General features: G+C 46.8%; 64 protein-coding genes and 1 tRNA gene (1 of these 65 only partly in view). 19 read left to right on the plus strand and 46 right to left on the minus strand.

Annotated features, from left to right (window positions below; all coding sequences use genetic code 11):
• Positions 1-251 precede the first annotated feature (251 nt).
• The 4 genes from rlmD to C6I21_RS12535 all read right to left on the minus strand — a co-directional run bounded on the left by rlmD (position 252) and on the right by C6I21_RS12535 (position 4,635).
• Positions 252-1,649 (minus strand): 23S rRNA (uracil(1939)-C(5))-methyltransferase RlmD, encoded by a 1,398-nt coding sequence (gene rlmD, locus C6I21_RS12520; protein ID WP_105959831.1) that lies wholly within the window; start codon positions 1,647-1,649, stop codon positions 252-254.
• A gap of 80 nt (positions 1,650-1,729) precedes the next feature.
• Positions 1,730-3,349: a bacillithiol biosynthesis cysteine-adding enzyme BshC gene (gene bshC / locus C6I21_RS12525; protein WP_105959832.1), complete on the minus strand. Its 1,620-nt coding sequence runs from the start codon at positions 3,347-3,349 to the stop codon at positions 1,730-1,732.
• A gap of 70 nt (positions 3,350-3,419) precedes the next feature.
• Positions 3,420-3,791: a DUF3397 domain-containing protein gene (locus C6I21_RS12530; protein ID WP_181186239.1), complete on the minus strand. Its 372-nt coding sequence runs from the start codon at positions 3,789-3,791 to the stop codon at positions 3,420-3,422.
• Complete coding sequence (locus C6I21_RS12535) at positions 3,784-4,635, minus strand: ketopantoate reductase family protein (protein WP_105959834.1); 852 nt, start codon at positions 4,633-4,635, stop codon at positions 3,784-3,786. The genes C6I21_RS12530 and C6I21_RS12535 overlap by 8 nt, the downstream gene beginning before the upstream one ends.
• Positions 4,636-4,838: 203 nt before the next feature.
• Here C6I21_RS12535 and C6I21_RS12540 point away from each other — a divergent pair, with 203 nt between their 5' ends.
• Positions 4,839-5,312, plus strand: coding sequence for an N-acetyltransferase (locus C6I21_RS12540; protein WP_105959835.1), 474 nt, complete (start codon positions 4,839-4,841; stop codon positions 5,310-5,312).
• Positions 5,313-5,936: 624 nt separating this feature from the next.
• Here C6I21_RS12540 and rpmF read toward each other — a convergent pair.
• Entirely contained in the window at positions 5,937-6,104 is a 168-nt protein-coding gene (gene rpmF / locus C6I21_RS12545) for a 50S ribosomal protein L32 (protein WP_105959836.1), read from the minus strand.
• 19 nt (positions 6,105-6,123) lie between these two features.
• Positions 6,124-6,639 (minus strand): YceD family protein, encoded by a 516-nt coding sequence (locus C6I21_RS12550; protein ID WP_105959837.1) that lies wholly within the window; start codon positions 6,637-6,639, stop codon positions 6,124-6,126.
• A gap of 170 nt (positions 6,640-6,809) precedes the next feature.
• Between C6I21_RS12550 and C6I21_RS12555 the strand changes: the two genes are divergently transcribed.
• Positions 6,810-8,003, plus strand: a complete 1,194-nt coding sequence (locus C6I21_RS12555) for a nucleotidyltransferase (RefSeq protein ID WP_105959838.1) — start codon at positions 6,810-6,812, stop codon at positions 8,001-8,003.
• Here the strand turns inward: C6I21_RS12555 and C6I21_RS12560 are convergent.
• The 5 genes from C6I21_RS12560 to C6I21_RS12580 form a co-directional block, all read right to left on the minus strand.
• Positions 7,979-9,019: a SepM family pheromone-processing serine protease gene (locus C6I21_RS12560; RefSeq protein ID WP_105959839.1), complete on the minus strand. Its 1,041-nt coding sequence runs from the start codon at positions 9,017-9,019 to the stop codon at positions 7,979-7,981. The two genes, C6I21_RS12555 and C6I21_RS12560, sit on opposite strands and share 25 nt — an antisense overlap.
• 75 nt (positions 9,020-9,094) lie before the next feature.
• A complete protein-coding gene (gene coaD / locus C6I21_RS12565; protein ID WP_105959840.1) occupies positions 9,095-9,571 on the minus strand; it encodes a pantetheine-phosphate adenylyltransferase in 477 nt (158 codons plus the stop codon).
• The gene (rsmD, locus tag C6I21_RS12570) at positions 9,571-10,134 is read right to left on the minus strand and encodes a 16S rRNA (guanine(966)-N(2))-methyltransferase RsmD (protein ID WP_105959841.1); all 564 of its coding nucleotides are present in this window, start codon (positions 10,132-10,134) and stop codon (positions 9,571-9,573) included. Before rsmD ends, coaD begins: the two co-directional genes overlap by 1 nt.
• A gap of 146 nt (positions 10,135-10,280) precedes the next feature.
• Complete coding sequence (locus tag C6I21_RS12575) at positions 10,281-10,556, minus strand: YlbG family protein (RefSeq protein ID WP_105959842.1); 276 nt, start codon at positions 10,554-10,556, stop codon at positions 10,281-10,283.
• A gap of 13 nt (positions 10,557-10,569) precedes the next feature.
• Positions 10,570-11,013, minus strand: coding sequence for a YlbF/YmcA family competence regulator (locus C6I21_RS12580; protein ID WP_105959843.1), 444 nt, complete (start codon positions 11,011-11,013; stop codon positions 10,570-10,572).
• A gap of 181 nt (positions 11,014-11,194) precedes the next feature.
• Here C6I21_RS12580 and C6I21_RS12585 point away from each other — a divergent pair, with 181 nt between their 5' ends.
• Both C6I21_RS12585 and ytvI read left to right on the plus strand, forming a co-directional pair.
• Positions 11,195-11,551, plus strand: coding sequence for a YugN family protein (locus tag C6I21_RS12585; protein WP_105959844.1), 357 nt, complete (start codon positions 11,195-11,197; stop codon positions 11,549-11,551).
• Positions 11,552-11,670: 119 nt separating this feature from the next.
• A complete protein-coding gene (ytvI, locus tag C6I21_RS12590) occupies positions 11,671-12,726 on the plus strand; it encodes a sporulation integral membrane protein YtvI (RefSeq protein ID WP_105959845.1) in 1,056 nt (351 codons plus the stop codon).
• A 232-nt stretch (positions 12,727-12,958) separates the two neighbouring features.
• Here the strand turns inward: ytvI and C6I21_RS12595 are convergent, their stop codons facing one another.
• From C6I21_RS12595 to cyoE, 5 genes are read right to left on the minus strand one after another with little or no spacing between them, the layout of a single operon-like run.
• A complete protein-coding gene (locus C6I21_RS12595; protein WP_105959846.1) occupies positions 12,959-13,303 on the minus strand; it encodes a cytochrome C oxidase subunit IV family protein in 345 nt (114 codons plus the stop codon).
• A gap of 4 nt (positions 13,304-13,307) precedes the next feature.
• On the minus strand, positions 13,308-13,916 hold the full coding sequence (locus C6I21_RS12600; RefSeq protein ID WP_105959847.1) for a cytochrome c oxidase subunit 3: 609 nt from the start codon (positions 13,914-13,916) through the stop codon (positions 13,308-13,310).
• Positions 13,916-15,748: a cytochrome c oxidase subunit I gene (gene ctaD, locus C6I21_RS12605; RefSeq protein ID WP_105959848.1), complete on the minus strand. Its 1,833-nt coding sequence runs from the start codon at positions 15,746-15,748 to the stop codon at positions 13,916-13,918. The genes C6I21_RS12600 and ctaD overlap by 1 nt, the downstream gene beginning before the upstream one ends.
• Positions 15,749-15,768: 20 nt before the next feature.
• Positions 15,769-16,851: a cytochrome c oxidase subunit II gene (coxB, locus tag C6I21_RS12610; protein ID WP_105959849.1), complete on the minus strand. Its 1,083-nt coding sequence runs from the start codon at positions 16,849-16,851 to the stop codon at positions 15,769-15,771.
• A 34-nt stretch (positions 16,852-16,885) separates the two neighbouring features.
• Positions 16,886-17,818 carry a heme o synthase gene (gene cyoE, locus C6I21_RS12615; RefSeq protein WP_105959850.1) on the minus strand — a complete coding sequence of 311 codons (933 nt, stop codon included), beginning with the start codon at positions 17,816-17,818 and terminating at the stop codon, positions 16,886-16,888.
• A gap of 355 nt (positions 17,819-18,173) precedes the next feature.
• Here cyoE and C6I21_RS12620 point away from each other — a divergent pair, with 355 nt between their 5' ends.
• Positions 18,174-19,079, plus strand: coding sequence for a COX15/CtaA family protein (locus tag C6I21_RS12620; protein WP_181186254.1), 906 nt, complete (start codon positions 18,174-18,176; stop codon positions 19,077-19,079).
• A 57-nt stretch (positions 19,080-19,136) separates the two neighbouring features.
• Here C6I21_RS12620 and C6I21_RS12625 read toward each other — a convergent pair whose 3' ends face one another.
• Together C6I21_RS12625 and C6I21_RS12630 are read right to left on the minus strand one after the other, a co-directional pair.
• Complete coding sequence (locus C6I21_RS12625) at positions 19,137-19,586, minus strand: Dps family protein (RefSeq protein WP_105959947.1); 450 nt, start codon at positions 19,584-19,586, stop codon at positions 19,137-19,139.
• Between the two features lie 218 nt (positions 19,587-19,804).
• On the minus strand, positions 19,805-20,101 hold the full coding sequence (locus C6I21_RS12630) for an Fpa/YlaN family protein (protein ID WP_105959852.1): 297 nt from the start codon (positions 20,099-20,101) through the stop codon (positions 19,805-19,807).
• Positions 20,102-20,235: 134 nt separating this feature from the next.
• Here C6I21_RS12630 and C6I21_RS12635 point away from each other — a divergent pair, with 134 nt between their 5' ends.
• The gene (locus tag C6I21_RS12635) at positions 20,236-20,766 is read left to right on the plus strand and encodes a hypothetical protein (RefSeq protein WP_105959853.1); all 531 of its coding nucleotides are present in this window, start codon (positions 20,236-20,238) and stop codon (positions 20,764-20,766) included.
• Positions 20,767-20,846: 80 nt separating this feature from the next.
• Here C6I21_RS12635 and C6I21_RS12640 read toward each other — a convergent pair whose 3' ends face one another.
• A complete protein-coding gene (locus C6I21_RS12640) occupies positions 20,847-22,163 on the minus strand; it encodes a PhoH family protein (RefSeq protein ID WP_105959854.1) in 1,317 nt (438 codons plus the stop codon).
• 24 nt (positions 22,164-22,187) lie between these two features.
• The gene (locus C6I21_RS12645) at positions 22,188-22,643 is read right to left on the minus strand and encodes a pyridoxamine 5'-phosphate oxidase family protein (protein WP_105959855.1); all 456 of its coding nucleotides are present in this window, start codon (positions 22,641-22,643) and stop codon (positions 22,188-22,190) included.
• Between the two features lie 180 nt (positions 22,644-22,823).
• Between C6I21_RS12645 and C6I21_RS12650 the strand changes: the two genes are divergently transcribed.
• Positions 22,824-23,027: a YlaI family protein gene (locus tag C6I21_RS12650; RefSeq protein ID WP_105959856.1), complete on the plus strand. Its 204-nt coding sequence runs from the start codon at positions 22,824-22,826 to the stop codon at positions 23,025-23,027.
• 69 nt (positions 23,028-23,096) lie between these two features.
• Here the strand turns inward: C6I21_RS12650 and C6I21_RS12655 are convergent, their stop codons facing one another.
• Positions 23,097-23,462 carry a YlaH-like family protein gene (locus C6I21_RS12655; protein ID WP_245411637.1) on the minus strand — a complete coding sequence of 122 codons (366 nt, stop codon included), beginning with the start codon at positions 23,460-23,462 and terminating at the stop codon, positions 23,097-23,099.
• 115 nt (positions 23,463-23,577) lie between these two features.
• On the opposite strand from C6I21_RS12655, the gene C6I21_RS12660 reads away from it, so the two are divergent.
• Entirely contained in the window at positions 23,578-23,757 is a 180-nt protein-coding gene (locus C6I21_RS12660) for a DUF5325 family protein (protein ID WP_105959857.1), read from the plus strand.
• Between the two features lie 451 nt (positions 23,758-24,208).
• Here C6I21_RS12660 and C6I21_RS12665 read toward each other — a convergent pair whose 3' ends face one another.
• Positions 24,209-24,985 (minus strand): inositol monophosphatase family protein, encoded by a 777-nt coding sequence (locus C6I21_RS12665; protein WP_105959858.1) that lies wholly within the window; start codon positions 24,983-24,985, stop codon positions 24,209-24,211.
• Positions 24,986-25,167: 182 nt separating this feature from the next.
• Positions 25,168-25,356 carry a hypothetical protein gene (locus C6I21_RS12670; protein WP_105959859.1) on the minus strand — a complete coding sequence of 63 codons (189 nt, stop codon included), beginning with the start codon at positions 25,354-25,356 and terminating at the stop codon, positions 25,168-25,170.
• A 278-nt stretch (positions 25,357-25,634) separates the two neighbouring features.
• Between C6I21_RS12670 and C6I21_RS12675 the strand changes: the two genes are divergently transcribed.
• Positions 25,635-26,279: a YktB family protein gene (locus C6I21_RS12675; protein ID WP_105959860.1), complete on the plus strand. Its 645-nt coding sequence runs from the start codon at positions 25,635-25,637 to the stop codon at positions 26,277-26,279.
• Between the two features lie 205 nt (positions 26,280-26,484).
• Here the strand turns inward: C6I21_RS12675 and C6I21_RS12680 are convergent, their stop codons facing one another.
• A complete protein-coding gene (locus C6I21_RS12680; RefSeq protein WP_105959861.1) occupies positions 26,485-26,757 on the minus strand; it encodes a UPF0223 family protein in 273 nt (90 codons plus the stop codon).
• A gap of 107 nt (positions 26,758-26,864) precedes the next feature.
• On the opposite strand from C6I21_RS12680, the gene C6I21_RS12685 reads away from it, so the two are divergent.
• Complete coding sequence (locus C6I21_RS12685) at positions 26,865-28,340, plus strand: aminotransferase class I/II-fold pyridoxal phosphate-dependent enzyme (RefSeq protein ID WP_425352507.1); 1,476 nt, start codon at positions 26,865-26,867, stop codon at positions 28,338-28,340.
• Between the two features lie 101 nt (positions 28,341-28,441).
• Here the strand turns inward: C6I21_RS12685 and C6I21_RS12690 are convergent, their stop codons facing one another.
• From C6I21_RS12690 to C6I21_RS12730, 9 genes are all read right to left on the minus strand, one after another.
• Positions 28,442-28,750 carry an SAV0927 family protein gene (locus C6I21_RS12690; protein WP_105959863.1) on the minus strand — a complete coding sequence of 103 codons (309 nt, stop codon included), beginning with the start codon at positions 28,748-28,750 and terminating at the stop codon, positions 28,442-28,444.
• 127 nt (positions 28,751-28,877) lie between these two features.
• Positions 28,878-29,315, minus strand: coding sequence for a hypothetical protein (locus C6I21_RS12695; RefSeq protein WP_105959864.1), 438 nt, complete (start codon positions 29,313-29,315; stop codon positions 28,878-28,880).
• Positions 29,316-29,514: 199 nt separating this feature from the next.
• Positions 29,515-30,564 (minus strand): M23 family metallopeptidase, encoded by a 1,050-nt coding sequence (locus C6I21_RS12700; protein WP_105959865.1) that lies wholly within the window; start codon positions 30,562-30,564, stop codon positions 29,515-29,517.
• Positions 30,561-31,442: a polysaccharide deacetylase family protein gene (locus C6I21_RS12705; protein WP_245411638.1), complete on the minus strand. Its 882-nt coding sequence runs from the start codon at positions 31,440-31,442 to the stop codon at positions 30,561-30,563. Before C6I21_RS12705 ends, C6I21_RS12700 begins: the two co-directional genes overlap by 4 nt.
• A gap of 217 nt (positions 31,443-31,659) precedes the next feature.
• Complete coding sequence (gene lpdA / locus C6I21_RS12710) at positions 31,660-33,072, minus strand: dihydrolipoyl dehydrogenase (RefSeq protein ID WP_105959867.1); 1,413 nt, start codon at positions 33,070-33,072, stop codon at positions 31,660-31,662.
• Positions 33,073-33,075: 3 nt separating this feature from the next.
• The gene (locus C6I21_RS12715; protein ID WP_105959868.1) at positions 33,076-34,380 is read right to left on the minus strand and encodes a dihydrolipoamide acetyltransferase family protein; all 1,305 of its coding nucleotides are present in this window, start codon (positions 34,378-34,380) and stop codon (positions 33,076-33,078) included.
• A gap of 98 nt (positions 34,381-34,478) precedes the next feature.
• The gene (locus C6I21_RS12720; RefSeq protein ID WP_105959869.1) at positions 34,479-35,456 is read right to left on the minus strand and encodes an alpha-ketoacid dehydrogenase subunit beta; all 978 of its coding nucleotides are present in this window, start codon (positions 35,454-35,456) and stop codon (positions 34,479-34,481) included.
• A gap of 3 nt (positions 35,457-35,459) precedes the next feature.
• Entirely contained in the window at positions 35,460-36,551 is a 1,092-nt protein-coding gene (gene pdhA / locus C6I21_RS12725) for a pyruvate dehydrogenase (acetyl-transferring) E1 component subunit alpha (protein WP_105959870.1), read from the minus strand.
• Positions 36,552-36,966: 415 nt separating this feature from the next.
• On the minus strand, positions 36,967-37,617 hold the full coding sequence (locus C6I21_RS12730; protein ID WP_181186241.1) for a YkyA family protein: 651 nt from the start codon (positions 37,615-37,617) through the stop codon (positions 36,967-36,969).
• 182 nt (positions 37,618-37,799) lie between these two features.
• Between C6I21_RS12730 and def the strand changes: the two genes are divergently transcribed.
• The 3 genes from def to rnjA all read left to right on the plus strand — a co-directional run bounded on the left by def (position 37,800) and on the right by rnjA (position 40,605).
• Positions 37,800-38,381: a peptide deformylase gene (gene def, locus C6I21_RS12735; RefSeq protein WP_105959872.1), complete on the plus strand. Its 582-nt coding sequence runs from the start codon at positions 37,800-37,802 to the stop codon at positions 38,379-38,381.
• 344 nt (positions 38,382-38,725) lie between these two features.
• Positions 38,726-38,944 (plus strand): DNA-dependent RNA polymerase subunit epsilon, encoded by a 219-nt coding sequence (locus tag C6I21_RS12740; RefSeq protein ID WP_105959873.1) that lies wholly within the window; start codon positions 38,726-38,728, stop codon positions 38,942-38,944.
• Positions 38,941-40,605, plus strand: coding sequence for a ribonuclease J1 (gene rnjA, locus C6I21_RS12745; RefSeq protein WP_105959874.1), 1,665 nt, complete (start codon positions 38,941-38,943; stop codon positions 40,603-40,605). Before C6I21_RS12740 ends, rnjA begins: the two co-directional genes overlap by 4 nt.
• 185 nt (positions 40,606-40,790) lie before the next feature.
• Here the strand turns inward: rnjA and C6I21_RS12750 are convergent, their stop codons facing one another.
• Positions 40,791-41,471 (minus strand): potassium channel family protein, encoded by a 681-nt coding sequence (locus tag C6I21_RS12750; RefSeq protein WP_105959875.1) that lies wholly within the window; start codon positions 41,469-41,471, stop codon positions 40,791-40,793.
• A gap of 148 nt (positions 41,472-41,619) precedes the next feature.
• Here C6I21_RS12750 and C6I21_RS12755 point away from each other — a divergent pair, with 148 nt between their 5' ends.
• Positions 41,620-42,468, plus strand: coding sequence for a mechanosensitive ion channel family protein (locus C6I21_RS12755; RefSeq protein WP_105959876.1), 849 nt, complete (start codon positions 41,620-41,622; stop codon positions 42,466-42,468).
• A 240-nt stretch (positions 42,469-42,708) separates the two neighbouring features.
• Here the strand turns inward: C6I21_RS12755 and C6I21_RS12760 are convergent, their stop codons facing one another.
• From C6I21_RS12760 to C6I21_RS12775, 4 genes are all read right to left on the minus strand, one after another.
• Positions 42,709-43,866 (minus strand): N-acetyldiaminopimelate deacetylase, encoded by a 1,158-nt coding sequence (locus tag C6I21_RS12760; protein WP_105959877.1) that lies wholly within the window; start codon positions 43,864-43,866, stop codon positions 42,709-42,711.
• The gene (gene dapD / locus C6I21_RS12765) at positions 43,866-44,582 is read right to left on the minus strand and encodes a 2,3,4,5-tetrahydropyridine-2,6-dicarboxylate N-acetyltransferase (protein WP_105959878.1); all 717 of its coding nucleotides are present in this window, start codon (positions 44,580-44,582) and stop codon (positions 43,866-43,868) included. The genes C6I21_RS12760 and dapD overlap by 1 nt, the downstream gene beginning before the upstream one ends.
• 74 nt (positions 44,583-44,656) lie before the next feature.
• Complete coding sequence (locus tag C6I21_RS12770; protein WP_105959879.1) at positions 44,657-45,715, minus strand: HD-GYP domain-containing protein; 1,059 nt, start codon at positions 45,713-45,715, stop codon at positions 44,657-44,659.
• The gene (locus C6I21_RS12775; protein WP_105959880.1) at positions 45,705-46,817 is read right to left on the minus strand and encodes a mechanosensitive ion channel family protein; all 1,113 of its coding nucleotides are present in this window, start codon (positions 46,815-46,817) and stop codon (positions 45,705-45,707) included. The genes C6I21_RS12770 and C6I21_RS12775 overlap by 11 nt, the downstream gene beginning before the upstream one ends.
• 170 nt (positions 46,818-46,987) lie before the next feature.
• Here C6I21_RS12775 and C6I21_RS12780 point away from each other — a divergent pair, with 170 nt between their 5' ends.
• The 3 genes from C6I21_RS12780 to nfsA are packed head-to-tail and all read left to right on the plus strand — an operon-like array spanning position 46,988 to position 49,100.
• Positions 46,988-47,644: a potassium channel family protein gene (locus tag C6I21_RS12780; protein ID WP_105959881.1), complete on the plus strand. Its 657-nt coding sequence runs from the start codon at positions 46,988-46,990 to the stop codon at positions 47,642-47,644.
• A gap of 11 nt (positions 47,645-47,655) precedes the next feature.
• Entirely contained in the window at positions 47,656-48,318 is a 663-nt protein-coding gene (locus C6I21_RS12785; protein ID WP_181186242.1) for an ATP-binding cassette domain-containing protein, read from the plus strand.
• Positions 48,319-48,353: 35 nt separating this feature from the next.
• Positions 48,354-49,100 (plus strand): oxygen-insensitive NADPH nitroreductase, encoded by a 747-nt coding sequence (gene nfsA / locus C6I21_RS12790; RefSeq protein WP_105959883.1) that lies wholly within the window; start codon positions 48,354-48,356, stop codon positions 49,098-49,100.
• Between the two features lie 179 nt (positions 49,101-49,279).
• On the opposite strand, the gene C6I21_RS12795 is transcribed toward nfsA, so the two are convergent.
• Complete coding sequence (locus C6I21_RS12795) at positions 49,280-49,711, minus strand: GNAT family N-acetyltransferase (protein WP_105959884.1); 432 nt, start codon at positions 49,709-49,711, stop codon at positions 49,280-49,282.
• The gene (locus C6I21_RS12800; RefSeq protein ID WP_105959885.1) at positions 49,708-50,229 is read right to left on the minus strand and encodes a YjcG family protein; all 522 of its coding nucleotides are present in this window, start codon (positions 50,227-50,229) and stop codon (positions 49,708-49,710) included. Before C6I21_RS12800 ends, C6I21_RS12795 begins: the two co-directional genes overlap by 4 nt.
• Positions 50,230-50,368: 139 nt before the next feature.
• Between C6I21_RS12800 and C6I21_RS12805 the strand changes: the two genes are divergently transcribed.
• A complete protein-coding gene (locus C6I21_RS12805; protein WP_105959886.1) occupies positions 50,369-50,929 on the plus strand; it encodes a phosphatidylglycerophosphatase A family protein in 561 nt (186 codons plus the stop codon).
• A gap of 123 nt (positions 50,930-51,052) precedes the next feature.
• Here the strand turns inward: C6I21_RS12805 and C6I21_RS12810 are convergent.
• A tRNA-Val gene (locus C6I21_RS12810) sits at positions 51,053-51,128 on the minus strand.
• Between the two features lie 399 nt (positions 51,129-51,527).
• On the opposite strand from C6I21_RS12810, the gene C6I21_RS12815 reads away from it, so the two are divergent.
• Positions 51,528-51,761, plus strand: coding sequence for a hypothetical protein (locus C6I21_RS12815; protein ID WP_105959887.1), 234 nt, complete (start codon positions 51,528-51,530; stop codon positions 51,759-51,761).
• Between the two features lie 52 nt (positions 51,762-51,813).
• Here C6I21_RS12815 and C6I21_RS12820 read toward each other — a convergent pair whose 3' ends face one another.
• The 5 genes from C6I21_RS12820 to C6I21_RS12840 form a co-directional block, all read right to left on the minus strand.
• Entirely contained in the window at positions 51,814-52,170 is a 357-nt protein-coding gene (locus tag C6I21_RS12820) for a hypothetical protein (protein ID WP_105959888.1), read from the minus strand.
• The gene (locus tag C6I21_RS12825; protein WP_105959889.1) at positions 52,151-53,170 is read right to left on the minus strand and encodes a Gfo/Idh/MocA family protein; all 1,020 of its coding nucleotides are present in this window, start codon (positions 53,168-53,170) and stop codon (positions 52,151-52,153) included. Before C6I21_RS12825 ends, C6I21_RS12820 begins: the two co-directional genes overlap by 20 nt.
• A gap of 15 nt (positions 53,171-53,185) precedes the next feature.
• The gene (locus C6I21_RS12830; protein WP_181186243.1) at positions 53,186-54,478 is read right to left on the minus strand and encodes a sensor domain-containing diguanylate cyclase; all 1,293 of its coding nucleotides are present in this window, start codon (positions 54,476-54,478) and stop codon (positions 53,186-53,188) included.
• Positions 54,479-54,816: 338 nt separating this feature from the next.
• Positions 54,817-55,362 (minus strand): GNAT family N-acetyltransferase, encoded by a 546-nt coding sequence (locus tag C6I21_RS12835; RefSeq protein WP_181186244.1) that lies wholly within the window; start codon positions 55,360-55,362, stop codon positions 54,817-54,819.
• Between the two features lie 5 nt (positions 55,363-55,367).
• Positions 55,368-55,506 carry the 3' end of a DEAD/DEAH box helicase gene (locus tag C6I21_RS12840; protein ID WP_105959892.1) on the minus strand. Its footprint extends 989 nt past the window's final position, so only the last 139 of its 1,128 coding nucleotides appear in the window; its start codon lies off the right edge, out of view; its stop codon occupies positions 55,368-55,370.

Raw genomic sequence — 55,506 nt, forward strand, 5'->3', positions numbered from 1 at the left:
TTGATCCATGTTATAATGAGTATACATAAAGAACACCCCTTTTTGTTTTGTGTGGTAACTTAACAATATCAAAGGGTGTTCTTTTTGTGTAGTAAAATGATGCATAAATGAAGCCCCTCACCAACTTACCGGTGAGGGGCTATTAGCTAGGGTTTTGTCCCAGCCTCTTAATAGAGACTTTTTCAGTGGCCTCTTTTATGAAAGGAGTGGTTCAATCAAAACGATCTACCGGCCTCAGATTAATACGCTGCTTACATTGAATTCGTTTCTGCTGTTTTCGTGAGAACAGCAACCAGCTCTATATGGACCGTGTGGGGAAACATATCGACCGGCTGTACTTCCTTTAATTCATATCCAAACGGGACAAGCTGTGTAATATCATCCGCGAACGTTTCCGGGTTGCAGGAAACGTAAACAATTTTCTCCGGTCCTGCACGGCCGATCCGGCGCATCACTTTGCCGCCTGCCCCGGAGCGGGGAGGATCGAGCATTAATAGATCCGGTGCACCGAATACTTCAAGCATTTCATCCATGCCTTTACGCGCATCCTTAGCCAGAAAACGCGTATTGGTGATGCCATTTTCCTCTGCATTCCGTTCTGCTGATTCAATCGAGGCAGGAACGATTTCAATACCTGCAAGCTGATCCACTTTCCGGGCAAATGGCAGAGAAAATGTGCCAACCCCGCAGAAAAGGTCGATCATGCGGTCACCTTTCCCCGGTTCCGCCATCTTGAGAGCCGTATCCACAAGGACTTCCGCCTGATAGGGGTTCGTCTGGAAAAACGTATCATGCCAGAGACGGAAGCGGAAACCCGAAAGTTTTTCATAAATAAACGACCGTCCTGAAAGTACCGTCAGCTCTTCCGCCTGCACTTTGTCCGCCCAGTCCGTATTTTTCATCCATAATAAACTTTTTACTTCCGGGTGCCGGGATTCAATCCGGCTTATAAGATCGCGGACAGGCTCTTCCAGCTCTCCGTCCCAATCTGCCGCACAGCCTATGCCGAGCATTACTTCGCCTGCAGCAAATGACTGGCGGACCATTACGTGTCTGAGCAGGCCTTCATGGGTTTCTTTGTTATACCCGCTGATACCATACTCTGCCGCCCACGAAGCGACTGTCAGGGCAGCATTAACCATTTCCCCGCCGGCAATCAGGCAGGTATCCAGAGCTACAATCTTCCGGAAATTCCCCTGCTCATGAAGCCCCATCTCTCCTTCTTTCGAGAAGGTGAATTCCATTTTATTGCGGTAATGCCAGGGATCACTCATTCCTTTTGCATCATGAACAAGGTCTGCGGAAAACCCCTGCTCCGCAAGCATCCGCTTTACTTCTTCTGTTTTGTAGGAAAGCTGCCCCTCATATGTCCAGTGCTGCCAGGCACATCCCCCGCAGCGTGTAAAATGAGGGCAGGGCGCCTCCGTACGCTCCTTGTTTTTTGTCAAAATCTGATCCGGTCTCGTCCACCACCGTTTTTTCCACGGGTGATCGACTGTGACCTGAACGGTTTCACCCGGCAGTGTCAGCGGGACTGTGAGCTTAAGCTTTTTTTTGTTACCTGTGCCCGGGTCCCTCCATACGGCGCCTCTTCCGGAACCTTTCCGGTCCAGATCGTTAATTACTACTTCATATGTTTCCGAGGACATATACTTCCCCCTCTGTGAATTTATAATTATACCGGAAAACAGTATACCTTCCTTTGCCGGTTTTCACAAAGTTTTTTCTGTTAGATGTATACTTCCAAATGCAGTGGCAGGTCTTCTGTGTGCTGCCTTACAGCCTCAAGCAGTTCCCGGGGCAGCGTCAGACCATATTCATTCAGAAATGTGACGATATTTAATTTCCTTTCCTGCAGCCCTTCAGAAGGAAATAACTCGGTCTCCAGAGCTGCCAGGCGGGTATTATGCGCCCAGGCTCTCCGCTCAGTCAGCCTTCCCCGTTTCTCTTCAAATTCCGTCATGAGCCGGGTAAGTTTTTCCTGCGTCGCTTCTACAAGCACCTGAGCTTCCCGGCTGTCACGGAGAGGAGCTGTTTCTACGCGGAATACTTGATTCAATTTTTCCTTAGTCATCGCAAAAATGCGGTCCTCATAACGGTTCCGCTGCTCGTTTACTTTTACAGCCGCCGTTTCAGGTACTTTCCCGGACTGCACCTGCTCCGGCGTCATCTTATACAGCTTCATGGATTTTTCCGATTTTCGGCTGATTATTGTTATGGAATGACGCGGAAGCAGAACAGGCATGTTTCTCTCAAACAGATGGAACACCTGCTTTAACAGTCCCCAGTACGCGAGCTCTCCAGCTCCGGCGACAAATGTATGCACCGGCAGGATAAAGTCCTGCATCAACGGTCTGGTAACTACGTTATTGCTTAACTGTACCGATCCTTCCAACACTTGCTGCTTCAGTTCTGCAGGAGTCCAGGTTTGTCCGGTAGCAGGATGACGGAAATGTCCGTTTACCTTCTCAAGAAGCTCCCGGCCTTTATCATCATGAATAAACAGATGGGCAGAAGTGGATTCCAGCGCCACCGGTTCTCCAAATCCGGCATCTCTGTAAGCTTCCCCCTGCGAAAGAAATGCACGCTGCAGTTCTTCGTTCCGTTCAACAAGCTCTGCAAAATACGGGCGCTCCAGTTCCCTGACGAGAGGGTCATGTGCATCCATTACAACAAGTCCTGTACCTTTAAAGAACTGATAAAGTACGCGTACAAACCAGTCGGTGTACGTCATGCCGGGTTCAAGGTCCCGGTTTAATAGATGGAGAACGTCTTCTGTGAACTTTTTTTCCGGAAGGTAGCGGAGAGCTTCCCGAATAATTTTCTCTGCCTGCTCCATATACAGCCGCCGCTCGGAAGCCGGCAGTTTTTCTTGATTTTTTTCCGGCAGTTGAAATTTTTTCGGCAGCTTCCCATCATGAAGATGTACATGATTGATTTCATCAATGTCGTGATCTTCTCCTGCCACCCAGAAAATGGGGATAACCGGACGGCCCAGACGTTCTTCCAGCCGTTCCGCCTCTACAATCAAATGAATTATTTTATGTATTGTATACATCGGTCCTGTCCAGAGTCCCGCCTGCTGACCGGCTACAACCGTAATGCTTGTCTCATCCAAAAGTCTATCGATCTGATGAAGAGCCGCCGCACAGGGAAACAGCTTTTTCTGATAAGCTGCCAGAGCATCCGCCATTTTTTTGCGGGGAAACGTGTGATTTTCCAGCTGCTGGGCTTTGGAAGCCGCATCGGTCGTCCGGTAATCAAAAAACGCATGAATCGTTTCTTCCTGCTGTAGATATTTTCCGGCAAAAGACGTCGGCGGGTAATTTGTGCGCGTAGAAATCTGCATTGTCAGTCAACCTTTCTCCTTAAGTCCCATTCAGTATAGCAGAACCGCAGCAGCGGACAAACGAATCCGCTCAAACGGTCCATATTCCGATGACACCCAGAATTCCGTACAGTACTGCGTACAATAGGAAATGAAACCGCCACGTCCATTTTAATGAAGTAAACAGCGATACATTCTCATCCATTCTATATAATAGAGTGAGGATACTTCCAGCCATAATGATAAAAAATAGAAGCTGCGCCCATCCAAGAGCCATACCGGTTATTTCAAGAAGCATAAAATAAATAGTGACAGCAAACAATGGAACAGAAAGATCCGCCGCCCGCTTCCAGGAAGCCTGCTTCCGTCCGTCCCAAAGCCGGAACAATACATAAAAAAATAGTAGACCGGCAACCGGAAATGAAATGAAAAAGCCGGCGGCTGCAGCAGCGATGTTACTCATGGCGCTCATCTGCCTTATGGAGCAGCTGTGTATGTATTTCTTTTAGAAAAGAGACATCCATCTTTTTTTCTTCGGCCTGATTTATGACATATCCAGTGATCGCTTCCAGTTCCAGTTCTCTCCCCGCCAGAAAATCCTCCAGCATGGAGGAACGGTTTTCTCTCGTCAATTCAATCATTCTCTCTACAAATGACCAGTCCGCTACACTAAATCCAAGAACCGGTGCTGCTTCCCGAAACAGCTGCTGTGCCTCATTATTTGCCCGCTCATCAGAGAGCAGAATGTGATTCTTTCTTTCATAAAGTACTGTAAGTGGATTCACCACTACATTGACGAGAAGCTTTTTTCTCATTTCACCATCTATATCGTCCGTCCACTCGGATGAGAATGGTTCATCGACTGCAAGAAGAGACTGAGCGAGAATATGCTTTCTTCCGCCGCCGATAATTATTTTACCGGCTCCAGAATGTTCTGCCGCATTCGGCCCGGTACGGTAAACGCCGTGGGAAACGATGCCGAACAAAGCATTATCCCACCGCTTCCTGATTTTTTCAACATGCCCCATTCCGTTCTGCAGAAAAAGCGATGGCACATCCCTCGGTTTATTAATAATGTCATCAAGGTGATATTGTTTTACTGTTACGATGACAGCATCCTCCTGCAGCGGTAGATCTCTTCCTGCCGAAGCCTTAAACCGTTCCCGCCCGATACGAAGTCCATCCTGTTGAATAACTGAGGCCTGTTCGTCGGTTCTCGTCTGCATATAAATTCGATGACCTGCCCGCGATAGGTAAGCGCCGGTTAATATACCGACGGCTCCAGCTCCTAAAATCGTTATGTTCATGTGTGTGCGGGATGCCCCGCTCCCCCCTTTTTAACCGTCTGCTCTTACTTAGAGCATATCAGTTTTTACTGCTGCAAAAAACAGGAATGTGCGCTGCCGGGCAGGAATTAATTGCAGATCCTTTCCTGAAAGCCGATTTTACTATATAATACAGGTATCGCTTACATATTGAAAAACTGGATACAGATGATGGAGGGATCACGATGGAACAGTACGAAGTACAACGATTGAAAATTAATTTTAAAACTCTGGAACACTTTGAAAATTTCCGCGAATATGGAAGCCAGGAGCTTTCGATGAAAGAAGATCTGGAGGAGAATATCGTCGAGAACGACAGCGAATCTCCGTTTTACGGCGTTTATTTCGGTGATAAACTCGTTGCCAGAATGTCTCTGTACCGGATAGATAAGCAGTTTGACCGTTATTTTGATCCGCCCCAGGATTATCTCGAATTGTGGAAACTTGAGGTCCTGCCGGGCTTTCAGGGAAAGGGTATAGGCAATGCACTCGTTGACTTCGCCAAGACTCAGGGGCTTCCTGTGAAAACAAACGCCCGTCAGCGCTCCGATGATTTCTGGGCCAAGCAGGGATTCGAATCCGTACATTATGATCCCGAACGCGACCGGGGCGAGAACCCATACGTCTGGTTCCCTGAAGGGGTCCGGGAGCAGAAATAAGACAGCGATTGAGGGACAGACCATCTTCAAGGTCTGTCTTTTTTATAGTAGGGTAAGAATGTATAAAATTCTAAGCCTCTTTCGAGCAGCTATGCCAAGGGCTGCAGCATTTCAGTGTTCTGTTCCATGTACCATTTGTTTCTGTTGATAGAGCTTCTCCGCTTTTCGGCAGAAGTTTGCCGTGGGCTTGTCTTCCAGCCGGGCGCTGTTTGCACGGCTGTATAGCATGAGCGGAGCCGGCCTATGGTTTGAGCCGCAGGGCAGCGAACTTCTGCCATGCGGCGCGGCCGCGCGGAGCCGTGCTACTTGTAATAAGAGCGTTGTACGGCTGCAGGTGCAGGCAGAAAGCGGGAACCTATTCAACAGACCTCTCTTTTCTTTTAATACCAGGTGGTTTCTGCCTGGTTTATTTTACTTCCTCTAGTTAAAAGCCGTCCAGTCTCTGACTGCAGCTGCCGCACGATCAGAAGGACGGCCGTTTTATATGCCCTTCCGGCTGAAACCTCTCACCTCAGGTTTTTACGGAATTGGCAAGTGTGATGATCGAGCCGCTCTTTTTAATGAATTCGATATAACATTCTAAATGAAAAAAACAGGGGAGCCGGGCTCCCCTGTTTCAACTGCTTATTTTGCTTCGCGGCCTTTGTACGTCCCGCATGATTTACACACACGGTGAGAGAGCTTCATCTCCCCGCACTCAGGACATTCCACCATTCCAGGCACACTCAGTTTTTTGTGTGTCCGGCGCTTATTCTTACGAGTTTTACTCGTTTTACGAAAAGGTACTGCCATTTGTCCCACCTCCTTGAAATCATTCGTTCTTGTCGAGCCACTGTCCAAGCTTAGCCAGACGTGGATCCACTTTCTGTGTTCCACCTTCCGGTTCTTCCGTTTCCAGCTCCCAGCCGTTACCCGACTTCGGTGCCGGTCCTTCCGGAAGATCGCTGAATACTCTCAGCGGCTTAGCCAGCAGCACCTGTTCCCGGAGCCACGGGAGCAGATCGACCGTGTTGCTTTCCAATTCGTGAACGTCATCATCCTCATCGAAGGTGGCCCGCTCTGACAGCTGGAATATTTCAACTGTATCAATCGAGAAAGGATATGAAACATCATTCAGTGTTCTGGCACATGGAAGAGTCATTTCCCCTTCGAGATGCAGTATAAATACAGCTCTGTCACGGGTAACCTCCGCGTGGCCGGTAACATGAACCGGAGTAACCTCACGAATTTCACGGTCCAGTTCTTTCACTTTTTCCACGTCGACGGAATCATTCAGCTGAAGCTCTTCTCCACGATAGCGCTGCAGCTGCTGTATCGACCATTTCATTCTATTCACCTCAAGACAACAAATGTAATTATATCGCCGGAAAAATTAAATGTCAAGATAATCTCTTTACATATTAATACTTTACCTGAAAAGAAATTTCCTTGCTTCTTTTTCCTGCTTTCCCTATTCTGAAAAGAGACAAACCGTATTTCTGGAAAGGTGGTTTCTTCATGAACGCAGCCGGTTTAATCGTTGAATACAATCCATTTCACTTCGGGCACCTCCATCATCTGGAGGCTGCCAAAAAAGCTACAGGAGCGGATATCACTGCAGCCTGCATGAGCGGGTCCTTTTTACAGCGCGGAGAGCCTGCTGTCATTGATAAATGGGCACGCACGGAAATGGCGCTGCATGCGGGAATTGATATCGTATGCGAACTTCCGCCGGCCTACAGCGTCCAGCATGCTCCTCTTTTTGCAAAAGGAGCGGTAGAGACGCTCGCAGCTCTTTCTGTTTCAACTATCTGCTTCGGCAGCGAATCCGGACGGACAGAACCTTTTCTGGAAGCTTTCAGGCTCCTGGAAAAAAACGAATCCGTGATAAAACCACATTTAAAGAAAGAGCTCTCCGAAGGCAGGAGCTATCCTGCTGCATACCACCGTGCAGTCTGCTCCGCGGGACTTTCCCATCCCTCACTAGACTTAACGAAACCGAATAACGTGTTAGGGCTTGAATATGTGAAGCAGGCATCCCGCTTTAATATCGACTGCAGTACCATTCAGCGGATAGATGCCGACTATCACGATGAAACACCTGGAACATCGAGAATTGCCAGCGCAACGTCGATCCGCAGGCTGCTTCACTCCAGAGGAGCACATGCAGCAGATGAATATATGCCCTTTCCCGGACCCCTTCATAATTATGTCGGAGCGCAGGGGCTCAGAAGCTGGGAGGATTATTATCCAATACTCCGTCATCAGATTACGATTCTCGGCCCGGAAGGCCTGGCAGAAATTTATGAAGTAAAAGAAGGTCTGGAACACCGAATTTACAATAATCGGAACCAGCCGGATTTTCAAACGTTTATTCAGGCAGTAAAATCAAAACGATATACGCAGACCAGTCTGCAGCGGCTGTCAGTACGAATTCTTCTCGGTTCAAAGCGTTCCACAGTAAACGCACTTACTTCTTCGCCGGTGGACAGCATTCAACTACTCGGGCTTTCAAAAAAAGGAAGAGCCTACATAAAATCGATGAGAGCGGAATTTACCGCTCCGGTATTTACGATGCCCAAGGAAGCGAAAACACCTCTGCAGAGAGATTCTATTCGTGCCGAGGAGGTATACCGTTCCGCTCAGCAGCCGGAAACGTACAGCCCGTATCATGAAAAAATCCGCCTTTATCCGGAAATGCTTTCGAGATAACCGAGTGCGTCCTCCAGGCTCGTTACCGGAACGATTTCCATATCTGTGCCTATAGATTCCGCCGTCTCCTGAGCAGCTTCAAAATTCGTCAGTCCACCGGTGTCATCCAGATCGGGAGCGAAAAAGATATCCATGTTATCCTCGTCTGCTGCATAAATTTTCTGGCTGATACCGCCGATGCTTCCGACCGTACCATTTTCCGAGATAGAGCCGGTACCGGCTATCGAGAGTCCTCTTGTAATGTCTTCCTCGGTCAGCTGATTGTAGATTTCAAGCGCAAACATTAACCCGGCAGACGGGCCTCCGATCTGACTTGTACTGATATCTACTTCGGGATCCGTTATCAGTTCACGGTCGGTTACAGGGTTTGATATGCCAATGCCGGCACGTCCTTCCTCCGCCCCGAATTCTTCAGGGAATTCTTCGGCAGTTACCTCCACGTCCATCTCTTCGTCATTCCGGACGATGGTCATGGAAAACACTTCACCCGCTTCGGCTCCTGAAACGGAATCAAGCAGTTCATCGGCTGTACGGACTTCCGTTTCATTAACAGAGGTAATCCGGTCACCCGATTCCAGTTTCTCTTCTGCATCCATGCCGGGAATAATTGATGTGATAACCACGCCGTATTCTTCAAACGAAGCTTCTCTTCCTGCAGCTTCATAAGCCGCGATCACAGACTGCTGCTGTGACGTGCTCATAAGCATCATCTGCCGGTGATTGTACATATCATCCGACTCTCCGGGAGGACGCACTTCATTCTCATGCATCAGCTCCCTTCTGTCGCTCAACAAAGACCAGATATAATTAACCGAGTTCGCTTTTCCCATGCGGATAGTAGTTAAAGCAAAACTTCCTTCATATGCGTAGCCATCTTCCACTTCGATTACATCTGTCAGCGTCTGGGCATCACCAGGGACAGAGAAGTAATAAGGCAGATGAATAAAATTGACTGCTGCAAGAACCATTAACAGCAGCACCCATTTAATCCATCCGGTATTTCTTCCGGTATTCATGCTGCGTTCCTCCTGTCATTCTGCTGTACGTATCATTAAGGTACTGAATCTTGCGCGGAATTGCGATTAATCTGCTCAGGAGGAGAATTTCTTCTCGAGTGCTGCTTTGACTGCTTCAGGCACCATATCATCGGTCAGTGCCCCATGCCGGGCTATTTCTTTGACGAGTGTTGAGCTGAGCGCCTGATACTCTGGAGCACCCGGCATATACAGCGTTTCCACAGATGGAGTCAGCTTCCGGTTCATGACAGCCATCGGTTCTTCGTATTCCATATCTGTAACTGAACGGATTCCTTTTACAAGGACGTCCGCACCCGCCTCTTTCACTGCTTTCGTCAATAAGCCGTCGAATGCCGCTACACGTACGTTCGGATAGAGCGCGCATGCCTCTTCAAGGAGCGCTGTTTTCTCCTCCAGGGAGAAGAGCGGCTGTTTCCTGCTGTTATGAAGAACGGCAACGGTGACAGCTTGAAATAGGCCGGCACTTCTTGAGATGATATCCATATGTCCATTCGTGACGGGATCATAGCTTCCCGGGATAAATGCGTGCATTACAACTCGTCCTCCTGTGTAAACAATTCAATACGTATCGTTCCATATGTCATCGTGTCTATTTTAACGAGACCACCTGTTTTATCCGGGAGAAAAAAGCTGCTGTCGTGTTCACATGCAGCCAGTCCACCGGCTTCAAGCAGACCGTATTCCTGTATTGTCTGCAGATCTTTTTCCAGATTCTGTTTCTCGTAAGGAGGGTCCAAATAAATAAAGGAAAAAGACTGCTTCCGCTTTCCGCTTGCTTTGAGCGCTCTGACCGCTTCCGTTTTGTACATCTCAATGCTTTCTTTTTCCGCACCGAGTTTTTTTATATTTTCTTTCATAACAAGAAACGCGCTGCGGTCACGTTCGACATACACGAGCGTTTCCATACCTCTCGACAGTGCCTCCAGTCCCATGACACCGCTGCCACCGTAAAGATCAAGTACGCTGCCGCCTTCAAAGTAAGGGCCGATCTGGTGAAAAAATGCTTCACGGACCTTATCGGTTGTCGGCCTTGTTGTTGAACCTGGCACGGCCTTCACTGTTCGTCCTTTCCACTTTCCACTGATTATCCGCACAGATCTCTCTCCTGTTCAAAACAGTATTTTTAATCAGCCGCAGGATCCTTGTCTCTAAATCCCGGCGGCAGTCTGTTCCTTCCGCATAAAAGTCAGCCAGAAGATCGTCCTTCTGGCTGACGCGGGGATACTCCGGCACACGGAAGCTAGAGTCCCATTTTATAATCATCTTTCGGTATCTTTTCTTTCACTTCTTTTTGATATTCTGTCTTTATCCAGGGACGCATCGACCTGCGCACACGCTTAACAAATGGGAGTTTTTGGAGTTTATCCTCCAGCTGTTCCATGTTTTCTACATCTGTGTAAAGAACCACATACTTCATTTTCCTGGAAACGTAATGAACATGTCCATAGCGCTTTAACTGCTTCACCTGTTTAAGCGACTGCAGGTAAACGGATAAACTTACTCGATCCTGAACCATCACTGTTCCTCCTTCAGCTGCAGCCACAGCTTCCACCCGAGCCGCATCCGCCGCTGCAGGAAGACTGCTGGGCGTCAAAAAATGGATTTCCTGTCGGGACTTTTATATTTGGGGATACTTCATCTGCAATCATTTTACTGATTTCACTGAGCAGTTCATGCAGATATTTTTCCGCCTGCTTAAATTCAGCGATTACTGGCTCCGTATCCAGACCCCGCTTAAATTCTCTCACTTCTGCAGTAATCGTCCGGAAGTCGGGATGATATTTTCCAAAACGCTGCACTTCTTCATACTTTTCTTTTAACAATTGAAACTCCTGCAGCTTTGACTGAATGTGCCGGTCTTTCTGCACTGCTTTTTTGGTACGTATATATTGAGCAAATATTTCCGATTCCACTATATAATCACTGAGTACCTCAGCTTCTGCTGCAAGAGAGATATCCGTCATTGTCATCATGGGGATCCACCTCCATTTCCAGTATATCACGATCCCCAGTCAAGAAGAAACCAGTGTCTTCCACCAGTGCTGATTAAGCTCTGTGACTATATTTCAAAAATAAAGCTCCGTGCGTTGCAACGAGTCTCATTTCATACTATTATTAGTAATAGAGTCCGTTTAACTGAGGAGGAGGAAGCTTATGAATTTTGAACAGAATAAACTGGAAGGCAGCATTGTCAATTTTGCTGACCTCGATGAAATGATGAAAGAAGAAGGGTTCGACGCGCAGTGGGACTACGAACGCATCACATACGATTATAAAATTGTTGATCAGGTGAAAAACGAGATATATTATTTCCGCATCCCTGCCCTGGTACATACGGGAGAAATTCCAAACGACAGCGCTCAGGTAAAAATGTACACCCCTTACCTCGGCAAGCACTACTACCCTCACGGTGTGGAATATGACGAAGTATTTCCGGAACGTATTGTAGAAAAGTGCTCGAAAAAACTGGACGTTCTTTTTGATAAAATTAAAGAAATCACTGTAGTTTAATGCTGAACCGACTTTCGGTCACCCTGATCCCAGCGGCTGATCGGAAGTTTTTTTAAAAATGCCTTTTTTTCACCCTCACTTATTCACTATTCAGCAGCCTGACGAAAGGAGCTCCCAACTTGCCGCCCTATTTGAAGAAATACATAACGATTGCATTTATACTAATTGCAGCCGGGTTGTTCTTTTACTTTGTGCTGCCGGTATCCATTCCGCTCCTGCTTGCTTTTATTACAGCGCTGTTTCTTTCTCCTGTCGTAAAGAAGCTGGCTTCATTTAAAAAGATTACCCGGAGTGCAGCTGTATTTATCGTATTTATATTGTTTACAGCTGCAGCAGCAGCACTTCTGTATTTTTTAATGACCAGAGCACTCATCCAGGTCAATACATTTATAGAAAATCTCCCCGGCATGATTAATGAAATGAACGTAGCATGGATGACGCTGCTGGAAAACCTCCGCACCCAGTTTGATCATCTTTCTGAAGACATTGTTGATACAATCGACCAGGAGGTCACGTCGCTGTTATCGGAATCCAGAAATAGACTGCAGGACATTGATATTATCGGCAGGGTCAGTGCGATTATTCTGGCCATCCCTTCCTACATTGTTTCTCTGCTTGTGTATCTAATTGCTCTTTACTTATTTCTACTGGACCTGCCGCGGCTGCGTGAGAAAGCCTTCTCCTATCTTAAGCCGGAAACAGCAGACAAAGTACAGTTTATGAGTTCCCGCTTGTCGAGCGTTATTTTCGGTTTCTTTAAAGCTCAGTTTCTCGTGAGCCTGATTATATTTGCCGTCACTTTCATCGGCCTTCTCTTTATCGCACCGGAAGCAGCGCTGATCATGTCGATCCTCATATGGGCGATCGATTTCATTCCAATTATCGGTTCCATTGCAGTTCTGGCTCCATGGGCCATTTTCGAATTTATTCTTGGAGACAATTCCACTGCAGTGCAGCTATTTATTCTGGCAGCGGTGCTGCTGACTATACGAAGAACGGTCGAGCCGAAAGTTATGGGCCATCACATCGGCTTATCACCGCTTGCTACACTGATCTCACTGTATATCGGTTTAATGCTTCTAGGTGCGGTCGGCTTTATCCTCGGCCCGCTGCTCGTTATCTTATTCTCCAGTGCAAAAGAGGCAGGACTGATCCGGATGAACTTTAAAATTTGAGCTCATTCATCATAGAGAGTGCGAACTAACAAATTATGCATCCACTAAATAAGGCTCCCGGCGATCTTAAAAGATCACCGGGAGCCTTATTATATGCAAAACTATTTAATCATTCAGCTCTGCCATGCTCTTGCTCACGTTTGCATTAAGAAGACAAAAGTTTGCTTTCCGGTATGGACAGCTGAATTAAAAGCAGAGACCCACGGCTGCAGCCGTGAGTCTCTGAAATGAATTAATATTTCGTTACACCGATCAAGAGCATCAGTGATGCAACAGTCATCGCGGCTACAAACAGGCCGGACCACATCATCACATTCGCCCAAGCATTGCCTTTCGAATTCAGATGCATAAAGTAATACAGCTGCATAATGACCTGCACTGATGCGAGCAGAAGGATGAACGGAATCGCAAACCCTGTTGGAATCGCATCACTTGCTACTGTGAGAAAAGCTGTGCTCGTCATAAAGATCATGAATACGAAAGAAGCAATCTGTGCTTTTGTTTCCCGTTTCAGCGAGCGCTCCGTATCACGGGAAGCTTTGCCTTCAAGTCTTGCGCTGGGATCTACATGCGACATACGATCACGCTCCTACTCCCAGTAGATAAACTACTGTGAAAATGAATACCCACACTACATCAATAAAGTGCCAGTATAGTACTGCGGTATAAAACTTGGATGCATTCGTCAATGTAATACCCGCTTTACGGTAGCGGATAAGCAGTGTGATAATCCAACCGATACCAAACGTAACGTGGGCGCCGTGCGTTCCAACGAGTGAATAGAAAGAAGAAGCAAATGCACTGGATGTATACCCTAAGCCGAGATGGTTATACTCGTAAAACTCGTAAATCTCAAATCCGAGAAAGCCGAGTCCGAGAGCTACCGTCAGCCACATCCACATGATCATTCCTTTAAAGCTTCCCTTTTTCATGCTGATCACAGCAAAAACACTCGTTAAACTGCTTGTCAGAAGTAGCATTGTCATAATAAATACAAGTTCCAGATGGAATAAGTCTGCCGGTCCCGGCGCATCTGCCGTACTTCCTCTCAGTGCCAGATACGTACCGAAGAGAGAAGCAAACAGCACGGTCTCTCCACCAAGGAAAAACCAAAAACCAAGGTATTTGTTCTTTCCTTCAAGCGTTGCCTTTTCCGGATGAGCCGGAAGTGTGTGAGCAGGCTGTGCCATCAGCTTTCACCTCCCTGTTTCTTAATCTCAGACACTGGAATATGATAGCCGTGATCCTCTTTAATCGAACGGACAAACATGCAGCCGAAGTTAATCAGTAGTCCGAGCGCAATAAGAAGATACATTTCATAAATAACACCGAAACTGGCTACAACAAGACCGGAACTCATGATAATCGGAAGGATGGAGCCGTTTGGCATGTGGATCTCATCCAATGGTTCTGCGGCCTTAATCTTTCCATTACCATTCATTTTCTCATACCAGAGTGCGTCAAGATCCCGGATGAGCGGTGTCTGAGCAAAGTTGAATTCCTGAACAGGTGTCGTCGTTGCCCACTCCAGCGTACGTCCGTCCCAAGGATCGGTGACGTTCGTTGTGTTTTTGCGGGAGACGATAACATTTACGACGAGGAAGATGAAGGCCACAGCCATCATGAATGCACCGAGAGAGCTGATCAGGTTCATTTCATTAAAGCCCTGTCCGTCAAGGTAGGATGCAACACGACGCGGCATACCAACCAGACCAAGGAAGTGCTGAATGAAGAATGTCAGATGGAAACCGATTAGGAAGAGCCAGAAGAAAATCTTTCCCAGTCCCTCTCCCAGTCGATAACCAAACATTTTCGGCCACCAGTAAAACGTTGCAGCAAAGATACCGAATACAGATCCACCAATAATAACGTAGTGGAAGTGAGCGACGACAAAGTACGTATCATGGAACTGATAGTCCGCCGCACTCATCGCGAGCTGCACCCCGGTTACCCCGCCGAGTACGAATGATGGAATAAAGGCCAAAGCGAACAGATTCGCCGTAGTAAATTTGATCCGTCCTCCCCAGAGCGTGAGGAGCCAGTTGAAAATTTTGATGCCTGTCGGAACGGCAATTGCCATTGTAGCAACTGCGAAAATCGCGTTCGCAACAGGTCCCATACCCACTGTAAACATGTGGTGGGCCCAGACCATGAATCCAAGGAATCCGATGATCATCGTTGCAAATACCATAGCAGAGTAACCGAACAGGCGTTTTTTAGCAAAAGTCGAAATAACTTCTGAGAAGATTCCGAATGCCGGAAGAATTAGAATATAAACTTCCGGGTGACCGAATATCCAGAATAAGTGCTGGTAAATAACGACATTACCACCGAGTCCGATGTCAAAGAACGCGCCACCGAATGTCCGGTCCAGCATAAGCAGAAGGAGTCCTACTGTCAGTGCCGGGAATGCAAAAAGAATCAGCATCGACGTAACGAACGTTGTCCATGTAAACAGCGGCATCCGCATCATACTCATACCGGGAGCGCGCATATTTACAATGGTAACGAGGAAGTTTATCCCCGACATTAATGTTCCGGCACCACTTACCTGAAGACCGAGTATGTAGTAATCTACACCCTGACCTTCCGAAGTTGTAGAAAGCGGAGCGTAGGCAGTCCAGCCTGCGTCCGGAGCACCGCCGGTAAAGTAACTTACGTGCAGAAGCAGTCCCCCGAAAAGAAACAGCCAGAAGCCAAGAGAGTTTACAAAAGGAAATGCAACGTCCCTTGCTCCGATCTGAAGCGGCGTGACGAAGTTCATAAAGCCGAAAAACATCGGCATAGCTGCTAAAAACAGCATGGTCGTTCCGTGCATCGTTAATACTTCATTGTATGTTTGTTCACCGAGAAAAGCCATTTCCGGAAACATAAGCTGAATCCGTATAAGCATTGCTTCAATACCGGCAATGGTAAAGAAGAAAAGCCCCGCCAAAAAATACATGATGCCGATTTTTTTATGGTCGACGGTGGTCAGCCAGTCCCAGACGACACTTTTCTGTGCAGCTGAGCTGTTGGACACGTGAATACCTCCCTTTTGTCTTAGTCTTCTTCAAGTACTTTCAGTTCCGTAATGTAATCGATCAGCGCATCCATCTCGTCATCAGAAATCTGATCTTCTGAAAACGCCGGCATTTCATTATCCGGCTTCAGAGACTGCGGATCACGGATCCAGTCGTGCAGGTTTTCATCTGTCGGCTCAAGGAAACCAGCTACTACCTGACGTTCACCGAAGTTCGTGAAGTTCGGTCCGGTCGGGCTGCCTTCATCTCCTACGGCGTGACACGAAATACAGTTTGACTCAAATACTTCGCGGCCTTCAACAGCCGCCTCGCCGGCAGCTTCTCCGGAAACGACTGCTTCGTCCGGCTCTGCCATGTTAGCAGCCCAGACGTCAAAAGTATCGCCGTCAACAGCTACCACTTTGAAGTCCATAAGCCAGTGGGAGGCTCCGCAGAGTTCGGTACATTTACCGAAGTAAATGCCTTCTTCCGGTGCTTCAAGCCACATTTCATTCGTAATACCCGGTACATTATCCATTTTTCCCCCGAGGGCCGGAACCCAGAAGGAGTGAACAACATCCGATGCCTCCAGAACGATTTCAACCCGGCGGTCTGTCGGAATGTAAAGATCCTGCCCTGCATTAATATCAAGGTTCGGATATTCAAATTCCCACCAGAATTGGTGAGCTGTTGCCTGTACAGTAATAAAGTCTTCGCCTTCAACCATACCTTCCTGGCCTTCTCCTTCTTCACCGTCTGCCTCTGTCGCCGACATGGAAGGCGTTTCCGCCAGTGTAAACGTATCCATGATGTTAGGTACGGCAAGGATGAGCAGAAGAAGGATTGGAATCGTCGTCCAGATAAATTCCAGCGCACGGTTACCATGAACCTGCTTTGGAATATGTGTATCTCCGGGACGTTCGCGGAACTTAATTAATACGAACGTATAGATGGAGAAAACGACGACGATAACGAAAATCATGACATACAGGGACAGCTGAATCAGATTCAGCTGCATTTCTGCAACCGGACCTCGTGGGTCCAGTGCGGATAAATTTTCCACACCACATCCCGCCAGAAGCGCGATCAGTGAAAATGGAAGTAGTCGCAGCAAATGTTTCATTTCGTCGCAAACCCCGCTTTCTTAAACGCAATTTTTAAAACATGTGGACGATAACCATCAATGCAAACATGATAGTGAGATAATTCAGGGAGTAAAGAAACATGCCTGTAGCCCATTTTGTATCGTCCTTTGTCCGGAATCCCCTCAACCCATAAATCAGCCACCCTCCACCGAGAATGACAGCTGCTGCCGTGTACACGGCACCAAAATCAGCTATGAGAAGAGAAATCGGAATTAATGCGGCTACATACCAGATAATCTGCCGCTTCGTAATACTGAAACCGGCAACGACTGGAAGCATTGGTATGCCTGCTGCACGATATTCTTCCACGCGGCGCATTGCCAGTGCAAGAAAGTGCGGCGGCTGCCAGATAAACATAATAAGAAACAGCGACCATGCGTAAGGATGCAGACCAGGGTCAATAGCAGCCCATCCGATCAGCGGCGGTACAGCTCCGGCAAAGCTTCCTACAATAGTGTTAAGTGTGGTTGTGCGCTTTGTCCACATCGTGTACAGCACAACGTAGATAATAAGCCCCGCCACACCAATAAGCGCAGCTGTTACAGAAGCAGCTGCCAAAAACCCGGTGCCGGCCATCGATACGGCCAGACCATATGTAAGCGTCTGCCTGCCTGTCAGCCTGCCACTCACCGTAGGACGTTCTTTTGTCCTCTCCATCAAATGATCGATATCACGGTCAATGTAATTATTCAGCGCACACCCGCCTGCAATAATCAGTGCCGATCCTGCAAGAGCTGCTGCGGCCGTCCAGAAGTTGGCTGCTAAAGTCGTCCCTGTGTAGTACGCTGCGAGAAACAGCCCCGCAAACGTCGTGATCAGATTGGACATAACTATGCCTGTTTTGGAAATGGTAATATAATCCCGCCACGTCACATCAGAGCCCGCTGTTTCCCGGACGCTGGCAACTGTTGTTTCTGCTGAAGAAACTGCATTAAGTTTACTCACGATTCGTTCACCCCCTGTACACGTCATCTTTTCTGCCGGCATAAATTAAAAAATAAGTTCATTCGTTCAAAAACTGCCAGAACAATCAGGCACAGCAAAAAAGAAGACAGTTTGCACTGTTCATACACATTATAAAGGAACAATTACCGTTTTTCATCACATTTTTTTAGACTTATCCTTTAGAATCAGTGTATGTGACAATTATGTGAAATGGATTTTTTCCTTTATTTTTTGGTCTATGATAGAAGGAGTACCATAACTATACTGCCTCTGTCACAGACATTCCATGTGTAACAGCTTCATTAACCATACCACAGGAATGCCGGGGGAACCATATTGAAAGTGAGTGAACAGGATGCACAAGCTGCTGAAATTTTATGGAATCATTACAACTCTCGGGATGCTTCTCGTACTTATCCAGGGCGCACTCGTAACACAGACCGGATCGGGTGATGCGTGCGGTCCCGAATGGCCCCTCTGCTACGGCCAGATCATACCGGAGAATCCAGCGACGGAAACGTTAATCGAATATACACACCGTCTCGTTTCAGGAGTTCTTGGATTAATGGTTATCGGTCATGCTGTATGGAGCTGGCGCAGGATCGGCCACATACGGGAAACGAAGCTGTTTTCTCTCCTCGCCGTCTTTTTTATCATTTTCCAGGGCCTTCTTGGCGCGGCCGCTGTCGTCTGGGGACAGTCGGATGCTGTCATGGCTCTTCATTTCGGCTTCTCATTAATCTCGTTTGCAAGTGTACTTATTCTGACGATATTTGCCTTTGAAGACGGAACGTCGCGAAGTATCCTTTACCCCTCTTTATCCAGACCGCTGAAATGGATGATTTTTGGAAACCTTATTTACACGTATGCAGTTGTTTATACTGGTGCCTTCGTGAAACACACGGGATCAGGGAGCGCATGTTCCGGCTGGCCGCTCTGTAATGGACAGTGGTTCCCGCCGCTTGATGGACGAACCGCATTTCAATTCGGACACCGTGTTTTCGCAGGTCTCCTGTTTGTAACGATTCTCATTATGTTTATTATGATGATGAGGCGCCATACAAAAAACCTTCCGCTGCGTATCAGCGGCACTATTGCTCTGATAATGATTACCGGACAGGTGCTGAGCGGTGCCTTCGTTATCTTCACCGGCTTTACGCTCTATGCCTCTATGTCCCACGCTGTTATTGTCAGTCTTCTTTTCGGAGCACTCAGCTACATGGCCGTCCTGGCTTCCCGTGGAGGAACAGGCAGTGCTTAACAAAAAATGCATATGTAAAAAGGTGCGTCAGCGGCTGACGCACCTTTTTTGTTACTTTTATTTCTGACCGAGAAATGCGCGGAGCATCCAGTTGTGTTTATCCACAGACTGACGGATTGCAATCAGCATGTCTGCCGTTGCCTCATCATCCGCATCATCTTCCAGCGTTTCAATATCTTCTTTCAATTCATTGGAAATTTTGTCAAAGTCAGATACCAGCTGTTCCACCATAGCATCTTCATTTAACTCGCCGTCTGCCTCTTCAATTGTACTTTCTTCGAGGTATACTTTCATAGAAGCCACCGGACGTCCTTTCAGCGCGAGAAGACGCTCTGCAAGCTCGTCAATGTGCTCCGCCGCTTCATTGTAAAGTTCTTCAAACTTTTCGTGAAGCGTAAAGAAATGAGGTCCTTTAATATACCAGTGATAGTTATGAAGTTTTACAAACATGACGTTCCAGTTCGCTACATGACGATTTAAAATTCGTGTCGTTTCTTTGTGTGCCATCGTTATTTCACTCCATTTCTGCATTGTTGACTACATAAAAAGATTTTCCCTCCTGCCGTTATTTTAAACATGCGCTTTTTTATTCCGGTGATTCAGCCGTTCAACGGAGAAACACCATCAGCCGGTTAAGATTTGCTTTCCCTGCCCCGCTGCACGTTTTCTTATCATCAAAAAAAGAAAAGAGCAGTCCGCCGGGGACTGCTCTCTGCTTTATCATATTATGCATTCCGCTCCCTCGCACGCATCGTTGCATCATGAAGAGCTGAAAGCTGTTGTTCCAGATCCGTCAGGAGACGACGGCCTTCCTCCTCAGAAACGAGCTGCAGGCGTATCGCGAAATCAATTTCGCGCGATAAACCGAACATCTGCGTGTCTAACACCTCTTCATATAAAGGACACTGTGGCATCGTCAGGTTTTTCATCTGCACTTCAATCAGCTTGACGATTTTATCAGCATCTTCCTTAAGAAGGGCGTAGGCTTTTTCGCTTTGTTCGGACAGGATTTCAGTAGACACGCGAATCCCTCCTCTACATCAAAGCACCCCATCAGGCTTTAAACCTATCTTATCGGTTTCTGATTGAAAATGCAACTACAGAACAGGTGACATTCCTCCACTAAACGATTATACTGGGTTCGGAGTCCAAATAGATGACAGCAGAAGCTGATAAGAAAGGGGCCTGCGGTATGACAGATGCAGTGCAGATTACCGGCAATGTGGCTTATCCAGTCATGATCGATCCAGGTGTATGGATCTTTGATGAACGGAGAGTGGATATGGACACCGTATTCGATGAAGCGCCACAGGAACAGAGCGATCGGGAATACGAAGCGATGGGGCGCGCATTCGATGAGCAGCGCCAGGGTGCGGAGCCGCCGAAAACGAATGGGAATAAAATAAAAATAAACCGTAAAGATTTGACGGAAAAATCACTCGGAATGAGCCTGGAGCCTTTTTTCGGCTACGCCGAGCCTGGAGCAGAGGCATCACGTGTCCGCGTGCACAGGAATGCAGGCGAGGATCAGATCCTTCCTCTGGACACTGTTAGAAAAAGTATTTGTGCTTTCTCAAAAAAAGGCGAGCCGCTTAAGGAAGATGGACCGCTCCACCTGTATTTCGGTGACGGGTCCAACCGCGCGGACCCAATCACTCACGTTTATGGGTTTACAATCGTCAAGTAATGGTTTAAAGGCACCGGCTGAAGCGCTTCAGCCGGTGCCTTTTTAATATAGAGTGAAAATAAGTTCTCCGCTCCGGTTCACTACAATATGTCAGCAGCCAGCTGGGCAAGTCCGGAACGCTCTCCTTTTTCCAATTTCATGTGACCGGAAATCGGTACTTCTTTCATTTTTTCCACCACATAAGAAAGACCGTTCGTGTACTCATCCAGATAAGGGTGATCAATCTGCTTAGGATCTCCCATCAGAACGATTTTACTGTTCTCACCGACTCTTGTTAGTATTGTCTTCACTTCATGCTTCGTTAAATTCTGCGCTTCATCAATAATAATAAATTGATCAGGAATACTTCTTCCACGGATATACGTCAAAGCTTCTACCTGTACAGAAGACATGCCTGCAAGGATATCTTCCAGTTCACTGTCTTTTTTTGTATTAAACAGATATTCCAGGTTGTCATAAATCGGCTGCATCCAAGGGCGGAGCTTTTCGTCTTTTTCCCCCGGCAGATAACCGATGTCATTTCCTACCGGTACTACCGGCCGTGCAACGAGCAGCTTTTTATACTCGTGAAGGTCTTCCGTCAGGTGAAGTCCGCATGCCAGAGAAAGAAGCGTTTTTCCTGTGCCGGCCTTACCGACAAGTGTTACAAGCGGAATATCTTTTCTCGTAAGCAGTTCCATGGCCATTTTCTGCTGTACGTTTCTCGGACGGATTCCCCATATCCCTTCCTTATCTCCCGGGAAAAGGACAAGCTTTTCCATCCGTTCATCTGCCATCGCGAGCGCGGATCGGTTCATTTCAGCTTCATCTTTAAAGATATAAAAATGGTGAGGATACATTTCTTTCATTCCGGATTCCTGAGCCGGTATTGATTTTTCCCGGAAAAGCCGGTCCATTAACTCTGAAGAAAGCCAGGCTTCAGAAAACCCTTTATAAATGTGGTCAAACTGCGCCACGCGGTCGGATAAATAATCTTCAGAATGAAGCCCCAGAGCATCCGCCTTCACCCTCATTAATACATCTTTTGAAACGAGGACGACCTGCTCATCTTTCATTTCATTATGCATATTCATCGCAACAGCGATAATGCGGTTATCATTTGTTTTTTCCAATCCGTGCTTTTCCAGCTCATGGTGAGCCCGGTGATTAAGCTCCACGGTAATCGTTCCTCCGGAAGGAAGTGTCACTCCTTCGTGAAGTTTCCCCTCAGAGCGGAACTTATCCAGGATCCGCCCAACTTCCCTGGCATTTCGTCCGATTTCATCAGTGTGGCGTTTCTTTGTGTCCAGCTCTTCCAGCACGACGGCCGGAATCACAAGGTGATTGTCCTCAAATGAATGAAGAGATAAAGGATCGTGAAGCAGAACATTGGTATCCAGAACGTATGTTTTTTTCATCGCCCGGCCCTCCGACTTCAAAATTTACGACCGTTTCAATGCCTCCATAACCTGATTATCAAGCTTTACAGCTGCTTCTTCATCATATGTTTTTTCGAATTTCGGTTCATTTGTCAGTCTTGCCCCATAAAACATGACGTCCTTTACCTCCTGAATACCCATTTCCAGAAGAGAAAGTTTTAAGGGGACCTTTTCCAGCGACTCTTTTTTTACTTTCACTCTTCCTGAAATTGTATACGTGGACCCTTCGGCAATAACAGTTACCGCTGCCTGGGGCTCTTCGCTGACATTGCGGATCATGCGTGACTTCTGATCTACTGCCAGACGGAGTGTTTTTTCATCGGAAGCATAAATCCAGGATACTGCACTGACACTCGGCCCCCCTTTTTCAGCATCAACGGTGGCAATCGTTACGTAGTGCTCCTCCTGAAGTGCATGAAGCAGATCTTCAGTCAATGAAGTTTCTAATCGATTTCCCATGCTCAGCCCTCCTTTTTAAAAAAGAGATGATCCGTATGAAGTCATAATCAGCGGATCAACCCCACTGCTTTAATTATTCGACGAAGAGAGTCAACATTCCTGCATTAGAATGATTTCGCCCTCCCCCGGTTTACATGTTATACTTTACTACGAGACTTGGAAAAAGCAGGTGCCGCCACTATGAGAGTAAAATGTGTATTATGCGATAAAATTGAATCCATAGACTCCGACCGTCCGCTTGCTAAAAAGCTCCGGAACCGGCCGATTCATACGTATATGTGTGAAGAATGTTCTAAAAGAATCAGCGACCGAACCAGAGAGCGTCATGATAACGGCATGACATTTAATCAGCAGGGCCGGGAAGAGAAAGATGATTACATTTGATGATTGAGGCACAGAGCCTTTTTTAACAAAGAGCGCCCCCTGGAAAGGAGGCGCAGATTTGTGTGACGTTTATTGATTTTCGGGAGATTCTTCCGGTTCGTGCTGTTTATGCCTCCGAAGCTGCAGTTTATACACTGCGAGAATTACCGCTGCAATGAAAAGTGACTCAATAATTGGAAGCGTGTAGGCTAGAAACGTGATAAACATGTTACCAAAAAACATGGCTCCATAAACAATCACATTTTTCAAAAGCGGGAGTTTCCTTGCGAAACCCAGGTTAAAAACGACAATGGATAAAATATTTATAATGGCATACAATATCCAGAAAGCAATCAAAAAGTTTTCCGGATCATTCGCTCCCAGAAATTCAGCAATCGGTGTCATCTGCACCGATTCGAGGTCCTGGCTGGATGCCGGAGCTGCCGTTAGGATCAATGGTTATTCACTCCTGTGTAAAAATATAGTGTGTTATTCCACTATAGCATATTTCACTGCAGAACGTCATGTTGTCACCGATACGTCACGAATATAAAAAGAATGGGGGATATTTATGCGTTCGTTTGATATTGTATTTTTTCTTCTGGCTCTTTTAGGAACAGCCGGAATGATGGGGCTGGGAATTGCCTTTGCGCAGGGCAGTCTGTTGTTATTTATCCTTTTCAGCGGAATGCTCGCGGCATCACTGGTAACCGGATTCAAGCGGAAGAAACGACTTGCCCAGGACGGGTGAATAAGGAAAAAAAGTAACTGGCAGATCCCGTTCAGGGGGCCATTGGAAACCTCATGATTTTAATTGAACGAAAGTAAACTCACAGAAAAAAGACGACCAATCTCCAATTTTTTTGGATCTGGTCGTCTTTTTTTCATGGAATTCTTTTGACCACTTTCATACTTTTTATCCCAGGCTCAATCAGACGAAACGAAAGACGGGGACGCCTGCGGGAAAAGTATGAGGTGAAGACCCCGCAGAACATCTAAAGGATGTTCGAGGAGGCTGAGGCCATGCCCGCGGCAAGCTTCCGTCTGTAGTGCAGTCTGATTTCACTAATTGAAAAGGTTAAAGTGTCTGTTCGCATATCAAATTGTGTAATAAAAAAAGAAACTCTCCATGTAGAGAGTTTCTTTAATAGAGACTTTTTCAGTGGCCTGCCCGTTCAGGTCTGCCTGTTTCTTTTTGTAGATCATATAGTGATTTTCAGTGCCTCACGCAGTTCTTTATAAACAGCCGGATTCGCTGCAAACAAGGTGTCTTTTTCGAGGAAATCCAGCGGCTCTCCTTTATAGTTCGTCGCGATGCCTCCCGTTTCTTCGATCAGGATACACCCTCCAGCAATATCCCAGGGTGCCAGGTGAAAACTGATATATGCATCCAGCCTGCCTGCTGCTACATAGGCAAGCTCAATGGCAGCGGAGCCGTAGGACCTTGTCCCTCTAACAGTGCGGACAACTTCACGCAGTTTTTCATCTTTCAGCATCCAGCCGGTATTAAAGCTGACAAGGGCCTTTTCCAGCGGAACCGGATTTAGCTTCTGGAGCTTTCTGCCGTTTAAATAGGCTCCCTGCCCCGCTTCTGCCGTAAACCACTCATCGTTCATGACATCGAGAACAACGCCGTAAACCGGCTTTCCATTTTCAAAAATACCGAGCGAAATGGCAAAGTTTGTTCCCATATGCACGAAATTGACCGTGCCGTCGATCGGATCGAGAATCCACACAACACCATCCAGATCATGAATATTTTCGTGAGATCCTTCTTCCCCCATCAGGCGGTGTCCGGGAAACTCTTCGTTGATCCGCTGCTGAAAGAGAGCCTCAACACTTTTATCCACGTCTGTAACGAGATCATCTTTGTTTGCTTTGGTATCAATCCCGTACTCAGTATTTACCTTTTCTTTTATATAAGTCTGCGCCTCTTTTATGTACGCTGTTGCTTTTTCAATGACATACGAACGGTCCATGGAAAGCACATCCTTTTTAATATAGTCTCTCTCTTATACCATGTTTTTCTGTCTCCCGCAATAAAGCGGGCTCCATAAAAAAAGGGGCCCTGGAGAAGGAAGGCCCGTAAAAATCCCTTCATGACATTGATCATGAAGGGGAATGTGTACTTGTTCAGACAGGATCAGATCAGTTATGCGGGCTAAGCTTCGAGACGAAGCCATTCACCACGCAGTTCCTCCAGCTTTGCTTTACTCAGCTGCACCTGCTCCAATTCCTCTGCCTGCATTGCGTCGAAAAGTGTCTGCAGCTCATAATCTATTTCCAGCTTCAGCACAGGGATACGACGCTCCCCATCTTTTCTCTTCAACGTTTGAATGACCTTCTCCATGATTCGCACCCCTTTTTCTCCGTTAGGCAACCGGATTTTTTAGTCTTAAGAAAGAAGAAAGAAAATTGAGTTAATAACAGGTTAGTCGATTTATCGGAATTTTGCAACTACTTTCTATTGTTAGTTTCTATTTTCCACATTTTCATAGATAATAAACCTGATTATGAAGCGCTTTTGAAATTACTTTTCCGCTGCCCACCTTTTCAGAGGGATTATTTTGTTTCTTCTGCCGCCTCTGCTACAATAAATTTGTACTTAAGAAAAAGGACGGTGGGAAAATGAGTTTCTCAGGATTTCAGGAAAAAGACTTTGATGTTTTTGCAGTGGACGGTCTGGATGAACGCATGGATGCACTCAAAACCACGATCCGCCCCAAACTCGAACAGCTTGGAGAACATTTTAAAGAGGTGCTCACCGAAAAAACCGGTGAGCAGATGTATTACCACGTTGCAAAACATGCCAGAAGAAAAGTAAACCCTCCTGATGATACGTGGGTGGCATTCTGCCCGAATAACCGCGGGTATAAAAAACTGCCCCATTTTCAAATAGGCCTTTTTGGTTCCCATGTATTTATCTGGTTTGCCGTGATATATGAATCTCCGGTCAAAGAAGACCTCGGGCACCGTTTCGAAAAGCAGCTTGAGGAGATCTATAGGGAAACTCCTTCTTACTTTGAATGGAGCGTAGATCATACAAAACCGGATACACTTGTGCATGAAGAGCTGTCAAAAGAAGAGTTAGCTGACATGTTTCAGAGGCTTCAAAAAGTTAAAAAAGCGGAGATTCTTCTCGGAAGAACGTTCTGCTACAGTGAAGAAGTTCTTCAGGACGGACCGGCTTTTCTTGAAAAGGTGGAGCAGATTTTTGATGAGCTCATGCCAATGTATGAAGAAAGCCTCGCATTATATTACCAGAGCGCCTGAGCCATACTTCCGCGGAAGAAAAGCGCTCGTACTGAATAATGCAGTTACACAAAATAAACCGAACGACCTCTTAAAGCTCCTTAAAGCTTATTGAGATCGTTCGGTTTATTTGCGTGTGCTTTATAAAACAGCCGGATCAAACACCAACTGCGGTAAACTTCAGCAGCACGTTACGTTCATTCACTGCCTGCGTAACTTCTATACACTATTTAGTCATCCTTACTTTGTCTGCGCTTCCCGCCTGCTTCACCACCCGGTACGGCACATATCCGGACTGTTCTTCGAATTGACGGAACACCTGTTTTTCCTCCGACTTAGATGGAACGACTTTTTTAAACCGGCGGTACCGCTCGAGAACGTCCTCAGATGATATTTCATTCTCATAAGCTGCTTCCACTGCCTCAAAAAAGTGTATGACATCAACTACTTCCTCTGTGGACCAGTCCAGAGAAAGCGGATAAGAAATTTCTTCTGACACTTCCTCACCTCATTTATCTGTTCATTTACTTCCCTGTCTGATATACTACCTCTTGTTTCCACTTGGTGCAAACAAGAAAGGGTATATTTCTAGGAGGAACATGAATGATAAACCACGAGCGTGCCCCATTATTCGAAGGGCTTCTAAATCACCAGAAACGACGCACCACCCCTTTTCACATACCCGGACACAAACGGGGAAAAGGCATGGACAGCGAATTCAGGGACTTCATTGGACCGAATGCGCTGGATATAGATTTAATTAATATCGCGCCGCTGGATGATCTCCATCACCCCCATGGAATGATTGACGAAGCGCAGACTCTCGCTGCAGATGCTTTTGGCGCAGATTATACGTTTTTCTCCGTGCAGGGCACCAGCGGCGCGATCATGACGATGATTATGAGTGTGTGCGGTCCGGACGACAAAATTATCGTACCAAGAAACGTACATAAATCTATCATGTCAGCCATCATTTTCAGCGGAGCCTCGCCGGTGTTTATCCATCCTGAGCTTGATGAGGAGCTTGGCATTTCCCACGGCGTCTCCACGGCTACTGTAGAACGTGCCATTCAAGCGCATCCTGATGCTAAAGCTCTCCTCGTCATCAATCCTACGTACTTCGGTACAGCATGTGATTTAACAGCCGTTACGAAAACAGCCCATTCCTACAATATTCCCGTCCTGGTGGATGAAGCACATGGCGTCCATATCCATTTTCATGACGAATACCCTGTGTCTGCGATGCAGGCAGGCTGTGACCTTGCAGCAACAAGCGTTCATAAGCTGGGAGGTTCTATGACACAGAGCTCCGTACTGAACGTGCAGGGAACCCTCGTCTCGCCATCCAGAGTGCAGTCTGTTATCAGCATGCTGACGACCACTTCAACATCCTATATACTGCTTGCTTCACTCGACACAGCGAGAAGACATCTTGCAGTAAATGGTACGACGGAAATGGAGCGCATTTTATCGTTGTCCCGGCACCTGCGGACGTCAGTAAATCAGATTCCCGGCCTTCACTCGCCCGGCAGAGAAATGCTTAATGGAGAAGCAAGGTACGACCTTGATGAAACAAAATTAATTATCTCTGTCAAAGAGCTTGGTATATCAGGCTATGATGCAGAAGTATGGCTGAGAGAACAGGCGGATATTGAAGTCGAACTGTCGGATCTGTATAACATACTCTGCGTAATCACCTTCGCTGACGACGATTCAACGACTCAAATACTGCTGAGAGGGCTTGAGCAGCTGAGCCGGCACTTTCTGCCGGCCAGAACGTGGGAGGAGAACGGCTGGAATGTAGAAATTCCGAACATCCCTACACTCTCTCTTTCGCCGCGTGAGGCATTTTATGCAGAAACAGAAACGATCCGTTTTCAAGAAGCTGCCGGCAGAACCAGTGCCGAGTTTGTAATGGTCTACCCTCCAGGTATTCCTATTTTCATCCCCGGGGAAATTATTGAGCAGAAAAACATCGATTATGTATTTACGAATTTCCACTCCGGCCTTCCTGTGCAGGGACCGGAAGACAGCACGCTGGAGTATATTAAAGTAATAAAAGAGCACCGGGCGATTATTTAACAGTCAAGGCTCCTTCTCATGCGTTGAATAAATTCCTTTCTCCATACAAATAAGCCGTTCCTTTTATTGAGGGACGGCTTATTTGTTTATCACGTGTGCTTTTATCGGGTAACAGTAGCGGGCGGACGTGCTGTGTGGGGCCGCATAACTTCTTTTAAAAAAGAAGCTAGAATTTCCATATCTTCTTCATCATCAACATGCAGCATACCTGATAAGTTCGAAATATCGTCTAAATGCTCGTATTCAAGAAGGGTCTGCCTGCCGGTATGCATACAGATAACGAGACTTTTCCCATAAAACATGCTCGTATAAAGGATCGCAAAATCATATCGGTCGCCTGCGATATCAACGCCGGTGAACTGAACGTCTGCTTTCTCAGAAACATTGTACAGCTCTCTGTAAATAGACATAACGACACCTCCTGATTCTATTATATGAAAATTCTGAAATTATTTCAATGAAGGGATTTGATATGAAAAATAGACAACCGCTCATGCACGGTATGCACGAACGGTTGTCTTCATCTATTTGTGTCATTTAGTGAAACATAGACTGCCGGGATTCGATAAAATGAACGATTTCCTGAGCGAAGATCATATCCTGGCGGGAAATAGTGTATTCGCTGCTGTGAAGACAGAATGTTATTAAATAGGCAGGCTTTTCTTTATCAAAAATCGGGATGTGAAGAACCGTTTCCTGCCCCCGCTGTACGTGGGAAATAATATTTTCTCTGTCCCCGAACAAAAAGCCGTCACCAAATTCTGCTTTCCGGGTTTTCTCTCTTTCTCTGCCAATTGAGTAGATTAGCCTGCGGCTTGTTCCACTGCATTGATATACACGTAAAGAGTTGTTCCGCTGACCGGCTGCGTAAATAACATTCATTATCCGGACGATGAAATCCTCCTGATCACAGGCATAATCGTAAGCTAAACCAATTTCCAGGCGAAGATCATCAAGAAAATCTGATTTTTTCATATCTATCACCACCATTTTTCTATTTTCCCCAATAAACCGTGTGTACATCGTATCGTATCACATACATTTTTAAAATCGTGTCGTACTTTGTCTAATTGTTCAAAATAATTCTGCGGTTCCGTAGAATTGATTCCAAAGTCGATAAAAGAAAAGGACGCAGGCGAATCCTTCCGCCTACGTCCTTTCCATATTATTCTCTTTACGGCCACACATTCTGCAGAATCTGAGAGGTCTCTTCAAGAGAGAATGGCTCCCAGAAAAAATCTCCGTAAACGAGTAGATCTTTATGGAGATGCAGATCACCTGACTCTCCTTCAAGTGCACTGCTTGTTCCAGAGTTTCCGACGTAGCCGATCACTGTTTCGCTCGTAATTTCCACACCGGTCTCAATACCCTCTGCTATATCATGCAGATGGGCAAAGCGGATCATCACACCATTGTCATACTGTACCCACACCTGCATTCCGCGGAGGCGGTCCAGAATATATTCGGGCGTCTCCTCCGCTTCTGCTGCGACTGCAAGTTCTTCATTTCTTTCCTCTTCAGACGCATAGTCCTCAAACTCCGTGTCTGCGCGGACTACTACCCCTTCTGCCATCCCAAGAACTTCAGTGGTTGTATCGATGCCCGTTCCGGAAGCATAGCCGTAATAGTCAATTCCTTCATGGAAACCATTACGGTATTCTCTTGGGGCACCCGGCAGGTGGCCTTCAATGGTACTTACCGAAGCATCTTCGATCGCATAATCTAAAAAGGAAAGATGTTCACTCATCTCTTCTACAGTCATCGAATCTAAATCCGGCGGTTCCTCTCCACTGCGTTCCTTGGAAAATACGGCAGTCGTTTCGTACCCAGCCTCTGATTCAATCAGCTCTGCACCGAGCATTTCCTCCACTGCCGCCGGCGAGAAAGATGGACTTTCCGCTGCCTCTACTGGATTTGCCGGCAGTGGATAATATAGACCGTTCTCCTCCATTACCGGTACGCCCTCGATAAAGCGGTACAGGTTTTCTCCTGCAGTCACGTCAATCGTTCGGTGTATATCGTTTACTTCGACGTCAGCTTCCAGTTTCTCCAGCTCTTCAACAGGTATCATTCCGTCATTCGTCAGAAGTTCATATGAAGGCACAGGAGATTCTTTTTCTTCTTTCGCTGTATCTTTTTTATCCGCATTAACCGGCTCGCTTTCTGCCGATTCACTCTGGCAGGCTGCCAGCATCAATACCGGAATCACCCAAAATCGCTTCATTCAATATCACGAACATCAACGATCTCGTATCCTTTCTCCCTCAGGCCTTCCACGATGCCGGGAAGTGCTTCCAGCGTAAACGAGCGATCATGCATCAGCAGATTGGCCCCACCGCGGAGAAGCTCTGTTTCCACCATTATTTCCTCTAGCGCTTCAGCCTCCATATAATCTGCTTCAAAATCATAACCGTATGTCCAGTTCATGCTCTGCATACCTTCTGTTTCTACAACTTCTTCCGATTTATCAGTATTTACACCAAATGGGGCGCGGAAAAAGCGGGGTCTCTCCCCGATAATTTCTTCAATCCGGTCATTGAGAGCGATTATTTCCTCTTCTGTCTCTCCTTCCGTTACATCACGAAGATTCGGGTGTGTCATCGTATGATTTCCGATCTCAAATCCGAGTTCGTGAATATGCTGAAGCATTTCCTCTTTCTCTTCACCTTCGAGGAAGTGGCCGTTTACAAAGAAAATAGCGCCTGCATCCAGCTCAGCCAGTGTTTCGGCCATTTCAACGGCATGCTGATCCGGTGCATCATCAATTGTCAAAAGAACCGCATTATTCTCTGCTCCTTCTTCGAGCGGGGCAATACTGCTGTCACCCTGCAGCGAATAGGCGGGAGTTTCTGGTTCCTCCATATCTTCTTCACCGTCTGATTCTTCTTCGTCTTTTCCTTCCTCATTTTCCTCTTCGTCCTCTATCTCCAGCTCTTCCTCTTCACTGTTATCTTCAGCATCGTTTGTTTCATTTAACTCTTCGGCAGCGCTGTTATTCTCATCGGGAGCGGTCTCAGTATTTGTATGTACATTGTTTTCCGCCTCTGCAGCGCCCTCATTGTCTGCACTGCATCCAGCAGCAAGAATTACTGCAGATAGCATCCACCTTTTCTTCATGATGTCACGTCCTTTGCATTTTTCGTTCCATAGCGTATTTTAGCACACATCACATCCGGAATCCTATCTCTTTTGAAGATTCAGGAAGAAATGGGCAGTACGTCTTTAAACGGAGCGTTGTTAATGGTTAAAGCTTATAGATCGACACAAATATGGCGCAGACAGAATAAGCTGCCTGCGCCATATTTCTTGGCTATGCTCTTTATTTTACAATGTGTACCGGCATTCCGAGTGCTACTTCCGCTGTTTCCATCGTAATTTCACCAAGAGATGGATGTGCGTGAATTGTGAGTGCCAGATCTTCCGCCGTCATGCCGCCTTCAATAGCAACACAGGCTTCTGAGATCATGTCAGACGCATTGTGTCCTGCAATCTGTACGCCGAGAACAAGACCATCGTCCTTGCGTGTAACCATCTTCATGAACCCTTCTGATTCATTCAGTGACAGGGCACGTCCATTCGCCTGGAAAGGGAATTTAGATGCTGTTACATCATAGCCTTCATCCTTCGCCTGCTGCTCTGTAAGACCAACCTGAGCCAGTTCCGGGCCGGAGAATACGACTTCCGGAATAGCTGTGTAGTCGATTTCAGCAGGCTCACCGGAAATCGCTTCTGCAGCCACTTTCGCTTCATAGGAAGCTTTGTGTGCCAGGGCCGGGCCGGAAACGATGTCACCGATGGCATAGATGGTTGAAGCAGATGTACGGCACTGCTTGTCAATCTGTACCAGGCCTTTATCATCCAGCTCAATTCCCGCCTGTTCCAGACCGAGCTCATCTGTGTTCGGCTTACGACCGACAGTAACAAGAAGAACATTCGCTTCAAATTCTTCGGTCTTGCCTTTTATTTCTGCTTTCACTTTCACACCGTCTTTTGTTTCTTCCATTTCCTGTGCAAAAGCTTCCGTCTCAATCGTTACGCCTTTTCCTTTTAAGCGCTTGGAAACAAGCTGACTCATCTGCTTTTCAAACCCTGGAAGAATCTGCTTTGTTCCTTCCAGAATCGTTACTTCTGAACCGAGATCAGCGTAGGCGGAACCGAGCTCTACGCCGATATAACCGCCGCCGATGACGACCATTTTTTCCGGTACTTCTTCCAGCTGAAGTGCACCAGTGGACGAAACGACTTTTCCTTCCTTGAACTTAAAGTTTGGAAGCTCGATAGGACGGGATCCCGTTGCTACGATACAGTTGTTGAATTTATACGTCTGGGACGACTTATCGTCCATAATTTTTACGGTGGAATCATCTACGAAGTATGCTTCACCACGGACGATATCAACATCGTTGCCTTTCAGAAGGCCTTCGACGCCTCCGGTAAGTTTGTCCACGACGGAGCCTTTCCATTTCTGTACTTTGCTGAAGTCAAGCTTCACATCTCCAACAGAAATACCCATGTCGTCGGAATTGTTTGCATTATGGAAACGGTGGCCCGCTTCGATCAGTGCTTTTGATGGAATGCAGCCGACATTCAGGCATACGCCGCCCATGTTGTCTTTTTCTACAATCGTTACTTTTTGACCGAGCTGTGCTGCGCGGATGGCTGCTACATAGCCTCCTGGACCGGAGCCGATGACGAGCGTATCCACTTCAACTGGGAAATCTCCTACTACCATGTGTTACCCCTCCATTACAAGTAATTGTGGATCGTTAAGCAGACGCTTAATATGGTTCATTGCATACTGAGCAGTCGCACCATCAATGATACGATGATCGAAGCTTAATGACAAGGCAAGAACCGGAGCAACTACGACTTCGCCGTCTTTTACGATTGCTTTTTCAGCGATACGGCCGAGACCGAGAATCGCAACTTCAGGGTGATTGATGACCGGTGTAAACCACTGGCCGCCGGCAGAGCCGATATTGGTGATTGTAATAGAAGCACCTTTCATTTCTTCAGATGCAAGTTTGCCGTCGCGTGCTTTTCCGGCAAGTTCATTAATTTCATCGGAAATCTTGAAGATGGACTTCCGGTCTGTATTTTTCACAACTGGTACGAGCAGTCCTTTTTCTGTATCTGCTGCAATACCGATGTTGTAATAATGCTTGTGGACAATCTCTTCCGACGCGTCATCCAGAGATGTGTTCATCATAGGGAATTCGCGGACGGCGCTTGTCAGTGCTTTTACAACGTATGGAAGATACGTCAGTTTAATACCTTTTTCTTCTGCAACCGGCTTAAACTGCTTGCGGTGATCAACCAGTGCAGACACATCAATCTCATCCATTAATGTTACGTGCGGCGCTGTATGCTTGGAATTAACCATCGCCTTCGAGATCGCCTTGCGCATTCCGGACATCTTCTCGCGTGTTTCCATTTCGCCTTCTGCCGGCTGATAGGAAGGAACAGATGCAGCTTCTTTTCCTGCACTCTCTTCTTTCGCTTCAGATGCAGCAGGTGCACTCTGTTCTCCGGATGCAAATGCATCAATGTCCTCACGGAGAACACGGCCATTTTTCCCGGAGCCCTGTACCTGGCGGATGTTCACGTCTTTTTCGCGGGCATATTTACGTACAGAAGGCATAGCGATGACTCTGGAGCCGTCATCTTCTTTTGCAGCAGGAGCTTCTGTGGATTCGGAATCTTCCTTTTTCGTGTCCGTTTCCTCTGCAGATTCTTCAGCAGCTTCCTCTTCTTTGCTGCTGTCGTCCTCATCTTCGTCTTCATCCTCTTCAGGCGGTACAGCGTCCGTTTCAAACGTAATAATAACTTCGCCCACGGTCGTTACCGTTCCTTCATCGACATGAATTTTCTGTACTTTCCCTTCCACCGGAGATGGAATTTCAACGACAGCCTTGTCATTCTGTACTTCACACAGAATGTCATCTTCCTGAACTTCGTCGCCTTCTTTCACTTCCCATTTTACAATTTCACCCTCGTGAATACCTTCCCCGATATCCGGAAGTTTAAATTCATATGCCATGGATAAGCCTCCATTTCTAAATGTTATTTCTGCGAATCTATTTCGGATGTAAAAATGCGGTTCGAGCCGTCCGAGTCATACTGGGACGGCCCGAGCCATTAAAATTCGATAATTTCTTTCGCTTTCGCGGCAACGTCTTTTTCATTCGGAAGCCACGTATCCTCAGCAGCTGCAAATGGGAATACCGTATCAGCTGCTGTTACCCGTCCTACCGGCGCTTCCAGAGAAAGGATGGCGCGGTCATTGATTTCTGCAACAACGTTAGCAGCAATTCCGGCCTGTTTCTGTGCTTCCTGAACGACCATTGCACGATTAGTCTTTTTCACAGATTCAATGATTGTTTCAATGTCAATCGGGCTGACAGTGCGGAGATCGATAATTTCCGCAGAAATTCCGTCTTTCTCCAGCTTTTCCGCAGCTTTTAGAGAAGTCTGCACCATAGCACCGTAGGAGACAATCGTGATATCTGTACCTTCCCGTTTCACATCCGCTTTTCCAAGAGGAATCGTGTATTCTTCTTCCGGCACTTCTTCACGGAAAGAGCGGTAAAGCTTCATGTGCTCCAGATAAACAACCGGATCATTGTCGCGGATCGCGGAGATAAGCAGTCCCTTTGCATCGTAAGGATTGGAAGGAATAACTACTTTCAGACCGGGAGTCTGTGCCATGAGACCTTCCAGACTGTCAGCGTGCATTTCAGGTGTTTTAACACCTCCGCCAAACGGGGAACGGATCGTTACCGGTGCGTTGTAGACACCTCCGGAACGGTAGTGCAGGCGGGCCATCTGACCGGCAATGCTGTCGAACGCTTCGAATACAAAGCCGAAGAACTGAAGCTCCATTACAGAACGGTAGCCTGTCAGGCTCAATCCGTGGGCGAGTCCGCCGATTCCGGATTCCGCAAGCGGCGTATCGAAGACACGGTCTTCACCAAACTCTTTCTGCAGTCCGTCAGTGGCACGGAATACGCCGCCGTTCTGACCGACATCTTCTCCGTAGACAAGTACTTTTTCATCGTTTTTCAGCTCATTACGCATAGCATCGGTAATGGCCTGAATCATCGTCATCTGCGCCATAGCTTACTTCGACTCCTTCTTCTCAAATTGTTCGCGCTGTTCTTTCAGCGATTCCGGCTGAGCATCGGAATACGTGATATCGATAAGATCTGTAACTTTTTGTTTAGGCGCGCTGTCCGCTTCTTTAATCGCGGCTTTTACGTCTTCCTTCGCCTGCTCAACGATTTTGTCTTCTTCCTCTTCAGACCAGATTTTTTTGCTTTCAAGGAATTTGCGGAAACGGACAAGCGGATCTTTCTTTTCCCACTCATCATCTTCATCCGACGTTCTGTAACGCGTTGGATCATCTCCGGCCATCGTATGTGGACCATAGCGGTACGTGAGAAGTTCAAGAAGTGTTGGGCCGTTGCCTTCAATACCGCGGTCGCGGGCATCCTTCGTTGCTGCATAAACAGCAAGAATGTCCATCCCGTCCACCTGCTGACCGTGAATACCGGCAGCTACAGCTTTCTGGGCAATTGTTTTAGCAGCTGACTGCTTTTCCACCGGTACAGAAATAGCAAACCGGTTGTTCTGTACAACAAAAACGGCTGGAAGGTTATAGGCACCGGCAAAATTCATACCTTCATAGAAATCACCCTGTGATGCACCGCCGTCACCAGTGTAAGTAATAGCAATCTGCTTTTCGCCATCTTTCTGAAGACCCATTGCAACACCGGCAGTCTGTGTAATCTGTGCACCAATAATGATTTGAGGCATCATGACACGAACACCTTCAGGCATCTGTCCACCCTGGAAGTGGCCGCGGGACCATAGAAATGCCTGGTGGAGCGGTAGTCCGTGATAGTAAATCTGTGGAATGTCACGGTAGCCCGGAAGGATCCAGTCCTTTTTGTCCAGTGCATACTGGGAACCAATCATAGATGCTTCCTGACCGGCAACCGGTGCGTAGAAGCCTAGACGTCCCTGACGGTTTAAGGAAATCGCGCGTTGATCCCAGATACGTGTGTATACCATGCGTGTCATCATTTCTTTCAATTGCTCATCGGAAAGGTCCGGCATTGCATCTTTATTTACGACCTTCCCTTTCTCATCAAGTATTTGAAACATTTCAAATTGATCTTCGACCTGCTGGAGCTCTTTCGTTTTCTCCATGAGAATCTTCACCTCATTTTTAAATTCGGTTCCGGAAGCAGAAGCTTCCTCCCCGTCTTCTGTAGTAAGTTCAAATCAAAAAAGAGTAATACAACCCGTTGATTACGTTACCTAGTTTACACGAATTTTTTTCGTTAAGTCAACGCTTTTGACTAGTAATTCAACAAATAAACCGAAAAATTATTGTTTACTTATTCACATTCCATTTCCCGGCTGTATCAATACTGGAGGATAGGCTGTTATACTGCTGACGTTCCTGAACACGGAACCCTTTTCCGCTATACCCTTTTTGCTGCTCCTCTATACATATCTGACTTAAGGAATTTATCCGCGGGCTTGTATTTCCTATCTCCTCCTCAGAGAAACTGCATAATAAAAAAGCGGCCCCCTGAAAAATCAGGACACCGCTTTTGTATTATTCCTCTTCACTCACAGCTACATTCAATTCTGCTTCCTCATAAAACGAAAGTTTTTCCTGATTGAATGTTTCTGTAGCTTCGTTAAACGTTTCGTTGGCGTTTTCTACTTCATCATAGGAGGCATTTACTGCTTCATGCTGTGCCTGAAGTTCTTCTACTTCTACTTCCTCATCAGCAACCATCTGATACAGGCGCTGATCCTCATCGATTGATGCAATATACTGTTCATATAATGTTTCATACGCGCTGAAGCGCTCATCCATCGCATTCTGGACACTTTCTGCAGAACTCTGCAGCTCTTCATCCAGTTCAGCAACAGCATCCTCTGCCTCCTGGAACTGCTCATAGGAGGACTGGATAATTTCTCTTTCCTGATCCATTAATGAACGCCGCTCCTCCGCAGAAGATACAGCCTCCTCCGAAAGGGGTGCAATGTCCTCCACCTCCGAAATCTCAAGCATTTCGTTATAAAGCTCGGTCTCCTGTGTTTCCTGTTCACTGAGCGGCTGCTGAACTTCTTCTGCGTCCTGTTCTGCAGCTACCGCTTCTTCCCATTCATCAAAAACGTTCTGCGCTGCATTTTCACCGCTGCAGCCGGCGAGCAGCGTGACGAACAATCCGCCCGCTAAAATATGTAAACTTTTCAAGTTAAGCCCTCCTATGTTTAATTTACTCCTAAACAAAAGTATCGCAATTTCCTCTTGTTTACAAGTCTTATTTCCCCCCTCATGAAAACAACATCGGACATTCACCCGAAAAACTTCCTCCTCGAAAACAGGCGTTTCATGTTATATTATCTTAGGTATATAGTTTAAAAGGAGCGATTGTGATGATTACAATGAACGATATAATACGGGAAGGCCATCCCGGTCTCCGGACACCCGCTGAAACTGTGCCGGTCCCATTAACAGAATCCCATAAAGAACTGGCCGAGAAAATGATAGAGTTTCTGCGTAACGGCCAGGATCCTGAAGCTGCAGAAAAATATGATCTCCGCCCGGGTGTCGGCCTCGCCGCCCCTCAGCTGAATGAAGCACTGAAAATTATCGCTGTAAGAACGATGGATGATAACGGAGAGCCGGAAGAACACATTTTGATCAATCCGGAAATCGTAAGTCATTCCCGGAACACGGCGTATCTGGAATCCGGAGAAGGCTGCTTATCGGTGGATCGTCCGGTCGAAGGCATCGTACCGAGGTACTCCCGGATAAAAGTCGATGCATATGACCTGAATGGTGAAAAAAAGCGGCTCCGCTTCAGAGGTTATGAAGCGATCGTTGTACAGCATGAGATTGATCACCTTCATGGAATTATGTTCTATGACCGCATTGAAGAATTCAACGATAAACTGAAACAGCCTCTTCCTCCTCACGCTGTTATTGCAAGAAGCGATGCAGAGACCGTTATTTAAATAGATTATTGGCGCTGAGAACGTTTCTTCCTTTTATGAAGAAGCGTTTTTATTTTACGCGGATACAGGTATATTTCCATTTTCAAAAGTCTTTTACAGCCCTTTAGCAGAAGGAAGCAGGGAGGTCAACCTTGAATTGCGGCGGCGGAAGGTTTAAAATATGGAAAAGGTGGAGAGAACGGATTTCAGAAAATATAACTGCAGGCCTCGGCAGTCAGCCGGAAGCACAGCACTATGTCTGTGTAGCTGTCGAATTTAACTTCCCGTTGTTGTATGTCTGAAAGCAAAACGGACTTTACAGCCTAATACCAGTATGTTCATTTTATAGAAAAGGAGATTATCGAATGATTTTTAAAGTATTTTATCAGGAAACGTTATCGGAAGTACCTGTGCGTGAACGCACGGATTCTATGTATGTGGAAGCAGAAACGGAAGAAGAGGTCCGAAAAGGATTAAAAGAGCGCAGCTACAATATTGAGTATGTGACCCCGCTGTCAGATGCTGCTCTGGCCTATGAAAAAGAAACCAATGACGATTTTGAAGTGGAGAGTCTGGATCAATGAAAGTGAAAAACCATCAGGTAGCTGTTTTTTCCCTCGGGGGTCTTGGGGAAATCGGCAAAAATATGTATGCAGTTCAGTTTCAGGATGAAATTATCGTTATTGATTCCGGCATTAAGTTTCCAGAAGATGACCTTCTCGGCATCGATTATGTTATCCCGGATTACACGTACCTTGTGCGCAATGAAGACAAAATTAAAGGTGTGTTTATCACGCACGGGCACGAAGACCATATAGGAAGCGTGCCCTACCTGCTTAAATCGATCAACGTACCGATTTATGCCGGTAAGCTGGCGCTGGCTTTAATCCGGAACAAATTAGAGGAGCACGGACTGCTCCGCACAGCAAAGCTTCACGAAATTAATGAAGATTCTGTGATCAAATTTCAAAAGACATCCGTTTCCTTTTTCCACACTACACACAGTATTCCCGACTCATACGGGGTAGTGGTGAAAACGCCGTCAGGAAATATTGTACAGACAGGTGACTTCAAATTTGACTTCACCCCAGTAGGCACACCGGCCAACTTGTCGAAAATGGCAAAAATCGGGGAAGAAGGCGTTCTCTGTCTGCTTTCTGACAGTACCAATGCGGAAGTTCCCGGTTTTACTATGTCCGAGCGGAAAGTCGGGGAGAGTATTGAATCTATTTTCCGCAAAGTAGACGGCAGAATTATCTTTGCCACATTTGCATCAAACATCTACCGCCTGCAGCAGGCCGTGGAATCTGCTGTTAAATACCGCCGGAAAGTCGCGGTTTTCGGAAGGAGTATGGAGTCTTCCATTTCCATCGGAAGAGAGCTTGGCTACATTAAAGCTCCGGACAGCACGTTTATCGATGCCAATCAGCTGAACAAGCTTCCTGCGGACCAGGTACTGATTCTCTGTACCGGCAGTCAGGGCGAGCCGATGGCAGCTCTTTCCCGGATCGCACACGGCACACACCGCCAGATCCAAATTATTCCCGGGGATACCGTCGTTTTCTCTTCCTCACCCATTCCCGGAAACACACAGAGTGTCAGCAAAATTATCAACCAGCTTTTCCGTGCCGGTGCTGAAGTGATTCACGGATCATTAAATGATATTCACACTTCGGGACACGGAAGCCAGGAAGAACAGAAGCTGATGCTCCGGCTGATGAAACCGAAATATTTCATGCCGATTCACGGGGAATACAGGATGCTGAAGATGCATGCTGATATGGCGCAGGACTGCGGCGTTCCCGAAGAGAACTGCTTCGTTATGGATATCGGAGATGTTCTGGCGATGGATAAAGAGGAAGCTGCTCCAGCCGGGAAAATTCCTGCCGGTTCAGTTTACGTGGATGGCAGCGGCATCGGCGATATCGGAAACATCGTGCTTAGAGACCGCCGGATTCTATCCGAGGAAGGCCTCGTTGTCGTAGTCGTCAGTCTGAACATGAAAGATTTCAAAGTTGCTTCCGGTCCGGATATTATTTCACGCGGTTTCGTCTACATGAGGGAATCCGGAGATCTGATCCACGAAGCACAGCGGAAACTTCATGGTCACCTGCAGAACATGATGGGTAACAAAACGACGCAGTGGTCAGAAATTAAAAATTCGATTTCCGATACACTCGGACCGTTCCTCTATGAACGGACGAAGCGGAAGCCGATGATCCTGCCGATCATTATGGAAGTGTAATATTAATAAAAGAAGCAGGATCAGCTCCTGCTTCCTCCTACAGCTCTCACTTTACATGTGAGGGCTGTTTTTTACGGTTTAACACTCTTCATCTGATGCCGCAGATATCCTGTAAGAGTCACTTCGACATGCAAAAGATGTTAAAGATCTGCATGCAGAGCTGTGAGAGTTCATGCATGTAACGATTACATCGTTCCTGCATCGTCATCATCAAACAGCGCCTGCTCCATGCGGGTTATGTCTTTATCTGCTCCGATAACGATCAGAATATCTCCTTTTTTGATGTTCTGATCCGGAGCCGGAGATACATCAATATACTCCTCCCGCTTGACCGCCATGATATTGCAGCCGAATTTGGCCCGGATATCCAGATCGATAAGCGATCTTCCATCCACGCGCTGCCCTGCCATTAATTCGACAATGCTGTATTCATCGGAAAGCTCCAGATAGTCGAGCACGTTTTTGGAAACTATATTGTGCGCAATGCGGATACCCATATCTCTTTCCGGGTGAACTACTTTATGGGCGCCGATTTTCAGCAGCACCTTTTCATGGTAATCATTCTGCGCTTTCACCGTAATATGCGGAAGTCCCAGTTCTACCAGCATCAGTGTTGTAAGTATGCTGGACTGAATATTATCGCCGATGGCAACGATCACGTGATCAAAATTACGGATTCCGAGGCTTCTCAGCGTGTTTTCGTCCGTTGTATCCGCCATGACAGCGTGCGTCGCTACAGAGGCATATTCATTAACTTTATCTTCATTGATATCGATCGCCAGAACTTCCATTCCCTGATCGTTTAATTCTTTACATATACTGCCGCCGAAACGGCCGAGTCCAATGACAGCAAATTGTTTTTTCATAATGTCGGTTAAAGAACCTGCCTCCTCTCTCTTTCATTATCATACATTTGCCCGGAGATGGTTTCAATCAGTAAATTCACGTTTGCTCCCACGGCCCTGTATGGTACACTCATAGTTGTGAATTCATCCTAAGGAGGTAGCATACAACATGCCAGAATGGTTTGAAGCAATCAACTGGGCTGCAATTGGCACAAAAGCAGTAACGGTCACAGCTCAGCTGGTAGGAATTCTTATTGTCTTTTTTATTGTCCGCGCTGTCGGACGACGATTTATTTCTTCGGGATTTACAAAAATGAGTGCACAGCGAAACATTTCCCCCGGACGTACGAAAACGCTGGAGAAGCTTGCCAGCAGTGTTTTCTCCTATATCCTGATTTTTATCGTCATTACGCTGATTGTCGGCGTGTTTGAATATGACGTTACGGCGCTGATTGCCGGTGCTGGTATCGTCGGTCTTGCCATCGGTTTCGGTGCCCAGGGGCTCGTCAGTGATATCGTGACAGGGTTTTTCATTCTCCTGGAGAAACAGATTGATGTGGACGAATATGTCACACTCGCCGGCCTCGACGGCGTCGTGGAGGAAGTCGGTCTACGCACAACAAAACTGCGTGGATTTGACGGCACTGTTCATTATATCCCGAACCGCGAAATTGGCAGCCTGAGCAATCATTCCCGATCCAACATGCGTGCTCTCGTCGATATTGGCATCTCCTACGATGATAATATTGATGAAGCTGCAAAAGTGATGCAGGAAGCCTGCGACAAGGTGAAAGCAGAACTCGGAGATACGATTACGGAAGGTCCGGATGTGCTGGGTGTTCAGACGCTCGGAGACAGCGAAGTCGTTCTTCGTGTGCTTGCCAAAACGGCCAATATGGAGCAGTGGGGGGTAGAGCGTCTTCTGCGTAAAGAGATTAAAGAAGCGTTCGACCGCAATGGTATTGAAATCCCTTTCCCTCATCAAGTAAATATGTATAAGGGAGAGCAGCACGGATAAATTCTGCCTCATGGAAAACGAGACAGAAACCTGTTTAACAAAATCAACTTCACCGCGTCCGGCAGCTGCCGCCGCTGGTAAAATCAAACCGGCTGACCGCTCTCAGAGCGGTCAGCCGGTTTTACGTATATCCTTTTCATCCGCGGTATTATCGTTAAATGCATACACTGCTGCAGACGTAGAAGAGCCGGACAGCAGAAGTGCTTCCTCCCGATTACCGCTCTTCTTATTCCAAAGCCATTAGTTATTCTGCTCGACGGAGGCATCTCTGCTGGACAGCCATTCCACAAGCCATTCCACTCCGGGAGCGAGCGCCTGCTCCTCCGGTTTTAATGTGGAGGAATGAAGTCCGGACGCGCTGTCTACACCCAGCCAGAACATGAGACCTGGTATCTCTTCAAGAAAATAACCAAAGTCCTCACCGGTCATCGCTTTTGAACTTTCTTCAAAGGCAATGACGTTCGACTCCACTGCCGCTGACTTAAACGATTCAAATAACGTTTCATCATTATATACCTGACAGTAGGAGGAACCGTAATCAACGCTCGTGCTGCAGCGGAAAGAAGCTTCGATCCCGCGGAGCATTCCCTCGATCCGTTCTTTTACCTCCTGCATTGCTTCCACAGAGAGCGTCCGGATCGTTCCTTCCACCCGCGCTTTCTCTGCAATGATATTCTGCTTCGTGCCGGATTCCATCTTCCCGATCGTAACGACGGCGGAATCAAGCGGTGACACATTCCGTGAGACGATCGTCTGAAGCTGAGTAATAAAATGTGCGGCAGCCACAGTCATATCCTCTGCTGTATGTGGAAAGGCAGCGTGACCGCCCCGGCCGTGAAAGTCGATAAACAGTTCACTCGTATTCGCGAAAAGAATACCCGGATTCGCTGCACACGTTCCGACTGGATAATCTGGTGCGATATGGAGTGCATAGATTTCATCCGGCCGGTATTTCTGAAACAGTTCCGACTGCATCATAGGCAGAGCGCCACCAGGGCCCTCTTCAGCCGGCTGAAATAAAAACAACATATTGTTTACCGGTCTTTGATCCGCAAAATATTCCACAAGCGACGAGCCGATCGTCATATGAAAATCATGGCCGCAGGCATGCATCATGCCTTCGTGCTGAGAAGAGAAGGAATAGCCGGTTTCTTCTGTAATAGGCAGACCATCCATATCCGCGCGCCATGCAATGGTCCTGTCCGGCTTCGTTCCTTCGATAAAAACAAATATACCTGTTTTCCATGTATGGATATGCACGTGCGGTGCATCAACCTCATAAAAAATATCCAGCAGATACTTCTGTGTCTTAAACTCCTGAAATCCTGCCTCCGGAATTTGATGAAGCGCCCGGCGGCGGGCCGCCAGGCGCTCTTCATCCCAAATATACTCTGTCATTATTTCTTCAGCTTTCTAAGTTCCTGTTTAATTTCTGTCTTTCCCTTCGTCTGGTCATCAATTTCTTTGATGACTCTCGCAGGTGTACCTGCAACCACGGTGTTTGGCGCAACATCTTCGGTTACGATGGCTCCTGCTGCCACAACAGATCCTTCACCAACGGTTACACCTTCCAGGATGACGGCGTTAGCACCGACTACGACTCCATCTTCAATCGTTACAGGCTTTGCAGAAGGCGGCTCAATGACACCGGCCAGCACAGCTCCTGCACCAATGTGACAGTTTTTGCCAACCGTAGCTCTTCCTCCGAGAACAGCATTCATATCAATCATTGTTCCTTCGCCAACTACCGAACCGATGTTAATGGAAGCACCCATCATAATAACAGCAGAATCGCCGATTTCCACCTGTTCACGGATCAGAGCGCCCGGTTCAATCCGTGCGTGAATGTTTTTCATGTCCAGAAGCGGAATGGCAGAATTTCGACGATCGTTCTCAATAACAAAGTCGTCAATCCGGCTTTCATTCTGTTTCAGTACTTCCTGAATATCCGCCCATTCACCGAAGAGAACACCTGTCTCTCCCTGAATAAAAGATTTTGTGGAGCTGCCGAAGTCAATACCGTCAAGCTTCCCTTTAATATGTACTTTTACCGGAGTGGATTTTTCCGCATCCGAGATATACTGAATAATTTCATTTGCATCCATTTGTTTCATGAGTATAAGCCTCCTTAAATTATCTTTCCGTCTCCTATCATAATTCAACCGCTCATTTCATGCAACCGGAGCGGTCATTCGTACACTTTTGTAATAAATACGGTCGGATTTGCAGCGAGGTCAATTTCTTCATAAAGGAATGATTCTCCATCCCGTTCGTAGGTTCTAACTACAGGACGCTGCGGTAGTCCTTTATGCTGGCCGGTGACAACGGCCGTCCTGTTATTGGAGAGTTTCACCTGGGTGCCATTTGGATAAAAAGCGACAGCACGGAGAAATTTCCATACTACGTTGTGGTCGTACCATTCTCCCGTTCTGCTCATGATATACTCTGCAGCTTCGTGCGGAAACAACTGCCGGTCCTCCCCCTCTTCTCCTTCCGACGTGAGGCGGTCATAATCGTTCGTAACAGCTACAATCTTAGCAAGAAAATGGATATCCTCTTCACTCATACCGCGGGGTGCTCCTGTTCCGTCCAGATGTTCGTGATGAGCAAGCGCAATATGAGCGGAGAGTGTACTTATTTCCGAAGATTTCCGGAGAAGGTTAAACCCTTTCCAGGAATGATGCTTTAATTCCTCCTCGTTTCCTGCATATCCCTGCGGAAGTTCTCTCACAGGAATAGGACCCGCGTATTTGCCGGCATCATGAAGAAGTGCTCCGACAGCCAGTTCTTCCAGACGGCTTCGGTTCATTCCCATCTGAATGCCGATCATCGAGGACATCAGACAGACCTGCAGCAGATGAATAAACAGGGCATTACTCTGCGTACGTATATCGGTTACAGCGATTAATACGTCTTTATTTTCCATTAACTCGTCCAGAAGTGTCGTGACCGTCTCCTGTACATTTTTTGTGTTCACCGGCTTATCCTGCTGAATATACTGGATGGATTCCGAGAGCGTCTGGACCGCTCTCCGCTTTGTCGTTTCAGAAATAACTTCTTCGTGGTCAATATCAGGAAAGCGGTCGTCCTCAATAAACAGAGAATGAACGCCCATCATTCTCAGTTTCGTTAACAGCCCGACGGTTAATACGACGCCTTTATGAAGAAGGATCCTTCCGTCGTCAGCCAGTATGTTTTTACCAAGTTTTTCACCCTGATTCACATTATCCAGTGATTTATAGCGCATGATCCTCCCCCTTTTTCTCGTCGTGAATATAGAGTTTCTGCGTCGGGAAAGCCACCGAAACGCCTTCCGATTCAAGAATATCCAGTACAGCGTAATTAATTTCCTGCTTAATATTTAAATGATCGACCCAGCCCGTCGGACGAGTAAAGAAATAAAGAAATAAGTCGAGGCTGCTCTCGTTAAATGTCGTAAAACGGACGATAATTAATTCATCATCAATATCCTCCCGCTGTCTAAGCTCTGCTTCAATACGCTCCACGCACCGTCTTATTTTCGGAGCCGGCGTTTGATATTCCACGCCCAATGAAAAGCTGATCTGTCTTTTTCCCATTTTCGTCCAGTTTTCAATCGGTTCATTGGATAACGTGGAGTTCGGCACAACGACGAGCGAATCTTCAAATGTCCGAACACTCGTACTCCGGAACGAAATATCTTCGACGAAACCTTCTACGGATGGCGTTTTTATCCAGTCTCCCAGTGTAAACGGCTTCTCCGTAATGATAACGACACCGCCAAAGAAGTTACCGAGCGTCTGCTGGGCAGCAAGCGCAAATGCAAGACCGCCGAGCCCCAGACCTGCTACAAACCCCTGTACGTTATATTCCCACTCTGAGGCGATAATACTGAGACCCATTACAACGATAGCAAAACGGATGAGTTTTGACAGAAACGGGAGAAGAATCTGGTCAAATTCTACATTAAATCTCCTGCCGATCTGCGTGAATACTGACGAACTGGAGGCAGAAAGATTGAACAGACCCCAGAATATATGGAAAATAAGTATCGTCCGGAAGATGCGCACAAACAGAGCCTCATACGTATCATCAAACGGTACGTAAACGAAGGCAACAAACAACCCGATAAATACGAGAAACGAGCGCATCGGTCTTTCAAATGCCAGCAGCACATTCGTTAATGTATCAACGGAAACTTTTCTTGAAAAAAAGAGAATCGCTTTAAAAATATAGGTTGTAAATAACTTACGAAAAAGAAGAAAAAGCAGGAATATACCGATGGCCGTCAGTATCTGCTGCCACGTAAATGCTCTCTGTACTTCCTCTACAATATCCGGAACTGCCGGAACCTGAGTATTAGATAACATGTATTCCCACCTTCACTTTATCTGCCAGTTTCTACTTTCGTAATCATGCTTCACACCGGGACTTGTGCCTGGTTCTTCCCTGTTTAGTCTACCTTGAAACAACTGGAGTGTAAATGCTATACTTTTGCGGATACACGTATTGAAATTCCGGATGAAAGTAGGGAACCTCGGTGAAAAAACAATTTGCGATTATCGGGCTCGGCCGTTTCGGATCCAGCATATGTAAAGAGCTGTACCATATGGGTCATGAAGTTTTTGCTATTGATACAGACCCCAAAAAGCTGGAAGCTGTGAGCGAGTTTGCTGACCACACCTTTGAAGGGGACGGCACGGATGAGAATCTGCTTCAAAATGTCGGGATCCGTAATTTTGACCATGTCATCGTGGCCATTGGAGATGACATTCAGGCTAGCATATTAACTACGCTTCACATTAAAGATCACGAAGTTCCGAATATCTGGGTGAAAGCACAGAACGATTATCATCATAAAGTGTTGGAAAAAATTGGGGCCGATCGGATTTTCCACCCCGAAAAAGAAATGGGAAGCCGGATAGCCGCTTATTTAACTTCTGATACAGTGCTTGATTATATAGACCTTTCAGCTGATTACAGCATCATTGAAATGCTTGCTACATCAAAAATTGCCGGCAAATCACTCGTCGACCTCGATTCACGGAGGCGGTACGGCTGTACAATTATCGCTATCAAAGAACAGGGAAAAGTAAATGTTACCCCGGACCCGGAGAAGCCGGTGGAGAAAGATAACGTGCTCATCATGATCGGAGACAAACGGGACCTCCGCCGTTTCCGTGATGCAGAGCTCTAAGGAGGATGGTTATGACACTGGCTGTGGAATGGAAAGCTGTGACGAAAAAAATGAAACAGGACAATGAATGGCGGACACTTTTTAAAGAGGCGGACTGGAAGGTAGAAGAAAAGCATGTTCATCACCTTTCCGGCGGGAATGCTGTGCAGCGGTCTGAAGCGCTCAGAATGACCGGAGCTTTGATCCCATGCAGCAGAGGAGAAATTCTTATCTGGCAGCAGGATCCCGACTTGATTTCCAACCGGAAAAACTTCCGTAGTAAAACGATCGGCTATGTCAATCAGGAAGGCAGTCTCGTACCTGAATGGTCGATCTACCAGGCAGCCGCAGGTGCCGATCCAGATGCCAATAAAATCGAAGAGGTTAATACGCTCCTTGATCATTTCCGTTTCACACTCTCTGAACGGCAGACAGCTATGGAAGACCTTTCACCTGCCGCGGAATGGAAGGCTTCCCTTGTCATCACGCTTCTTAACGATCCGCCGCTTATCCTATTAGATGATGCGGGATTTCCTTTTCCAGATGAAGAAAAGAAGGAAGTTTATGATATACTTTGCGAGTACATCCGCAGGAAAGAGAAAACGTTGATTGCTGCCTCAGATGATACGTACTGGGAAATGAAAGCAGATAAATTATGGATGATTGACGAACAATCGATCATTTCCAACCAGTAGTGCATCCAGATAAATTTAATACAGGAGGTCCTTAAATGAATGAAATAGTTGAAACCATGTTGAACCACCGATCGGTCCGCTCTTTCAAACCCGACCCTCTGCCAGCTGACCATATTGAACAGCTGGTCCTTGCTGGACAGGCGGCATCCACAAGCAGCTACCTTCAGGCATACACCATTATCGGCGTTACCGATCAAGCATTAAAACAGTCTCTTGCCCAGTTGGCAGGCAATCAGGCTTACGTGGCAGAAAACGGTCATTTCTTTCTTTTCTGCGCTGATTTTCACCGCCATGAAATTGCTGCAGATATCCACCAGACCGACATTCAGGATGCAGTGACTTCTGCAGAAAAATTAATCGTAGGTATTTCAGACGCCTCTCTCGCATCGCAGAACGTCGCTCTGGCTGCAGAGTCTATGGGATACGGCATCTGCTATATTGGTGGTATTCGAAACAATGCTGAAGAAGTCGCGGAGCTGTTGAACCTGCCGGACCACGTCCTGCCTTTGTTCGGTATGTGTGTTGGTACTCCTGCTGTAATTCCGGATAAAAAGCCGCGTCTTCCCATCGACGCTGTCTACGCAGAGAATGGATATTTTTCCCCGGAAACTCAGACCGAATCTCTTCAGCAGTACGATGATATTACATCCTCGTACTATTCTGAACGCACCGGTGGCGTAAGAGCCGATACATGGTCTTTGCAGGTGTCCGGGATGCTTTCTACACTCAAACGGGGGCACATGCTTCCGTTTATGCAGAAAAAAGGCTGGAACCGCCATTAGGATTGGAGCTGTGATTCAAGCTGTAACATCAAAGTGACAGCGGCCATATCAAAATAAAAACCGGACGATCTCTTGAATCTCTTTACAGAGTTTCATGATCGTCCGGTTTTTTAAGGTGTTGAAGCAAGGAATTCACAGCACCTGCTCTGCACCGTTTTTAATGATTGAGCGTATCATTATCACTGCAGCTTTTTTTCCATAGCTACATGTTCAATACCTGCATCCATGAAAGGTTCCTCAGAAACAATCGAGTAACCGACCGCGGTATAAAATGGGGCTGCATGGGTCTGCGCATTTAATTTCATGATTTCCGCTCCGAGCTCAGAAGCTTTCTCCTCCATAAAACGCATGAGTTTCCGACCGGCCCCGCTGCCTCTCAGCTGGGACAGAATACAGACTCGTTCTGCTTTTGCCGTATTCTCTGATAGCCGCATTCGTGCTGCTCCAATGGCCTTTCCATCGTCGTAAACAACAAAATGCACTGCTTCGTGCTCCAGGTTATCTACTTCAATCGAGGCGGGGACGCCCTGCTCACCTACGAATACTTCGCGCCTGACACGGTAGCAGTCACTCAGCTGTTCCTTCGTTTCCGCTGTGAAGATTTGTATCATGTAGCTGAATTCCTTCCCAGCAGAAATGTTTCGTAAACAGTCCAGGTTCCGTCCTCCAGTTGATACAGAAGAGAAAATCGATCTATGGTTTCTTCATGTTCAATTGTTTCCAGCTTTAATCGTCCGAATACATCAGAGAGCTCATCGTAGTTCATTTCCTGTCCGATTGTAATGTGAGGAACAAATGGATGTTCACGATCCTGCTTCAGCGGACCTTCATTCAACTTTTCCTGAAGATCCAGCAGCGCCGGCGTTTCTGCTGCTTTCATATAAATTGTATTCGTCACTGGGTAAAAACTGCTGTATTTTAAAATTTTCAGCGTGAATGGACGGGCTGCTGCAGCGGCTTTGCGTACTTCCTCAATAAATGCAGGCAGCTTTTCCTCGTCCATATCAAAAGGGTCCTTCAGCGTCAGATGCGGTGGCACCATCGAGTATTTTGTATCGTATCTTTTTCTGTAAGAGTTTGCTAGATCCTGTAGTTTTTTCGAGGGAAATACTGCAATTCCATATCTCATAGCGGACGCCTCCTTTTAGACCGTACTAAGTGATTTAATCATAATATACTTTACGCTTTTTTACAAAGGGGCGTGCCCTTATCTATCGAATTTTTCACACATTTTATGATAGACTAGCCTATAAGAGGAGTGGTAGCTTATGTCAAAAAAAGAACCAATTAAATCCCACGTAGTAGAGAAAGCAGCAAGAGACCTGCTGAAAGAGCGTGGTGTGGAGCTTGAAGAAATCGCTGATATTGTGTATCAGATGCAGTCTGATTACAATGATACGCTCACCAGGGATGACTGTCTGGAGAGTGTTGAAGCTGTTCTTGAGAAGCGGGAGATCCAGCATGCTGTTCTCGTTGGAATCGAGCTGGATAAACTGGCTGAAAATAAGCAGCTCTCTGAACCGCTGCAGTCTATTGTGGAAACGGATGAAGGACTGTTCGGAGTCGATGAAACGATTGCGATCGGTTCAGTGTTTGGCTATGGAAGCATTGCCGTTACAACATTCGGCTATCTCGACAAAGAAAAAATTGGTATCATCAAGCAGCTTGATGCAAAAAACAGCGACAAAATTCACACATTTCTTGACGATCTCGTCTGCAGCATAGCAGCAAATGCTTCGAGCAGGCTTGCTCACCGCATCAGAGACCGGGAAGAACATCTCGATCAGAAAGAAATTGATCACCGCGATAAAGAAGAGCGGATGGCATAATTATTATACAAATAGTTAGAGGCAGCCGGATGACCCGGCTGCCTCAGTGTATTACGATAAACTATATTTTTGAATAATAAAAAATATGCCTGCGGGAAGCAGACATATGAACCTTTATTTAGATGGTGTCCCGTACTGGGCTCGAACCAGTGACCTCCACCCTGTCAAGGTGGCGCTCTCCCAACTGAGCTAACGGAACGAAGAGAATAACGCAACAAATATTATATTACTATACAGCGGCAGCAGCGTCAAGCTTTTTATTCGTCATACGTATACCGGACCACATACCGCTCATTTTTTAATTTTCGTATTTCAACAGATGGACCAATTTCATATCCATTTATCCAATTATCCTCAATTTTTGCCTTCGTACAGTCCGCCTGAAACCGCGAAGTAAATATCTGCTTAAAGTATATCCACCGTGGTGCCGCCATGTATGTCACCTCTCATTTTCACTCTTTCATCAGAATAGCATCGTCCCGTCATTCATTCAAGTATTTCCTCCTGCAGAAAAAGGCGCAGAATGCCTTCCTATACATGATTACGCAGTTCATCCAGCGGGTATACGAACAGTAATTCAATTATTGGAGGGATATCTTTGACATTTGATCAGCTGCATGCCAATAACAGCACAATTGTAAAGGTGGAAGGTGTTGAATACCGTACGATTGAAAAGCCGACCGTCAGCAGTTCCGGAGATACGTACACAGCTGTTGCAGTCGACCAGGAGGACAATCAGTATTTAATTGAATGGGCGGTAGTCGACCCTGAAGCGATCGATGAGGTGGACGCCTGCGACTGGGATGAACCTATTTTTGTGCAGAAAAAATAATGTATCTTTAAAAACCGGCGTTCCGTTAAGGAATGCCGGTTTTACTGTGCTGTTATTGATTTTTCCACTTTGCGGCAAGTTCTTCATGTTTTTTACGGTTAAAATACCAGCGCTCTTCTCCTTTAATCAATCGTTTTTCCACAAGGCCTGACTGAGCTGCTTCCTCAAGCCTCTGCTCCGCTTCAGCAGCTGTCATTTTCTTTCCGGGACTCTTTACCGCCAGTTCATCCGGCGTGATACCCCTGCCCGCAGGCATCTGTTGAATGATCCCAAGCACCAGAGCACGCTGCTTTCTCTGCTTCTCTTTTTTATGTTCGCCGGTAAAAATGTTTTTGACCGGCTCTTTTACCACTGCGCCCAGGGCCATCCCCATAAGAAGGATAAACAGATCACTGAGGATACTCGACATACACTTTCTTTTCCTCTCTCATACTCTGATAAGCTGACTGTACTATGCAGACGATCTCCACAGCAGCCTGTCCATCGAGACCCTCCATAGAATGCTCCGCTCCTGTCAGGTTTTCAATAAAAAGATTAAGTGGAACATAATACGGTTCGGGCTCCCAGTGAATTTTTCTCAAACTGCCATCTTTCCCGGCATCCCGGTAATAAATTTCCGGCTGTTCTTCTCCATAAATGAGCAGCGTGCCTTTCGTTCCAGTAATTTCAAACAAGTTGTCGGAAGCTGAAGCTGCTGTACTCGTATGTGCCGTCCCGGAAGCGGTGCTGTTTTCAAAATCTACCAGGATAGTGGCGCTGTCTTCTACTTCTTTTCCTGTCCGGTAAGATCCCTGCGCCTGAACGGAAGTAATTCTTCCACCAAACAACTGAAGCATACTCACTCCATGAATACCGAGATCTATCAACGCCCCACCTCCACTTATGGAAGGGTCATACCAGCTCGGAGGGAGAACGTCCGTCCAGGCAAGTCCATGAGAACGCCTGAAGTGGATGGAAACAAGCTCCCCCAGGTTTCCGCTCCGGTACTGCTGAAGTGCATAGCGGTAAACCGGAAGCGTTACAGATTCATGGGATACAGCCAGATTCACTCCAGCGTTTTCTGCTGCTTTTCTGCAGGCTTCTGCATCTTCCCCATTCAGCGCGATGACTTTATCGGTAAAGATATGCAGACCGGCTCCGGCCGCTGACTCTATAAGATTACGATGCTGGCTCGTTTCTGCCTCGATCATAACCGCATCTGCCTCCGACTGCTTCAGCGCTTCAAGAACGGTAGTATAATACGGTACCTGCAGTTGTTCTGCCATCTCTCTTCCGCGTCGGGAATCCGAATCCCACACCCCTGCCCATTCAAAACGTCCAGCTGATAAACGTTCCGCTTTATCCACAAATCCTTTCGTATGCACGTGCCACGTTCCAAGAATTAAAATCCGTACCGGTGCAGCTGTCATTGAGGAAGCCCCCTTTTATCGATGATGCTGTAAGTTTTGGATATTTCCTTCATTATAAAGTGCAAATGCGCCTTTTCCGTTATGTTTGACAGAATACATCGCTTCATCCGCACGGGAAAGAAGTTCTTCGAGTTCCGTTCCATCCTGTGGTGCAAGACTCGCACCGATACTCGTCCGGATCGGAAGTTCCAGACCCCGCGTCTTCAGCGGCTGATCAATTAATGTTTTCTGCAGCTGGGAGATAAAGCGCTTCACTTCCTCCGTACTGGTATAGAAATAATAAAGGTTGAATTCGTCACCGCCTACTCTGGCCGCTCCCCCAAGTCCTGTAGTTTCTTTCTCAAGTATGGAAGCCAGGTGGGCAAGGTACTCATCTCCGGTCTGATGACCGTACGTATCATTGATCTTCTTAAAGCCATCAAGATCGACATTAATCACCGCCACTTTCTGCTTTTCCTTCAGATGCTTCCGGACAGTTTCAGAAAAGGCCCGCCGGTTGGGAAGCTGTGTCAGCGTATCATGATACGCTAGATAACGGATCGTTTCTTCCGCTTTTTTTGTCTCTGTAACATCTCTCAGGATCATCATCAAGACCGGTTCATAATCGACCGTAATGAAATCACTGTCGATCAATACCTTTCTTGGCACGCTTCCCGCTGTGATAACTTCTGATTCAAGCGCAGTAAGGGGCGTCTCCCCGTGCATGGCCGGAGCAAAAGTCTCCTCCCATTCCGTCCGGGATTCCGGAGTAAGCCAGGTTGTGAAATCAAATCCTTTCAACTTCTTTTCTTCCAGGAGATAGTGGGCGGCCGGATTAGCATCCTGGATGATACCGTAATTGTTTAACAGCAGAATGGCTGTCGGATTCCGTTCATACAGCGTCTTAAATTTCCTTGAACCCGCCTCTAAAAAATCAAATCGTGTCACAGCAAAAAACATCGCCCAGGCGCCGAAAATACCGGCGAAAATATATGGATACGGCGGTACAGCCCCCCGAATATCCAAATATCCGAACACGGTGTTCCAGGCAGCGCTGAAGAGGACAAATACAAACAGAATGAAATAGACCCGCTGCTCCATCGGACGCCGGGACCGCTTCCACTGTATGCCTACCAGCACTGTCATAATAATTGTTGTAAACACTGCTGCACTGAGGGTTGTTAAATAAGCAGTATTAAATACAGGATAAATCCATGCCCCTTCCTGTTCGAACATACTGCTGTTCAACACGTTGGTACCAGTGATAAACGTAAACAGCACAGGCAGGAGCGGAAGGTAAAAAATCCACGGATAAATCCACCTTGACATCTGCCGGTGTAACCCCGAAAACAGAAAAAAGAAGTGAAAAAACAGGCTGGGTATCAGCACACCGGCATTACCAAAAACATAGGTGATGATAATTGGACTCAAGTCCACCGGCAGCTGATGCCGTACATATTCAGCCATAAACAATACAGTATAGCAGAATAAATACGCAGCAAGAAGCTGGTGCGTCCGCTTCCTAGGGTTTCTCCACAGAAGAATGAGACTCATATGGAGCAGCAGAAAAGCAGGCACTAAATAGACGAATACGTATAATAGGACCTCCTCCATGCTGAACCCCTGCTTTCTCTGTGACAGCTTTGATTCCTTACTTCATAAATTCGTTACATATACGTTTTTTCCTGCTTCGGCTGTACTATTATTTTGTCCCAGCCATACGCTTCCTCTTTCAGCGTCGTTCCTTTTATGGTGGTTTCATCTTCCATCAGCGGCCCCTGGGCGTGCTTTTGAAAGTAGGACGCGGAAGAAAAAGAGGAGGGCACCCATAGAGCAGCCCGCTTGTGGCCGATTTCCTGCAGATGTCCCATAATTTCTTCCAGCAGTTTCGTTCCTGCGCCGCGCTCCTGATAATCCGGGTGGATAAACAGTGCATACACTTCTCCTGTATAGCGGATTCGAAGTTTAGCGTCCCTCATCGTTCCGCCCAGGCCAAAGCCGACTACCTTGCCATCTTGTTCTGCAGTGTACATTTTCGTTCCACCGCTCGTCGCACCGGCGAAATTCTTCTCCCACTTCCTTAACCGGTCCTCTACGGTCCAGGAAGCCATTGTGTCCGCAGAGAATAAATGACGTGCTTCCTTTCGCCACGCTTTCACGTGAATATCAGCCACCGCCGGGAGGTCTTCTCTCACCGTTTCCCGGATATGCATGCTGCTCACCTCCATGTCAGCTTCCCGCTCTTTAATTCTCCTTTTTTCAGCGAAATACCGAGAATGTCTGTCAACTGCTGCAGGCGCTCAAATTCGCCTTTCGTTACAAGCGAAACAACAATTCCTCTTCTTCCGGCACGGGCT

The organism is Alkalicoccus urumqiensis (assembly GCF_002993335.1).
Taxonomy (GTDB): Bacteria; Bacillota; Bacilli; order Bacillales; family Salisediminibacteriaceae; genus Alkalicoccus; species Alkalicoccus urumqiensis.

Excerpts from the sequence above, each read along its gene's own strand:
- rlmD (WP_105959831.1), bottom strand. The coding sequence starts at position 1,649 with ATGTCCTCGGAAACATATGAAGTAGTAATTAACGATCTGGACCGGAAA.
- bshC (WP_105959832.1), bottom strand. The coding sequence starts at position 3,349 with ATGCAGATTTCTACGCGCACAAATTACCCGCCGACGTCTTTTGCCGGA.
- C6I21_RS12530 (WP_181186239.1), bottom strand. The coding sequence starts at position 3,791 with ATGAGTAACATCGCTGCTGCAGCCGCCGGCTTTTTCATTTCATTTCCG.
- C6I21_RS12535 (WP_105959834.1), bottom strand. The coding sequence starts at position 4,635 with ATGAACATAACGATTTTAGGAGCTGGAGCCGTCGGTATATTAACCGGC.
- C6I21_RS12540 (WP_105959835.1), top strand. The coding sequence starts at position 4,839 with ATGGAACAGTACGAAGTACAACGATTGAAAATTAATTTTAAAACTCTG.
- rpmF (WP_105959836.1), bottom strand. The coding sequence starts at position 6,104 with ATGGCAGTACCTTTTCGTAAAACGAGTAAAACTCGTAAGAATAAGCGC.
- C6I21_RS12550 (WP_105959837.1), bottom strand. The coding sequence starts at position 6,639 with ATGAAATGGTCGATACAGCAGCTGCAGCGCTATCGTGGAGAAGAGCTT.
- C6I21_RS12555 (WP_105959838.1), top strand. The coding sequence starts at position 6,810 with ATGAACGCAGCCGGTTTAATCGTTGAATACAATCCATTTCACTTCGGG.
- C6I21_RS12560 (WP_105959839.1), bottom strand. The coding sequence starts at position 9,019 with ATGAATACCGGAAGAAATACCGGATGGATTAAATGGGTGCTGCTGTTA.
- coaD (WP_105959840.1), bottom strand. The coding sequence starts at position 9,571 with ATGCACGCATTTATCCCGGGAAGCTATGATCCCGTCACGAATGGACAT.
- C6I21_RS12575 (WP_105959842.1), bottom strand. The coding sequence starts at position 10,556 with ATGGTTCAGGATCGAGTAAGTTTATCCGTTTACCTGCAGTCGCTTAAA.
- C6I21_RS12580 (WP_105959843.1), bottom strand. The coding sequence starts at position 11,013 with ATGATGACAATGACGGATATCTCTCTTGCAGCAGAAGCTGAGGTACTC.
- C6I21_RS12585 (WP_105959844.1), top strand. The coding sequence starts at position 11,195 with ATGAATTTTGAACAGAATAAACTGGAAGGCAGCATTGTCAATTTTGCT.
- C6I21_RS12595 (WP_105959846.1), bottom strand. The coding sequence starts at position 13,303 with ATGTCGCATGTAGATCCCAGCGCAAGACTTGAAGGCAAAGCTTCCCGT.
- C6I21_RS12600 (WP_105959847.1), bottom strand. The coding sequence starts at position 13,916 with ATGGCACAGCCTGCTCACACACTTCCGGCTCATCCGGAAAAGGCAACG.
- coxB (WP_105959849.1), bottom strand. The coding sequence starts at position 16,851 with ATGAAACATTTGCTGCGACTACTTCCATTTTCACTGATCGCGCTTCTG.
- C6I21_RS12620 (WP_181186254.1), top strand. The coding sequence starts at position 18,174 with ATGCACAAGCTGCTGAAATTTTATGGAATCATTACAACTCTCGGGATG.
- C6I21_RS12625 (WP_105959947.1), bottom strand. The coding sequence starts at position 19,586 with ATGGCACACAAAGAAACGACACGAATTTTAAATCGTCATGTAGCGAAC.
- C6I21_RS12635 (WP_105959853.1), top strand. The coding sequence starts at position 20,236 with ATGACAGCAGAAGCTGATAAGAAAGGGGCCTGCGGTATGACAGATGCA.
- C6I21_RS12640 (WP_105959854.1), bottom strand. The coding sequence starts at position 22,163 with ATGAAAAAAACATACGTTCTGGATACCAATGTTCTGCTTCACGATCCT.
- C6I21_RS12645 (WP_105959855.1), bottom strand. The coding sequence starts at position 22,643 with ATGGGAAATCGATTAGAAACTTCATTGACTGAAGATCTGCTTCATGCA.
- C6I21_RS12650 (WP_105959856.1), top strand. The coding sequence starts at position 22,824 with ATGAGAGTAAAATGTGTATTATGCGATAAAATTGAATCCATAGACTCC.
- C6I21_RS12660 (WP_105959857.1), top strand. The coding sequence starts at position 23,578 with ATGCGTTCGTTTGATATTGTATTTTTTCTTCTGGCTCTTTTAGGAACA.
- C6I21_RS12665 (WP_105959858.1), bottom strand. The coding sequence starts at position 24,985 with ATGGACCGTTCGTATGTCATTGAAAAAGCAACAGCGTACATAAAAGAG.
- C6I21_RS12670 (WP_105959859.1), bottom strand. The coding sequence starts at position 25,356 with ATGGAGAAGGTCATTCAAACGTTGAAGAGAAAAGATGGGGAGCGTCGT.
- C6I21_RS12675 (WP_105959860.1), top strand. The coding sequence starts at position 25,635 with ATGAGTTTCTCAGGATTTCAGGAAAAAGACTTTGATGTTTTTGCAGTG.
- C6I21_RS12690 (WP_105959863.1), bottom strand. The coding sequence starts at position 28,750 with ATGTCTATTTACAGAGAGCTGTACAATGTTTCTGAGAAAGCAGACGTT.
- C6I21_RS12695 (WP_105959864.1), bottom strand. The coding sequence starts at position 29,315 with ATGAAAAAATCAGATTTTCTTGATGATCTTCGCCTGGAAATTGGTTTA.
- C6I21_RS12700 (WP_105959865.1), bottom strand. The coding sequence starts at position 30,564 with ATGAAGCGATTTTGGGTGATTCCGGTATTGATGCTGGCAGCCTGCCAG.
- C6I21_RS12705 (WP_245411638.1), bottom strand. The coding sequence starts at position 31,442 with ATGCTATCTGCAGTAATTCTTGCTGCTGGATGCAGTGCAGACAATGAG.
- lpdA (WP_105959867.1), bottom strand. The coding sequence starts at position 33,072 with ATGGTAGTAGGAGATTTCCCAGTTGAAGTGGATACGCTCGTCATCGGC.
- C6I21_RS12715 (WP_105959868.1), bottom strand. The coding sequence starts at position 34,380 with ATGGCATATGAATTTAAACTTCCGGATATCGGGGAAGGTATTCACGAG.
- C6I21_RS12720 (WP_105959869.1), bottom strand. The coding sequence starts at position 35,456 with ATGGCGCAGATGACGATGATTCAGGCCATTACCGATGCTATGCGTAAT.
- pdhA (WP_105959870.1), bottom strand. The coding sequence starts at position 36,551 with ATGGAGAAAACGAAAGAGCTCCAGCAGGTCGAAGATCAATTTGAAATG.
- def (WP_105959872.1), top strand. The coding sequence starts at position 37,800 with ATGATTACAATGAACGATATAATACGGGAAGGCCATCCCGGTCTCCGG.
- C6I21_RS12740 (WP_105959873.1), top strand. The coding sequence starts at position 38,726 with ATGATTTTTAAAGTATTTTATCAGGAAACGTTATCGGAAGTACCTGTG.
- rnjA (WP_105959874.1), top strand. The coding sequence starts at position 38,941 with ATGAAAGTGAAAAACCATCAGGTAGCTGTTTTTTCCCTCGGGGGTCTT.
- C6I21_RS12750 (WP_105959875.1), bottom strand. The coding sequence starts at position 41,471 with ATGAAAAAACAATTTGCTGTCATTGGACTCGGCCGTTTCGGCGGCAGT.
- C6I21_RS12755 (WP_105959876.1), top strand. The coding sequence starts at position 41,620 with ATGCCAGAATGGTTTGAAGCAATCAACTGGGCTGCAATTGGCACAAAA.
- C6I21_RS12760 (WP_105959877.1), bottom strand. The coding sequence starts at position 43,866 with ATGACAGAGTATATTTGGGATGAAGAGCGCCTGGCGGCCCGCCGCCGG.
- dapD (WP_105959878.1), bottom strand. The coding sequence starts at position 44,582 with ATGAAACAAATGGATGCAAATGAAATTATTCAGTATATCTCGGATGCG.
- C6I21_RS12770 (WP_105959879.1), bottom strand. The coding sequence starts at position 45,715 with ATGCGCTATAAATCACTGGATAATGTGAATCAGGGTGAAAAACTTGGT.
- C6I21_RS12775 (WP_105959880.1), bottom strand. The coding sequence starts at position 46,817 with ATGTTATCTAATACTCAGGTTCCGGCAGTTCCGGATATTGTAGAGGAA.
- C6I21_RS12785 (WP_181186242.1), top strand. The coding sequence starts at position 47,656 with ATGACACTGGCTGTGGAATGGAAAGCTGTGACGAAAAAAATGAAACAG.
- nfsA (WP_105959883.1), top strand. The coding sequence starts at position 48,354 with ATGAATGAAATAGTTGAAACCATGTTGAACCACCGATCGGTCCGCTCT.
- C6I21_RS12795 (WP_105959884.1), bottom strand. The coding sequence starts at position 49,711 with ATGATACAAATCTTCACAGCGGAAACGAAGGAACAGCTGAGTGACTGC.
- C6I21_RS12800 (WP_105959885.1), bottom strand. The coding sequence starts at position 50,229 with ATGAGATATGGAATTGCAGTATTTCCCTCGAAAAAACTACAGGATCTA.
- C6I21_RS12805 (WP_105959886.1), top strand. The coding sequence starts at position 50,369 with ATGTCAAAAAAAGAACCAATTAAATCCCACGTAGTAGAGAAAGCAGCA.
- C6I21_RS12820 (WP_105959888.1), bottom strand. The coding sequence starts at position 52,170 with ATGTCGAGTATCCTCAGTGATCTGTTTATCCTTCTTATGGGGATGGCC.
- C6I21_RS12825 (WP_105959889.1), bottom strand. The coding sequence starts at position 53,170 with ATGACAGCTGCACCGGTACGGATTTTAATTCTTGGAACGTGGCACGTG.
- C6I21_RS12830 (WP_181186243.1), bottom strand. The coding sequence starts at position 54,478 with ATGTCAAGGTGGATTTATCCGTGGATTTTTTACCTTCCGCTCCTGCCT.
- C6I21_RS12835 (WP_181186244.1), bottom strand. The coding sequence starts at position 55,362 with ATGCATATCCGGGAAACGGTGAGAGAAGACCTCCCGGCGGTGGCTGAT.